Raw genomic sequence first — 57,671 nt, 5'->3', positions numbered from 1 at the left:
GCACGACGTGGCCATCGAGAATGCCGCGCACGGAATCGGCAATGGGGTCGTTGTGATCGTCGCCGTCGACCAGCACCGAGATGATGGCGGTAATGGAGCCTGCACCCTCGGCGCCCGGTCCGGCGCGCTCCAGAAGCCGGGGCAGTTCGGTGAATACGGAGGCGGGATAGCCGCGCGCCACGGGCGGCTCGCCGGTGCCGGTCGCCACCTCGCGCAGGGCATGGGCGAAACGGGTGATCGAATCCAGAATCAGAAGCACCCGGTCGCCGCGATCGCGGAAATATTCGGCCACGCGCATGGCCGTGTCCGGCGCGCGGCGGCGCATCATGGCGCTTTCGTCGCTGGTGGCTACGACCGCCACGGTCTTGGCCATGTTCGTGGCGCCCAGCGTGTCCTCAAGGAATTCACGCACCTCGCGCCCGCGCTCGCCGATGAGGGCGACGACCACCGTGTCGAAGGCATCGGCGCCGGCCAGCATGGCGAGCAGGGTGGATTTGCCGACACCAGAACCGGCGAAGACGCCGAGGCGCTGGCCGAAGCAGAGAGGGGTGAAGATGTCGATGACGCGCACGCCGGTGTGGAAGCCGGTGCCGACGCGCTGGCGCTCCATCGCACCCGGAGTGCGTTCGGGGCCGCCGGCGTCTTCGGACCCGCGCAACAGGGGTGCGCCGGCATCGATGGGGCGGGCGAGAGCGTCGATAGCGCGTCCACGCCACGACGGGTCGGGCACGATGGCGAGCGGCCCGCGCCGGAACACTGCGTCGCCGATACCGGCATCCGCGTTGCGCTCGAAGGGGGCGACGACCACCTCGCCGCGCGCGATGTGGACGACCTCGCCCAGTGAACCACCTTTCCGACCACGATGTTCCACCAGATCGCCGAGCCGGGCCAGTTCGCTCAGGCCGCCAACCTTGTAATGCGTGGACGAGACCTCGCTGATGCGCCCGCCATGGCGGATCAGTTCCGACGGCTCTTCAAAGCGTTTCCAGATGTGTTCGAGCAATGCCAGCTTGTTGACGGGCGAGGGGCCACGTTCGGAAAGCCTGACGAGTGCATGGTCCTGCGTCATGTCCGGTGGCCGCTACTTGGGACCGAGGGCCTTGATCGCCTCGTCGACGGAACTGCCCGCCTCGCGGATCATGGCCGACATGTTCTCAAAGGCGCGCTGCACCTGAATGAGACGCATCATTTCCAGCATCGGGTTGACGTTCGACTGTTCCACGAAGCCCTGCGCCACACCCACATCCTGCCTGTCGACGATGGGCTGCGGTGTCGTGTGGGCGAGGATGCCGGAATTGCCGACACGCTGGAAATTGGCACCCGGCTCGAACTCGAACAGGCCAAGCGCTGCGACGAGGCGTCCATCCTGCGTGAGGGTGCCGTCGGCACCGGCTTCGGGCGGTCCGTCATTGGGATCGAGCTGAATGGGGGCGCCGCCGGCATCGAGCACCGGATGGCCTTCCACCGTGACCAGCGCACCGGAATTGGCGAGGGTGAAGCGTCCGTCGCGGGTCATCACCGTGCCGGCCGGCGTTGCGATGCCGAACCAGGCGTCACCCTGAATGGCGAAGTCCAGCGGATTGCCGGTCTCCACCTTGCTGCCATTGGACGTAGACATGAAGGTGGTGCCGGAGGAGGCAAAGGAGACCGACCGGGGGCCGGTGCCGGAGACGACATCCTCGAACTTCACGCCGGTGGCGCGGAAGCCGACGGTGGAGGCATTGGCGACGTTGTCGGCGATGGTGTTGAGCCGCCGCTCCAGTGCAACCTGCGAGGAAAGGGCGACATAGAGGCTGTCCTGCATGGCGCTCTATCTCGACTTCAGCTGCTGCATCGCCATCAGCAGGTCGGTCGAGACGCCGATGGCCGCCGGCTGGGCGAACAGGATGCTGGCGGCGCTGACCGCGGTGGAAGGGTTGGCGGCGTCGTGCAGGCTGGTGAAGCGGGTGAGGAACTTCTCCAGCCTGGCCGGGTTGGCGAAGTCCTCGATGTTCATTCTGGACTCGAACAGCTTCACCTGCCGGTCGATATCGGCCTTGGCGAAGGATTCCGGCAGGCCGAAAGCCGTGCGCACCACGCTTGCCAGCGCCTTGTCGGCCAGCACCTGATACCAGTCGGTGATGTCGCCGGCCTTGCGCTGGAAATAGAGCGCCAGCCGCACACCCTCATTGCTGTTGCCGGCGTCTTCCTCCAGCGTCTGGCGCAGATATTTGTCGACGACATTCTCCTGCGTCGGCACCCATGTGGTGGCCTTTTCACCCAACCCGGCGAAATCGAACGCGCTGGCAAGGGCAGCGTAGCGCTTGTCTTCCATGGTGTTGGCAAAGCTCGCCGGATCGGACGCGCCGCCTTCCAGCACCTTGCGGATGGTTTCCGGGCTTTCCGTTTCGGGATCGAGCGCATAGGCGCGCAGGGCATAATCGTAGAGCCTTGCATCGGCGAAGAGATCGTCGATCGCCTTCACGTCAGCGATCTTGCTCATGTAGTAGCCGGTCTCGGCCTGGACGATCTCCGGATCGACGCTGTCGATGCTGGCCTGAATGGCATAGTTGCCGGTCGTGGCCTGCTGCGCCTTGTTGTAGATCATCGCCGCATCGCCATGTTTGGCGAAATTGAAGGTCGAGACGAATTCGGCGTAGCGCTTGTCGGTCAGCTTGTTGGCGAAGCTGTCGGGATCGGTGACGCCTTCCTTCAGCGCCTTGACCATGAAGGCGCGGGCGTAGCTCATGTCCTGAAGGCCGAACGCCTTCATGGCATATTTGAACAGCCGGTCGTCCTTCACGAATTCGTCGATGGAGCTGACCTTACCGATGTTTTCGAGATAATATTTCGTTTCGCGGTCGACCGTCGGCTGACGCTCGATGCGGTCGATCGCCTTCGGGATATCCCGCGCAATCAGCTTGTAACTGACGAAAGTGCTCAACACGACATGCCTCCGGCCGAAGCTGCATGACATGAAGAGTAGGCGCACTTCCTTGCGCGAAGCTGAATCGGCTTTTTCGCCGGTCCGACAGCCCGTGCGTCACGGATTCAAGCCTCACACAAGGCACGCGCGCTAATCAGTGTGCCTGATGTGAGAAGCGGAAGGACGAACCGTGGGCATTCTGATCGGATTTGTGGTCACGCTCGGCTGCGTTCTGGGCGGCTTCATGGCCATGGGCGGTCATCTCCATGTGCTCATGCAGCCGTGGGAGCTGGTCATCATCGGCGGTGCGGCGCTCGGCGCATTTCTCGTCGCCAACCCCATGAAGACGGTCAAGGACACCGGCCGCGCCATCATGGAAGCCATCCGGCAGTCGGTGCCGAGCGAGCGCGAATATCTGGAGACGCTGGGCGTGCTGCACAGCCTGATGCGCGAGCTGCGCTCGAAGTCGCGCAGCGAGGTCGAGGCTCATATCGACAATCCGGAAGAATCGGCGATCTTCCAGGCATTTCCGACCGTTCTGAAGAACAAGGACCTCACCAATTTCATCTGCGACTATTGCCGCATCATCATCATCGGCAATGCGCGCTCCTACGAAATCGAAGCGCTGATGGACGAGGAAATCCAGACGATCCGCGCCGACAAGCTCAAGGCCTACCACTCCATGGTGGCTGTGGGCGATGCGCTGCCGGCGCTGGGCATCGTCGCTGCCGTTCTGGGCGTGGTGAAGGCGATGGGCGCGCTCGACCAGTCGCCCGAGATTCTGGGCGGGCTGATCGGCGCGGCGCTGGTGGGAACCTTCCTCGGCATCTTCCTCTCCTACGCCGTGGTCGGCCCGGTGGCCTCCAAGATCAAGGTCGTGCGCGAGAAGCAGAACCGCCTCTACATCATCGTCAAGCAGACGCTTCTGGCCTACATGAACGGCTCGCTGCCGCAGGTGGCGATCGAGTTCGGCCGCAAGACGATTTCTTCCTACGACCGCCCCTCCATCGATGCGGTGGAACAGAGCACCATGAATGCTGTCATTGCTGAGAAGAAGGCAGCCTGATGAGCAGCTTTCCGAGCGAGACGGCATCATGAGCAGTCCGGCAAGCCCGGCCGGCACCCGTTCGCTGATCCTGGAACGGCTGCTCGGCGACAGCGGCGACGCCGGGCAGGTCATCGGCGCGGGCCGCTCGATGGCCGAGCGGGCGCTGCCCTTCGTCATGAAGCGGCTGGCCGAAGAGATCGGTGCGCCGGTGACGGTCGATCTGCAATCCGTTGAAGTGGCGCGGGTGGCGGAAGCTCGGGCCGTCTCCGGGGCCTGCTACGCCATGACGACGGTGGCATCGACGATTTCCTCCGATGCCATGACCATGGTGATGGATGCGGCGGCCGTTTCGGTTCTGGTCTGCACCCTGTTCGGCGGCGATCCCGAGCAGCCGGTGGCGACGATCGACAGGGACTTTTCCCCGGTCGAAATCGACGTGGCGACGCTGGTCTTTCAGGAACTGGCCACGGTTCTCAATGGCACCGGACGGCGTTCGCTGGAACTGAAGCTGCCGGTACCCCGCGCCGTCACCGGGCTGGAAGCGAGCCGGCGGGTGCTGCGCGACGGCCCGGCCGTGCGCATCGTGTTCGCACTGTCGACACCAGCGGAGCGGGGCACGGTCGCCATCACCATTCCGCAGCGGGTGCTGTTGTCCCGCAACCCGGCCGAGGTCGATGCGGAAGACAATTCGCGCTGGCAGGCGCATTTCTCCGAAGAGGTGAAGCGCTCGACCATATCGCTGGAGGCGACGATGCCTCTGGCGCGCCTGACGCTCGGCCAGCTTGCGGGATGGCGCGTCGGCGATGTCATCGAGCTTGGCGACATGGCGCAGACGCAGGCCCGCCTCGCCACCCGCGACCGCACCCTGTTCGTATGCGAGTTCGGCAAGCTCGGGAACAATTACACGGTGCGCATCAAGCGGCCTCACGACGAGGCGCAGGATTTCATGGATGGGCTCGTGCAGGAGTGATCCGCGCGGGCAGCAGGAGACTATGAGTATGACGAAGGCCAATGCAGAAGCCCTGAACCACGGCCAGAATCCCGGTCAGGACGAGCAGCTCGACCGCGCCATCGAGGAACTGCGCGGCGTGCTTCAGCAGGAGGAGCAGGAACCGCAGGCGGCCTCTCCGACAGCCGCTGCTGCCAGCAGCGTCATCATGGATATTCCGGTGGAGGTGCAGATCGTGCTTGGCAGCACCGAAATGTCCGTGTCCGAGCTGATGACGCTGCAGAAGGGTTCCACGGTGGCCCTTGACCGGCGCATCGGCGAGCCGATCGATCTGGTGGTCAATGGTCGCCGCATCGCACGTGGTGAGATCACCGTTCTGGAAAATGATTCCTCGCGTTTCGCCATCCGCCTGACCGAAATCGTCACCACAAAAGGCTCGTGAGGACGGGCATGGGGCATCGCGCCGATAGCAGGCAGGAAGGGACCGCATGACGATGTCGCTGACGCTGACCCGGCCCCAGAAGGCGGCGGCCATACTCGTCGCCATGGGCAAGCCGGCTGCCGGAAAACTGCTAAAATTCTTCAAGCAGGAAGAGCTGAAGTCGCTGATCGATGCCGCGCGCCTTCTGCGCACCATCCCGCAGGCCGACCTCGAAAAGATTGTAGCCGAGTTCGAGGCGGAATTTACCGAAGGTGCCGGCCTGCTCGACTCGGGCGACCAGATGGACACGCTGCTCAACGAGACGCTGTCGCCCGAAGAGGTGAGCGCCATCATGGAAGGCAGGCAGGAGAACAAGCCTGCCGGACCTCTGCCGGTCTGGCCGCAGGTGGAGAAGCTGGACGCTGCGCGCATCGGCGCCTTCCTTGCGGGCGAACATCCACAGACGGGCGCTCTGGTGCTGTCGCGATTGTCGTCGCCGCTCGCCGCACAGGTTCTGCTGACACTGGAAAAGCCGCTGCGCTCGGAGATCATGAAGCGCATGGTCACCATGGCCAGCGCCCCGCAGGCGGCGATGCGGATCGTGGAGAACCAGATACGCGCCCGCCTGCTCGACGGTATGTCCGGCAAGGACACGTCGACCGGGCAGGCACGGCTTGCCAGCGTGCTCAACGAGATGGACAAGGCCCAGCTCGACGAGGTGATCCAGGATCTGGAAGCGGCAGGCACGCCCGATCTCGCGGGTGTGAAGGCGCGGGTGTTCTCATTCGATGACATGCACCTGCTCACCCAGAAGGCGCGGGTTCTGGTTTTCGACGGATTGTCGAGCGATGTGGTGACGCTGGCTTTGCGCGGCGCGCCGGAAGAGCTGACCGAGGCGGTCCTTTCGTCGATCGGCGCGCGCACCCGGCGCATGATCGAATCCGAGCTTTCAATGGGTTCGGAGGGGATCCCGCTGGCCGACATCATGCAGGCGCGCAAGACGATTGCCTCGGCCACGGTGCGTCTGTCGCGCGAAGGGGCCTTCGAGCTTCCGGCAGCGCAGATTCCCGGCGAAGAAACATAACCGGCTGAGCCATGGCCGAGGGTGTCGACAAGGATTCCAAAACCGAGGAAGCGACCGAAAAGAAGATCCGCGACACCATCGAAAAGGGCAAGCTGCCCCATTCGAAGGAAACGGCAATCTTCGCATCCTTCGTCGCCATCCTTGCCTTTACCGTGTTCTATGCGCGCGATGCGGCGATGGAACTGGGCATGTTCCTGTCCATGTTTCTGGAAAAGCCGGATGCCTGGCCGCTGGCCACGGAAACGGATGTCATCGAGCTTTATCGCAGCGTGATGATGGAAATCGGCCGTGCGGTGGCCGCACTTCTGGTGCTGCTTGTCGTGGCGGGAATCGTCGCTTCCGTCGGCCAGAACATGCCGCGCTTCGTGGGCGAGCGTATCCGCCCGCAGGCCTCGCGCATCTCGCTCGTGCAGGGCTGGAAGCGGATGTTCGGCGTGCAGGGCTTCGTGGAGTTCCTCAAGTCGGTCGCCAAGGTGGGTTTCGCCATTCTGGTTCTTGTGATCGTGCTCTCCGACAGCGTCAGCCGGTTCTTGTCCGGTATGCTCACCAATCCGGTCGAGTTCGCGTCGGTGATCCGCGGCTTTGCCGTCGATATTCTGATCGCCATCGTTTTCGTGATGGGGGCGATCGCTGCTGCCGACTTCATCTGGCAACGCTTTCACTGGAAGCAGGATCTGCGGATGACGCGTCAGGAGGTCAAGGACGAACTGAAGCAGTCCGAAGGCGATCCGATCGTGAAGTCGCGCATCCGCTCGGTGGCGCGCGACCGGGCGCGGCGGCGCATGATGGCGGCCGTGCCACGCGCCACGCTGATCATCGCCAACCCGACCCACTACGCCATTGCGCTGAAATATGTGCGCGAGGAGGATTCCGCTCCTCTGGTTCTGGCCAAGGGGCAGGATCTGGTTGCGCTGAAGATTCGCGAGCTGGCCGAAGCCAACGGGATTCCCGTGTTTGAGGACGTTGCGCTCGCCCGCTCCATGTACAAGCAAGTTTCAGTGGATAGCGTGATCCCGCAGCAATTCTATCAGGCCGTCGCCGAACTGGTGCGGATCGTCTATTCCAACAAGGCCAGACCCCGGCAGGTGACATGATCAGGCAGCCGCACGCAGAAACCCGCGAAAGCATCGTCGCCAGAGCGATCCAGCAGGTCGTCGGCGAACTGCGCCTTGTCGATGTCGCCGACTACATCGCCTTTATCCGGCTGGAACAGTTTGGCTGCGTCTCCGATCTCGTGGATTCGGCTGCCGAACTCTACTTCATGCCCGGGACCCTCAGGCTTGGCCACGGCGGCGAGGCCTTTGTCGACTGGAGCGGCAGTCCGCGCATCGTGCTCGATCTGGAGCTCAGGCCGGCCGGGGTGACGGTGTATTTCCAGCTCACGCTCGAAGAAAACCACGCTTCCGTAGTGGTCAACTACGTCGCGTTCGAGACGGCGGCGGAGGATCCGCAGATCAACACGGAAATGCTGCGCAAGGCGGTGGAGCAGGCGCGCATCAGGCCTGCACTCGCGCTCGATGCAGAAGAAGGCCGTTCTATTCGATAAGGCCGAGCCTGAGGGCTTTTGCCACTGCCTGCGTGCGGCTCACGGCATTCAGCTTCTGCGCCGACTGCGTGAGATACTGATTGGTGGTGTGCACCGAAAGCTTGAGAATGCGGGCGATTTCCTCGCTCGTATAGCCGTTGGCGGTGAGCTTGAGGCATTCCAGCTCGCGGCGGGTCATTGCCCGGGTCAGGCTGGCGGAAGCGGGGCGCAGGCGGGTGACTTCCGAAAACAGCGAAAAGCATTTGCTGTGGACTTCGAACAGCAGGTTCTGATCGATATTCGTGCAGGGGCCGGCAAACACCACCAGCCCGCACTGGTTCCGCTCGGCGTGGACTGGGAAGGCAATGCCGGAGGTGCCGGATATGATCGGTTCGATCTGCGTAACCCAGCAAAGCGCGCCGAGACGTTGCGCGGCCGGGCTTTGCGGCCCTTCGCTCCACCACAGAGGTTCCGTCGAGGTGCGGACATGGCGCACCAGATGCTCGATATTGCCGGTCACGCTCTTCGCGAACCCGGCGCCGGGATGATCGGAATCGAGGCAGGGAACCAGCTTGGCCCGCTCCTGCATGAGCGGGGCGAGAAAGACCGCGAATGAGGTGGCGTTGATCTCCTGTTCCATCCATCGGCAGCGCCGCACGGCATCGGAAATCGTCAGTGCATGCTCGCCACCCTGCGGCCAGACGATCGCCCGACGCCCGGGCTGGTCGTTAAGAGGCTGTGCGTCGATGTGTGTAAGGGCTGCGTGGATCAAATGATGCCGCTCCTGATCGCGGTTGCGATCGCCATCGCCCGGTTGCTGGCCGAGAATTTCTGAATTGCGTGGGTGATGTAGCTGTTGACCGTGTTGGACGACACGCCAAGAATGACTGCGACTTCATCCGTCGTCTTGCCTTCCGAAACCCAGAACAGGCATTCCCGCTCACGGTCGGAAAGAGGGTCCTGTGCCGTGTCGCCGGTCACGAGATGGGCTGCGCGCGACAGCGCATAACAGCATTCCATCTGGGTACGCGCAAGCGCGGCCAGATTGATCTGTCCCGGCTGCTCGGAGGAAAACAGGATGAAAAGGCGCTGGCTGCCCACATTGAGGGTCAGCGAATAGATTTCCGCATGGCCGAGAACAGTGAGCAGCTTTGCCTCTTCACCGTTGATCAATGCGCCGGTTCCGGGCGCCGTGGCAGAAATCAGGGCCGAAGGGCGCATTCCGGGCGCAGCCGTCCATGGTCCCTGCGCCAGCGTGGCGATAAGCTGCCGGCCGATCAGCTCGATGACGTCGAATTTCCAGTTCGAGGCGACGATGCGGGCCTGATTTCGCGCTTCGCCATGGGAAATCGCTACAAGCATGTAGCTGTCAGCGCCGGTATTGACGGCGGCATTCATGAGGAAGCCGATTAGTTCCCCGCGCGAGGTGAGGCGGCCTTTCAGCGTGTCGGCTTCCGAAGATGCAGCGGCTTTGTTCATGACAGTCTTCTGGCCAGAATCGGTCGTTCGCCGTGGAGGAACCACGGCGGGCGGATACGCATCACAATCACGTTGGACGCCTGAATTTGGGAACACATGCTGCCGGGAACGCACTGGGCACCGGCAATGCCCGACCGGGCGACTCCGTCGGGGGACGCGAAGGCTATCGCGCCTTGCGGCAGGCATTTCGCCCGCTGCTTCAGACTTCAGATTGCTCGCCCCGCCCCCGCAGGATCGACTGATTCGTGGTTAATCTACCCCCAGTTGAATCTCACATCAAATGGGAATTGACAAAAAGTCGCTTCGGAGTCCTCGTTGCGACTCGCAAGGCCTTCATTTGCGGATTCATACCGTTCAGGAACGTCGGAAAATCGCTTGCCGGGGTGTCTAATGTACAGCCTGACGAGGCCGCTCAACGTTGCCTGCGGAACTTCGTCATTCCAGCCTGTAGGGCACTGGTGAGCGCAGATCGTGATCGACGTGCAGGCGCCGCTTGAAGGGCGGGCTGGCGCGCTGGTCGCAACTGGCGCGCTCGCAGATGCGGCAGGAAATGCCGATCGGATCGAAAGCAGCGCGGTTGTTCAGATCGAGGCCGTCCGCATAGACGAAGTCGCCTGCATAGGCGACTTCGCAGCCGAGTGCGATGGCGTAGCGCCTTCGCGAAGCGTTGAAGCCGCCGCCGGACTTGGCGATTTCAGTCGCCACGCACAGATAACGCACGCCGTCCGGCGTCTCGGCCAGTTGCCTGATGATGCGGCCGGGCAGCTCGAAGGACTGGTGCACGTTCCACAAGGGGCAGGCCGCGCCAAAGCGGGCGAATTGAAGCTTGGCGGCGCTGTGGCGCTTGGTGATGTTGCCGGCCCGGTCGAAGCGGGCGAAGAAGACGGGCACGCCTTTCATGCCGGGGCGTTGCAGCGTGGAAAGACGGTGTGCCACCTGTTCGAGGCTCGCGCCGAAGCGGGCGGCGAGCAGTTCCAGATCGTGACGCAGCTCGCGCGCGGCGGTGACAAAGCTTTGGTAGGGCAGGGTGACGGCCCCGGCGAAATAGTTGCGCAGCCCGATACGGCAGATTTCGACCGATTCCGGCGAACGGAATTCGGCGCGGCGCGCGATGGTGTCGATCTCCGTCTTCAGTTCCAGCGAGGCGATCTGGTAGGCCATCTGGAAATGGCGCGTCGACGCGGGCGAATAGGCGTTCAGGTAGAGAAGCCTGGAGGCGGGATCGTAGCGGCGCAGGACTTCCTCGCCTTCCGCCGCCTTGAGGATGCGCACGCCGTGGCGCATTTCCAGATGGGCGGCAAGCGCGGCCCCCGTTTCCGCTTCCGGAATGCCGATGGAGTGAGCCAGCTTCTCGCCGGCCATGTCGATCTCATGGATGTAGTTGTCCATGAAATGGAAGAAGTCGCGCACTTCCTCGTAAGGGGTGGGGTCGGCCAGTCCGCTGGTACGCGACATCTGGTCGAAACCGGCAAGCTGCTCGCTGTTGCGGCGATAGGCCTGGTGGCAGGCAACCAGCGCGTGGGCGAGGCCCGGCGCGTTCTGCACTACAAGTTTCAGTTCCTGCATGCCGGGCGAATAGTTTTCAAACAGCGGATCGGCCAGGGCTTCTGAGAGCGCGGACAGCAGGCGGTCGCTGCTGCCGGCCGAAAGCTCCGACATCTCGATCTGGAATTTCTCGGCCAGCGCCAGCAGCACCGTGGCCGAAACCGGGCGCTGGTTATTCTCGATCTGGTTCAGATAGCTGGTCGAGATGCCCAGCCGTTCGGCGAAGGCGGCTTGCGTGTGGCCGTGGGCGAGGCGGGATTCGCGTACCTTGCGGCCGATATAGAGCTTGCCTGTTGACATGTTCGCATTTTCACAATTCGCAATTTGCAAAATTCTATACTATGCAAATCCACCCGTTCCAGCATTTTCTTGGGGAGCGCCTGGCTCTATCGGAATGGAAACAAAGCCGGCTCAGCCTGCCGGCGAGGGAGAGACCATGCCGACACCGCTTTTCGTGCCTGTTCTCCGCAGCTTTGGGGAGGGCCGCTGATGCGCAACGTTCTCGAGCAACTGGAGGCGCGCCGCGCCGAAGCCCGTCTCGGCGGCGGCCAGCGGCGCATCGACGCCCAGCACGCCAAGGGCAAGCTGACGGCGCGCGAGCGCGTCGAGGTTCTGCTGGATGAGGGCTCCTTCGAGGAGTTCGACATGTATGTCACCCACCGCGCCACCGATTTCGGCATGGCGAGCCAGAAGGTGGCGGGCGACGGCGTGGTGACCGGTTGGGGAACCATCAACGGCCGGCTGGTCTATGTGTTTTCACAGGACTTCACCGTGCTCGGCGGTTCGCTGTCGGAAACCCATGCGCAGAAGATCTGCAAGATCATGGACATGGCCGTGAAGAACGGCGCGCCGGTGATCGGCCTCAACGATTCCGGCGGTGCGCGCATTCAGGAAGGCGTTGCTTCGCTCGCCGGCTATGCCGACGTGTTCAAGCGCAATGTCGACGCATCGGGCGTGGTGCCGCAGATTTCGGTGATCATGGGCCCCTGCGCGGGCGGCGCGGTCTATTCGCCGGCGATGACCGATTTCATCTTCATGGTGCGCGACTCGTCCTACATGTTCGTCACCGGGCCGGACGTGGTGAAGACAGTCACCAACGAGATCGTGACGGCCGAGGAACTGGGCGGCGCGCGAACGCACACGCAGAAATCCTCTGTCGCCGATGGCGCGTTCGAGAATGACGTCGAGGCGCTGGAGGGCGTGCGCAAGCTGTTCGACTACCTGCCGCTCAACAGCCGCGAGAAGCCGCCGGTCCGTCCCTTCCACGACGATCCGGCCCGCATCGACATGAAGCTCGACACGCTGGTGCCGGATTCGGCCAACAAGCCCTACGACATGAAGGAACTGATCGCGGCGATTGCCGACGAGGGCGACTTCTTCGAGGTTCAGGAAGCGTTCGCGAAGAACATCATCACCTGCCTGATGCGCATCGAGGGGCAGACGGTGGGTGTCGTCGCCAACCAGCCCATGGTGCTGGCCGGCTGCCTCGACATCGATTCCTCGCGCAAGGCCGCGCGCTTCGTGCGCTTCTGCGATGCCTTCAACATCCCGCTGCTGACGCTGGTGGACGTGCCCGGCTTCCTGCCCGGCACGGCGCAGGAATATGGCGGCGTCATCAAGCATGGCGCGAAGCTTCTGTTTGCCTATGCGCAGGCGACCGTACCCATGGTGACGCTGATCACCCGCAAGGCCTATGGCGGGGCCTATGACGTCATGGCCTCCAAGCATATCGGGGCCGACATCAACTATGCCTGGCCGACGGCCGAGATCGCCGTGATGGGAGCCAAGGGCGCGACCGAAATCCTCTACCGCTCGGAACTGGGCGATGCGGAGAAGATCGCCGCGCGCACGGCCGAATATGAAGAGCGTTTCGCCAATCCGTTCGTGGCTGCCGAGCGCGGCTTCGTCGATGAGGTGATCATGCCGCATTCCTCGCGCCGCCGCATCGCACGCGCCTTCGCAGCACTGCGCAACAAGCGCGTGGAAGGTCCGTGGCGCAAGCATGACACGATGCCTCTGTGAGAGCGGGGCCGGAGGAGCGATGAACAAGCCGAAGCTGACGCCGGAGGCGGCCCGCAAGGACCACTGGCAGATGCTGCGCTTCATGGCGCTGAACGCAGCGCTTGGCGCGCTGATCGGGGCGCTGACGGCCATCGCCATCATCTGGCTCGACATCGGCGGCATCGGCGCGCGCATAGACCGGGCGGCAAATCCGGTCATCCCGATATTGCTGCTGGTTGCGCCTTTCGCCTTCGTATTTGGGGGTGTGGTCACCGCTTCCGCACTTCTGACGATGCCTTACGAAAAGAAATTCAAAGACTGATTTGGGGACTGGAGACGGGCTGATGTTCAAGAAGATCCTCATTGCCAATCGCGGCGAAATCGCCTGCCGGGTCATCCGTACCGCGAAGAAGCTGGGTATCAAAACCGTCGCTGTCTATTCGGATGCCGACCGCGATGCGCTGCATGTGCGGCAGGCCGATGAGGCGGTGCATATCGGCCCCGCACCCTCGTCTCAGTCCTACATCGTCATCGACAAAATCCTCGAAGCCATCCGCAAGACAGGCGCTGATGCCGTCCACCCCGGCTATGGCTTCCTGTCGGAAAACGCGGCTTTCGCCGAGGCGCTGGAGCAGGAGGGCGTCGCCTTCATCGGCCCGCCGGTGAAAGCCATCGAGGCCATGGGCGACAAGATCACCTCCAAGAAGCTGGCGGCGGAAGCGGGCGTTTCCACCGTGCCCGGCCATATGGGGCTCATAGAGGATGCCGATGAGGCGGTGCGCATCGCCTCCCAGATCGGCTATCCGGTGATGATTAAGGCCTCCGCCGGCGGTGGCGGCAAGGGCATGCGCATCGCGTGGAACGATGCCGAGGCGCGCGAGGGCTTTCAGTCGTCGAAGAACGAGGCGAAATCCTCCTTCGGCGATGACCGCATCTTCATCGAGAAATTCGTCACCCAGCCGCGTCATATCGAGATTCAGGTGCTGGGCGACAAGCACGGCACCATTCTCTATCTGGGCGAACGCGAATGCTCGATCCAGCGCCGCAACCAGAAAGTCATCGAGGAAGCCCCGTCGCCTTTCCTCGATGAGGCGACGCGGCAAGCCATGGGCGAGCAGGCCGTGGCCCTGTCGCGCGCGGTCGGCTATTTTTCGGCCGGCACGGTCGAGTTCATCGTCGATGGCGACCGCAATTTCTACTTCCTCGAAATGAACACCCGCCTTCAGGTCGAGCATCCGGTGACGGAGCTGATCACCGGCATCGATCTGGTGGAGGAAATGATCCGGGTCGCGGCCGGCGAGAAGCTGCGCATGACGCAGGGCGATGTGAGGCTGAACGGCTGGGCCATCGAAAGCCGCCTCTATGCCGAAGACCCCTATCGCAACTTCCTGCCTTCCATCGGCCGCCTGACGCGCTATCGCCCGCCGGCGGAAGGCAGAAGCGACGATGACACCATCATCCGCAACGACACCGGCGTGTTCGAGGGCGGCGAGATTTCCATGCATTACGATCCGATGATCGCCAAGCTGTGCGCATGGGCGCCGGATCGCCTCGGCGCGATCGAGGCCATGGGCCGCGCGCTGGACGATTTCGAGGTCGAGGGCATAGGCCACAATCTGCCGTTCCTGTCGGCGGTGATGGACCAGCAGCGCTTCCGGGACGGGCGGCTGACCACCGCCTATATCGCCGAGGAATTTCCCGATGGTTTCAGCGGCGTCACGGCAGGCGAGCGTCAGGCGCGCCGGCTGGCGGCGGTCGCCACCTTCATCCATCTGCGGCTTGCGCGCCGCGCGGCGCAGGTTTCCGGCGTGCTCGCCAACCATCCGCGCAGCATCGGCGCAGACTGGGTGGCGACGGTTGCCGATCATGAATTCGCGCTTGCCGTGACTGAAGGTGCGGCCAGCGACACGATAGCCTTCGCCGATGGCGAGAGTGTCGCTGTTTCGAGTGACTGGATGCCCGGCTCTACCCATGCGGCTTTCGTGGTGGATGGCGAGGTGATGGGTGTCAAGGTCACGCTCAACGGATCATCGATGCGCCTGCGCTGGCGCGGCATCGATGCGAAAGCCTATGTGCGCAGCCCCCGCGTCGCGGAGTTGGCCCGTCTGATGCCGGTCAAGCTTCCGCCCGATACGTCGAAGATGCTTCTGTGCCCGATGCCGGGCGTGGTCACCTCCATCGCCGTTCAGGAAGGTGACGAGGTGCAGGAAGGACAGGCGCTGGCCACCGTCGAGGCGATGAAGATGGAAAACGTGCTGCGCGCCGAAAAGGCCGGCAAGGTCAGCCGCGTTGCCGTCGAGCCGGGAGCGAGCCTTGCCGTCGACGAACTGATCCTTGAATTCGAATAGGCAGGGAATTGTGATGAGCGATCCGAAACCCGACCCCAATATCGAGAAATGGCGCGCTCTGGCCGAAAAGGAGGTCAGGCGCGATCCCGACACGCTGGTGTGGAACACGCCGGAAGGCATTCCGGTCAAGCCGCTCTATACCGCTGACGATCTGGAGGGTGTCGGGCATCTCCGCAGCCTGCCGGGCCTGGCGCCCTTCGTGCGCGGTCCGCGCGCCACCATGTATGCCGGGCGTCCATGGACGATCCGCCAGTATGCGGGTTTCTCCACGGCGGAGGAATCCAACGCCTTCTACCGCAAGGCTTTGGCCGCCGGTCAGCAGGGGGTGTCGGTCGCCTTCGACCTTGCCACCCATCGCGGCTATGACAGCGACCATCCGCGTGTTGTCGGCGATGTCGGCAAGGCCGGCGTCGCCATCGATTCCGTCGAGGACATGAAGATCCTGTTCGAGGGCATTCCGCTCGACCAGATTTCCGTGTCGATGACCATGAACGGCGCGGTCATTCCCGTGCTCGCTAACTTCATCGTTGCCGGTGAAGAGCAGGGCGTGCCGCGTGAAAAACTGTCGGGCACCATCCAGAACGATATTCTCAAGGAGTTCATGGTCCGCAACACCTACATCTATCCGCCCGAGCCTTCGATGCGGATCATTGCGGACATCATCGAATATACGGCGAAGGAGATGCCGAAGTTCAACTCCATCTCCATCTCCGGCTATCACATGCAGGAAGCCGGCGCGACGCTGGTGCAGGAACTGGCCTTCACGCTGGCCGACGGGCGCGAATATGTGCGGGCGGCGCTGAAGAAGGGCCTCGATGTCGACGAGTTCGCCGGGCGGCTTTCCTTCTTTTTCGCCATCGGCATGAACTTCTTCATGGAAGCGGCCAAGCTGCGCGCCGCGCGCCTGTTATGGACGCGCATCATGGAGGAGTTCGAGCCGAAGAAGCCGTCCTCGCTGATGCTGCGCACCCATTGCCAGACATCCGGTGTGTCGCTGCAGGAGCAGGATCCGTACAACAATGTGGTGCGCACCGCCTATGAGGCGCTGGCCGCAGCCCTTGGCGGCACGCAGTCGCTGCACACCAATTCCTTCGACGAGGCGATCGCGCTTCCGACCGAATTTTCGGCGCGCATCGCCCGCAACACCCAGCTCATCCTCCAGCACGAGACCGGCGTGACGAAGGTGGTCGATCCGCTGGCCGGCTCCTACTATGTCGAGAGCCTGACCAGGGAGCTTGCCGATGCTGCCTGGAAGCTGATCGAAGAGGTCGAGGCGATGGGCGGCATGACCAAGGCGGTCAATGACGGCCTGCCGAAGCGCCTGATCGAGGAGGCGGCGACCCGCAAGCAGGCGGCCATCGACCGCGGCGACGAGGTGATCGTCGGCGTCAACAAATACCGCCTCGAAACCGAGGACGAGATCGACATTCTCGACATCGACAACAAGGCGGTGCGCGAGGCGCAGATCGCCCGCATCGAGCGCACCAGACGCCAGCGCGACCCGAAGAAGGCCGAGGCAACGCTGGACCGGCTGCGCGAGGTGGCGCGCTCGGGGCAGGGCAACATCCTCGAAGCCGCCGTCGAAGCGGCGCGCGCGCGGGCCACTCTGGGCGAGATTTCCGATGCCATGCGCGATGCCTTCGGCGATCACTCGGCCGTGCCGAAAGTGGTGAGCAAGGTCTACGGCCCCGCCTATGAGGGCGAGCCGGAATATGAGAATCTGGTCGATCGGCTGGATCAGTTCTCGAAGGCGCTGGGCGCTTCACCCCGCATCATGGTCGCCAAGCTCGGGCAGGACGGACATGATCGCGGCGCCAAGGTCATCGCCTCGGCCTTCGGCGATCTCGGTTTCGAGGTCATCGCCGGCCCGCTGTTCCAGACGCCGGAAGAGGCGGCCGATCTCGCGGTGAAGTCGAAGGTGCAGGTTGTCGGCATGTCGTCGCTGGCGGCAGGGCACAAGACGCTGGCCCCGCAACTGGTGGAGGCGCTGAAGGCGCGGGGTGCAAGCGAGGTCATCGTCGTGGTCGGGGGCGTCATCCCGCGTCAGGACTACCAGTACCTGCTCGACCATGGCGTGGCCGCCGTGTTCGGTCCCGGCACCAATGTACTGGATGCCGCGCGCGCCGTGCTCGACCTCATGGAAGGCAAGCGCCGCAACATCTGACTCGGCGGGGAGGCGGCCGGCGTCAGCTCTTTCCGGCGCGCAGGCGCTTCACCTGCCTGAAGCTGCGGCGAAGGGCGGTGAGCGCTGCGCCTGCGGCAATGATCCACAGCGCTGCCACCAGCACCTCGTTGCGGCCTTCCCACAGGAATTCAAACACCGAGAGCAGGGCCGCGCCTGTCACTACTGCCATGCGGTGCTGCTTGGCCATGGGGCCACAGAAGTCGCTGGCCACGCCATTGGCGCGGCCAAGCTCGCGCACATAGGCGGTGAGCACGGCAAAGGCTGCTGCCGCCCAGCCGAGCGCAGGCGCGCCAATGCCGTAGCCGATGCCGGCGAAGATCATGATGTCGGCGGCGCGGTCCGGGAATTCGTTCCAGAACGGCCCGTCCGCTTCGGCCTTGCCGCCTTCCACCGCGACCATGCCGTCGAACAGGTTGCACAACAGGCGCAACTGGCAAAACAGGGCGGCTGCAAGCAGCAGCACGATGCGGGCTGCGCCTTCATGCGCGCCGGAGAAGAAAAAGGCGATGCCGGCCAGCGCGGCCATGACCATGCTGGCCTGCGAGATCGCGTTGGGTGTGATCGACATGTGCACCATGCGCTTTGCCATGGTCTGGGCCCAGCGCGTGTCGCGGCTGGCCAGCGGCCTGCGGTCGCCTTTTTCCATGATCGTCAGTCCTTGCTGGTTGTGATGTTCAGCGCCGCCTTCATGACAGCGACCACCAGTAGCGCGTGAGGTGGAAGAAGACGGGCGCCGAGAAGACGACCGAATCCAGCCTGTCGATCAGCCCGCCATGCCCGGCGATCAGATGGCCCCAGTCCTTGACGCCGCGATCGCGCTTGATCGCCGACATCACCAGCCCTCCGAAGAAGCCCATCATGGCAATGACGAAGGCCATGATGCCGGCCTGCACAGGCGTGAACGGCGTGATCCACCACAGGCCCGCGCCAATCAGAGTTGCCGAGGCGACGCCGCCGACAAACCCCTCGACGGTTTTCGAAGGCGAAAGATTGGGCGCGATCTTGGTGCGGCCGAAGAGCTTGCCCCACACATATTGCAGCACGTCGCTCAATTGCACGACGATGACGAGGAAGGCGATCAACAGCACGTTGCGGCCCTCGAAGCCCGGAATGTTCAGGGTCAGCAGCGCCGGCACATGCGAGGCGCAGAACACGCAGATCATCAACGCCCATTGCAGCTCGGCGATGCGGACGAGGAAGTTGTGGGTGTCGCCACGGATCACCGCGATGATCGGCATCAAAAGGAAGGCATAGACGGGGATGAACACGCTGAAGATGCCGTATTCCTCTTTCCACAACAGGAAATACTGAAGCGGCACGACGACGAAGAAGGCCGTCGCCAGCGCCCAGTGGTCGGCGCGTCGGGTGTTGGTCAGCGTCACGAATTCGCGCAGGGCAGCGAAGGAGCAGAAGGCGAACAGCACCAGCACTCCGACGCGCCCAGCGATGAATGCGATGGCGATGAGGATCGCCATGATCCACCATGCATTGATGCGCGCGTTCAGGTTTTCGATGGTGCTGTTGGAGCCGTCCGGAGAAAGCCGCCATTGCAGGATGCGCCCGACGAGCGAGGCCAGCAGCAGCACGCCGCCGATACCGAGCAGCAGCAGAAACATGTCATGCCAGGTGGTGCTCATTGGGCATTGCCCTCCACTTTTGGGCCCTCCGCTTTGGGTGCCAGCGCAAGCAGGGCGGCCTGTGCGCGTTCGATGAAGGCCTCCTTGTCTTCGCCGGGCTGAAGGCGAAGTGGCGCGCCGAAGGTGGTGGTGCAGATCAGCGGCACGGGCACGAATTCGCCCTTGGGCATGACCCGGTTGAGATTGGCGATCCACACCGGCACGAGATCGACATCGGGGCGGGCGCTCGCCAGATGAAACAGCCCCGTTTTGAAGGGCAGCAGGGGCAGGTCCGTCTGGTTGCGGGTGCCTTCGGGAAAGAAGATCAGCGAGGCGTGTTCGTCCAGCGCTTGCGCCATCATTTCAATGGGGTCGTTGTCGCGTTCCTCGCGCACGCGCTGGATCAGCACGGCGTTGAAGACATCCTGACCGATGAAGCGCCTCAGTGGCGACTTCAGCCAGTAGTCGGCGCCGGCGACAGGGCGTACGCGCCGCCGCAGGCGCGGCGGCAGCACCGCCCATATCAGAATGAAATCGCCGTGGCTGGCGTGATTGGCGAAGTAGACCGACTGCCGGCGTGGCGGGCCGGTCTCATCCCAGATCGCCCTGACGGCCGTGATTGCCCTGGCAAACAGCAGAACAACCCCGGCAAAGAGGTCCGCCATGAATGCTTTCATTCTGTTTCCTGCTCGTCGTCCAGGGAAGCATCTGATGGCGCGGGGGCGACGCCGAAGGAGCCAAACCGGGATCAGCCTCGAATCCGGGTTCGCAACCTATTGCAGAACCCTCCGTCATGCCAAGCGCAAGGGAGGCGTCCTGCACCGGTTTTACGGCTCTTGCGGCTAATGCATCGGGCTTGCAGGCACGGCTTTGTGAAAGGCCATCGGTTTTCACGAGGGCCGGGCTCCGAAACTACGATTGGATTGCAGGATAGCGGATGCGGCACAGTCGGCCACGATCAATGCAAAGCCTGAACACAATGTCCCATACCGCCGCTGCCGAAAACCACAAGCTGAGGCTGCGCCGCGATCCGCGCTGGAAGAGCGCGATCATACTGGCGGCAAGCGTTCTTGCCGCCATCTTGACGGGCCTGCATCTGCCGCCGGAAATGGCTGTTGCGGCGGGCCTGGGCGTATTCTGCATCGGCATGTGGGCGACGGCGGCGGTGCCGGAATATCTGCCCGCGCTTGTCTTCTTCGTGGTCGCGATCATCCTGCAGGTGGCGCCGCCGCAGGTGGTGCTGGGTGCGTTCCAGTCCTCGACGCTGTGGCTTTTGTTCGGCGGCATGGTGATGGGCAGTTCCATCCGCTTCACCGGGCTCGGGCAGCGCATGGCGTCGCTGCTTGCCGGCATGCTCGGGCGCCGATACGGCAGCGTGATTGCGGGCGTCGTCGCCTTCAGCCTCGCTCTGGCGTTCTTCCTGCCATCCTCGATGGGGCGCATCGTGCTGCTGGTCCCCATCATCCTGTCGCTGGCAGACCATATGTGTTACGGCGAAGGATCGGCGGGGCGGACAGGCATGCTGATGGCGGCGGCTTTCGGAACCTGCATTCCTGCCTACGCCATCCTGCCGGCCAATACGCCCAACATGATCCTCGCCGGCACGGCGGAAAGCCTCTACGGGGTCCGCATCGGCTATTTCGACTATCTGGTGCTGCATTTCCCGGTGCTGGGTGCCGGCAAGGCGGCAGCGCTGGTCGGGCTCATCCTGTGGATGTTTCCCGATCGCGCGCCGCTGCGTACTGCCTCCGATGTCGGGGCCGCCCAGCCGCTGAGCCGGCGTGAACGGCACCTTGCCGTTCTCCTCGTCGTTTCGCTGCTCCTGTGGCTGACCGACGCCTTGCATCATGTGTCGCCGGGCTGGATCGCGCTGGCGGCAGCAATCTGGTGCCTGTGGCCCGGCAGCGGCCTGACGTCGCCCAAATGCCTCAACGAAGAGATCAATTATGCGACCCTGTTCTTCGTTGCCGGCATCATGGGGCTGGGGGCGGTCATCGCCTCCACCGGGCTTGGCGAAACCATCGTGGCGGCGCTTGGCGAACATGCCGGCTTCGCTCCGGACCAACCATTCCACAACGTTGCCGCCCTTCTGGCGATCTCGTCGCTGGTGGCTGCCGTCACCAATCTGCCGGGCGTGCCGGCGGTGCTCACGCCGGGTGCCGGGCATCTCGCGGCCGTAACCGGCCTGCCGCTCGCAATCATCCTGATGACGCAGGTGCTGGCTTTCTCCAGCGTACTGCTGCCGTATCAGGCGCCGCCGCTCGTCACCGCCACCCAGATCGCCAATCTGGCCCCGCGCGCGGTGACGCGGCTGTGTCTGGCGCTTTTCGCGGTAACGGTGCTGGTGCTGCTGCCGCTCGATCTGGCATGGTGGCATGTGCTGGAGATGTTCCGGCAGGGCTGAACAGCGGTTACGGAGACGTAGGCAGATATGGAGATCCATCAGCTGAAAACTTTCATAGCCGTGGCGCGCGAGGGCAGCATTACCCGCGCATCGGAACGGCTTTATCTGAGCCAGCCTGCCGTCAGCGCTCACATCAAGGCCATCGAGGACACGCTCGGCCTGACGCTCTTCGCCCGCACGCCGCGCGGAATGACGCTGATGCCCCATGGCGAGCGGCTGCTTGCCAGAGCGGAGCAGACCCTGCAGGCACACCGGGAACTGATCGAGGAAGCGACACGCATAAGGGGGCAGCTGAGCGGCAGGCTGCGCATAGGCGGCGGTACGAATTCGGGCACTGACGCCGTCGGGCGGTTGATGATGCGGCTATCGGAGCGGTATCCCGAAGTCGAGATGGACCTGGAGCATGGCCATTCCCTCGACGTGCTGGAAGGGATTCGAAGCGGCAGGCTGGACGCCGGGTTCTACAACGAGCCGGCAGACCCGCCTGAAGATCTGAAAACGATCCAGGTCGGCGGCTTCGCCATTTATCTGGCTGCGCCGGCGGGGCTGTTGCCGGTTTCGGATGAGCCGGACTGGCAGGCCATGGCGGAACTGCCGTGGATATACCCTACTGTCGGTGCATCCTGCTGCGGCCATGCGGCGGAAAGCCTGTTTCGCCGCTATCAGTTCCGGCCGCGCAAGACGATTGGCATCGACAGGGAAAAGGTGACGCGATCGCTGATCGCCGGAGGTGTCGGCATCGGGCTCCTGCATGCCGATACAGCCATGCAGGCGAGGCAGGACGGCGAGGTCGACGTGATCTGTCAGGTGCGTGACGAGGTCAGGGTGATGTTCGCTTTCCTGCAATCACGCGCGCAGGACCCGTTGCTGATCGCTGCGGCAAACCTTCTTGAAGCAGCATGATGGCTTGCGTCGCAGCACAAGCGCACCGCGAGCGCCCTGGTGCTGATTGTCGAAGAAGGTGATCGCCAGACGTAATCCGGCCCCTGACAAGCGCTGCCTGCCAGATGCGCATGGTGAGAAAAACACTCGCCGGATCGGCGTCTAATTAGATGCCTGTTCCTTAATCGGGCGCGCGCGCCGGCTATTCTGAGCATGTCACGGAGACGGTCTCCCGCCGCTCCGTCCACGGACCGAACCGCTCAGGAGACGACAACATGACATCCATTCTCGCTTCCGGCCTGCGCTGGACGAAGCTGGTGACGGCGACCGCGGCACTGGCCACGGCGCTGGTTTCCACTTCCGCCATCGCCGGTCCGACGCTCGACCGCATCAACCAGCGCGGGGCCATCAAGGTCGGCGTCGGCACGACGCCGGGCTTCTTCGCACCGGATTCTAACGGCCGCTGGCAGGGCTTCTTCATCGACTACGGGCGGGCGCTTTCCATCGCCGTGTTCGGCGATCCGGAAAAGGTCGAGTTCACCTCGTCCTCGCCGCAGCAGCGTCTGCCGGCACTTCAGGCCGGTGAGTTCGACATCCTGCTTTCGGGAGTCACCGTGACCATCACGCGCGCCTTCCAGCTCGGCTTCCATTTCGGCCCGACCATCTTCTATGACGGGCAGGGCTTGCTGGTGCGCAAGGATCTGGGCGTCGAAAAGGCAGCCGATCTCGATGGCGCCACCATCGGCATACAGAGCGGTACGACCGGCGAGCTGAATATAGCCGATTTCTTCCGCAAGACCGGCCATAGCTTCACCCCGGTGACCATCGAAGATACCGGCGAATTCATCGCTGCGCTCGAATCCGGCCGCGTTGACGCGATCACGCAGGACAGTTCCGACCTTGTCGGCAAGCTGACGCAGCTCAAGAAGCCGGACGACTATGTCGTTCTGCCCGAACGCCTGTCGAAGGAGCCGCTGGCCCCGGCAATCGCGGGTGGCGACGACCGCTGGCTGGAAATCGTCAACTGGACGGTCAATGCAACCATTCAGGCTGAAGAATGGGGCATCACCAGCCAGAATGTCGACGAGTTTCTCAAGAGCGAGGATCCGGCGATCCAGCGCTTCCTGGGCGTTGACAAGTCGCTGGGCGAGGCGATCGGCCTCGATCCCAAATGGGCCTACAACATCATCAAGACGGTGGGCAATTACGGCGAGATCTTCGACCGCCACCTGAAGCCGCTCGGCTGGGAGCGTGGCTATAACAGCCTGTGGACCGACGGCGGCCTGCTGTATTCGCCGCCGTTCCGCTGAGAGCGGCCGAACAGGCGCTCATGGCCACGCATTTCGACATCACACCGGGCCGTCGGCCCGGTGCTTTCAGCAGGCTGGCGGGCTGGTGGGGTCCCCGGCCTCTGGCGCAGGTCGCCGTCATCATCGCGGTCATTGCGCTGTTCTACGGGCTCGGATCGACCATCGCCGCTTCCATGGCGCGCATCGGCATCAGCCCCGGCTTCGATTTTCTGTGGCGCTCGGCCAATTTCGAGATCGGCGAGCAGGCCATTTCCTTCAAGGCCGGCGACACCTATGCGCGCGCCATGCTGGTGGGTGTTCTCAACACGCTGAAAGTGGCGCTGCTCGGCTGCGTGCTGGCCACCGTGCTCGGCGTCTTTCTCGGCGTTGCCGGTCTTTCCGGCAATCTGCTGCTTGCCGGCATCGTGCGCTGGTACATCGAGCTCGTGCGCAACACGCCGCTTCTGCTCCAGCTTTTCTTCTGGATTTCCGTCGCCAAGGCGCTGCCCGCGCCGCGACAGGCGCTGACGCTGTTCGACGCTATTTTCCTGAGCGGACGTGGCATTTACGTGCCCGGTCCCGTGGTCGAAGGCGCTTCGGTTTCGACATGGCTCGGCCTAGCCGTCGTGGTGATCGCCTTTGTGGGGTCGCTTGTTGTTTCCGCACGGCGTTCGCAATTCGGTTTGAAACGTGCGCTGCTTGTCATTCCTGGCGCATTTATCGCGGCAGCGCTCGTCTTCCGGCTCAGCGGTGCGTCCGTGCAGTTCGAGGTGCCGAGTCTGGCCGGCTTCAATATTCGCGGTGGCTGGAGCCTGTCGCCCGAATTCGCTGCATTGCTGACGGGGCTTACCGTGAAGTTCTCCGCTTCAATCGCCGAAATCGTACGGGCCGGCATCGAATCGGTGAAGCAGGGACAGTGGGAAGCCGCCCGCGCGCTTGGCCTGCATGACGGGCAGATCATGCGTCTGGTGGTGCTGCCGCAGGCGCTCCGGGTCATCACGCCGCTGACGACCTCGAACTATCTGGACCTCACCAAGGATTCCAGCCTCGCGGTCGCCATCGGCTATCCCGACCTCGTCAGCGTGGTCAACACCACCGCCAACACCACAGGCCAGGCGTTCGAGGCGCTGATCATCATGATCGCGGTCTATCTGGCGCTCAATCTCGTGCTGTCGGCGCTCATGAATATCTACAACAACCGCGTGGCACTGCGCGGGGGAGGGCCGGCATGAGCGTGATCGAGGCCGAAACGCAATTCGGTGCCGGTCCCGGAACGGTCAGGCCGCCTCTGCGCGCAAGGCTGGCGGACGGGCTGTTCGGCACAAAGCTCAATACGGCGATCACCATCGTGACCACCGCCTTTCTGGTGTGGACGGTTCCGTCCCTGCTGCGCTGGGCGCTGATCGACGCGACATGGAGCGGCACTTCGGCGGACTGTGCCGCACGCGCCGGGGCCTGCTGGGCCTTCATCGGTACCAAGCTGCGCTTTATCTTCTTCGCCTTCTACCCGCCGGACCTACACTGGCGGCCGCTGCTCGTCATTCTGCTGCTTCTGGCGCTGGTGACGGCCAGCGTGCTGCCGCGCTTCTGGAACCGGGGTCTGCTGATCGCATGGTTTGGCGCCATCGGCGGCTCGTGGCTGCTGATGAGCGGCTGGCCGGGCGGGCGAATGGTTCCGTCAAACCAGTGGGGCGGCCTGCCGGTCACGCTTCTGGTGTGGACCGTGTGTTTTGCGGCGGCGATGCCGCTCGCCGTGCTGCTGGCACTGGCGAGGCGCTCGAAGATGGGCGGCCTGCGCACGCTGGCAATCGGCTATATCGAGCTGATGCGCGGCACGCCGATGGTGGCGATCCTCTATGTCGCCATGCTGATCGTGCCGATGGCGCTGCCAGAAGGCATCACCCTCGACAAGACTTTCCGCGCCATGATCATGATCGCGCTGTTCTGGACCGCCTATCTGGCGGAAGTGGTGCGCGGCGGCTTGCAGACCATCCCGCCCGGCCAGTACGAGGCGGCCACCGCGCTCGGCCTCGGCTACTGGCGCTCGATGCAGCTCGTCATCCTGCCGCAGGCGCTTCGGGTGGTCATTCCGGGCATCGTCAACCTCGCCATCGGCTTCCTGCTCGCAACCTCGCTGCTGGCGGTGATCGGCATCTTCGATCTGCTCAACGCCGCCAAGGCATCCGCCACCGACCCGAAATGGCTGGGCTTCTACGACGAGGCCTATCTGCTGGTGGCGGCAATCTACTTCACCTTCTGCTTCATCGGGTCCCGTTACAGCCGCAGGCTGGAGCGCCGCCTTTCCGGCCGGCCGCAGCATGGCCGTGGGTGATGCGCAGCTACACCATCGAATTCATGCCAAGGAGACGAGAATGACCGTTCACACCACCATTCCAAACCTTCCGGTCGTCGACATCGGGCGCTTTCATGAGGGGCCGGAAGAGCGGGCGAAGTTCATCGACGAGCTGCGCGATATCCTGCACGACCACGGCTTCTTCTACCTCACCGGACATGGCGTCGATCCGGACCTGATTTCCGAGGTGGTCGCCACGGCCAGGAAATTCTTCGCGCTGCCGCTGGACGAGAAGCTGAAGATCGAGATGGTGAAGTCGCCGCATTTCCGCGGCTACAACCGCGCCGGCAGCGAGCATACGCGCGGCGAGAAGGACTGGCGCGAGCAGCTCGACATCAACACCGAGGGCGAGGCGGTGGCCAATGTGCCCGGGGACCAGCCCTGGCTGCATCTGCGCGGCCCCAACCAGTGGCCGGATCAGGCGCTGCCCGAGCTGAAGCCGCTTCTGCTCGCCTATCAGGCCGAGGTCACGCGCATCGGCATAGACGTCCTCAAGGCCATCGCGGTGACGCTCGGCCAGCCAGAGGACGTGTTCGCGCCGATCTACGAGCCGTCGCCGTCGCAGCTTCTGAAAATCATCCGCTATCCCGGTCGGGATGCGGCCGAGAGCGATCAGGGCGTCGGCGCGCACAAGGACGGCGGCTTCGTCACCGTTCTGCTGCAGGATACGGTTCCGGGCCTGCGGGTGCGCACCGAGGAAGGCGAGTGGATCGAGGCGCCGCCGGTGCCGGGCACCTTCGTGATCAATACGGGCGAATTGCTGGAGCTGGCGACCAACGGCTTCGTGCGCGCCGACGTTCATGACGTGGTGGTGCCGCCGGCCGGCGTCGAACGCTTCTCGGTCGCCTTCTTCCTCGGCGCGCGCTACGACGCCACCATTCCCGTCATTGATCTTCCCGAAGAACTGCAACGCAAGGAGCGCGGCATCAGCGTCGATCCGCTGAACCCGATCTTCCGCGAGGTTGGCATCAACCACCTGAAAAGCCGCCTGCGCTCGCATCCGGATGTGGCTGAGGCGCATCATGCGCCGCTGGTGGAAAAGCTGTTCGGCAAGGCAGGCTGATCGGCACGGCAAGAAAACGGCTTCCACGACAGGGGCTGCGATTAGCAGCTCTTGTCATTGGAGGAGACGATAGGGGGATGGCTGTTCTTTTCCCGGTTCCGGCCGTCCCCGATGATACCAAAATCCGGGGCTCGCGGCGCGACGCCTGTTTCATCGACACCATTGCGGAAGGAGGCATAAATTGGCCCGTCTTTTCCCCATCCTCGATCTTTCCCTCTTCGAATCCGGTCCGGCGGACCGCGCGGCCTTCCTGAGGGACCTGCGCTATGCTGCCCGCGATGTAGGCTTCTTCTATCTCGATGGTCACAACATAACGCTGGATGAAATCGATCGGCTGTTCGAGCTGTCGCGGCGTTTTTTCGATCTGCCGGAACAGGACAAGCTCGGTATCGAGATGGTGAATTCGTCACAGTTTCGCGGCTATACGCGCGTTGCCGGCGAGCGCACCCGCGGGCAGGCCGACTGGCGCGAACAGCTGGATTTCGGCATCGAACGCGAGCCGGTGAAGCAGAATGGCGGCCAGCCGGCCTGGACGCGGCTGCACGGGCCGAACCAGTGGCCGCAGGCGCTGCCCGAACTGCGGCCGGCCATTCTCGAATGGCAGTCGAAGGTGGCCGAGGTGGCGATCCGCCTGCTCAAGGCCTTTGCCGTTTCGCTGGAACAGCCGCAAGACGTTTTCGAGCCGATCTATGGCGAGGGTGCCAACCACCGCATGAAGATCGTGCGCTATCCGGGGCGCGAGCAGACCGGGGACGATCAGGGCGTGGGCGCGCACAAGGATGGTGGCTTCCTCACGCTGCTGCTGCAGGACAATGTCGGAGGGCTGCAGGTCGAGTATGACGGCAAATGGGTCGAGGTCGAGCCCGTTCCGGGAACGCTGGTGGTCAATATAGGCGAGCTTCTGGAACTGGCCTCCAACGGCTATCTGCGCGCGACGCTGCACCGCGTGGTGACGCCGCCGCGCGGCGCGGAGCGCTATTCGGTGCCGTTCTTCTTCGGGGCCCGGCTCGACGCCACCATTCCCCTTCTCGACCTTCCCGAGGATCTCGCCGCCGAGGCGAAGGGGCCTGCCAGCGACCCGGACAATCCCCTGTTTCGGGATGTCGGCGTGAATGTGCTGAAAAGCCGGCTGCGCTCACACCCCGATGTCGCTGCGCGGCATTATCCGGACCTTCTGAAAGCATCCTGAACCACAACGGAAACCACCCCCTTTTCGCACTGGTCATCGGGTGCGGTGTACGTTGAGCCTCCGATGCCCGGCCGGGCCGTTTCAACCTGCGCTGCGACCGGCCCGGAAATGATGGATCATGTTCCGGAATTCTGCCCGGAAATGCCTCGGAATTTCCGATCCATTGCCCCCAAACATACGATTTTTTCTCTTCCGTTGGCGGCCCTAATCTGAAGCAGTCCAGTTACAGGCTGCTGCCCGATGATGTCGCCGGTTGTTTCCACCTTCGCCTCGCGCAAAGCGGGTGCTCTGCCCGAGATCGTCACGGAAAGCCTCGCCGGCGATCATCCGCTTCGGGGGGCCGTTCTCATTCTCGGCAATTTCGATGGCCTGCATGTGGGACATCAGCAGCTCGTTCACATGGCGCACGGCATCGCCGAAAAATATCCGGTTTCGGTCATGTCCTGCGAACCTCATCCGCGCAGCTTCTTTGAGACGCAGGATGAGCCCTTCCGGCTGGCGACACCGTCCGCCAAGCGATTGCTGATGGCGCCATATGGGGTGGATTTCATCTACTCACCCCGCTTCAACCGGTCGTTCGCCGGCATGTCGCCTGGCGAATTCGTGGATGATATTCTCGTGGAGGCTCTTGGCGTGCGGCACGTGATTGCCGGTCCCGATTTCCGGTTCGGCAACAAGCGATCCGGGGACATGCGCATGCTGTCGGAGTTGGGCGCGTTGCGCGGCTTCGGTGTCAGCATCGCGCCGGAGGTCGCACATGCCGGCATTCGGGTCTCTTCCACCCTCATTCGCACTGCGATCCGTTCAGGCGACCTGCGGGGCGCCGCGCGGTTTCTGGGAGGGGGATGGCTGGTCGAAACGAGGCGTCGCGGCGACGGCAGCCTTGAGCTGCATCCCGATCTTTGCAGACCCAGAGCCGGGCGATATGTGGGATTTCCGGAGAGGACCGGGTACCAGCCGGACAGGATTCGCATTGACATAACGCCGGAGGGCGGCTTCATCCCCCTCAGCCCATACCCTCTCCAAAGTGCGCCCGAGATGTGGCGTCTTGAAACACAGGACTGACCAGCCCCGCCATGACAATGCATTCCAGTGCCGAATTGCGGACCGAGAGAGACATGCTCGGCGCCCGCACCCTTCCTGCCGAGTCGCTGTTTGGAATTCATACGCAACGTGCGGTCGAGAATTTCCCGATATCGGGCATCTGCGTCGGTGATTTTCCGGATCTGGTGCGCGCTCTTGCCATGGTGAAGCTCGCTGCTGCGCGGGCCAATCATGATCTCGGCGTTCTGGAAACGGCCAAACTCGATGCGATTGAAGCTGCCTGTCGGCTGCTGATCGGCGGGCAGCATCACGACGCATTCGTCGTAGACATGATCCAGGGTGGGGCGGGAACGTCCACCAACATGAATGCCAATGAGGTGATTGCCAATCTGGGGCTGGACAGGCTGGGTCGCGCCCGTGGCGACTACGCTGCCCTGCATCCGAACGATCATGTGAACAGGTCGCAGTCCACCAATGACGTCTACCCGACAGCGCTGCGCCTTGCCCTTATACTGGCCGCCAATCCGCTGAAGAGCGAGCTTGACCGCCTCATTTCGGCATTGCGTGACAGGGCAACTGCGTTTTCCACCGTGCTCAAGCTTGGCCGCACGCAGCTTCAGGATGCGGTGCCGATGTCGCTGGGTGCGGAATTTTCCGCCTTTGCGACCGGCCTTGAGCAGGAAGCGCGGCAGGTGTCGGCAGCGCTTGAAGAGCTGCATGTCGTCAATCTGGGTGGCACGGCGATCGGTACCGGCATCAACACGCCGGCAGGGTATTCTCCGGCGGCAATCAGCCATCTTGCAGCGATTTCCGGATTGCCGGTCACGGCTGCGGCGGATTTCATCGATGCATCGTCCGACATGGGGGCGCTCGTTTCCCTTTCGGGCGCGCTGCGCCGTCTGGCGGTCAGGCTGTCGAAGATGTGCAACGATCTGCGCCTGCTGTCGAGCGGCCCGCGTGCGGGCATTGGCGAGATCGAGCTGCCGGCGGTGCAGGCGGGTTCCTCGATCATGCCGGGCAAGGTCAATCCGGTGATCCCGGAGGTGGTGAGCCAGATCGCCTACAGGGTCATCGGCCATGACGTCACGGTCAGCTTCGCGGCAGAGGCCGGTCAGTTGCAGCTCAACGCAATGGAACCGGTGATCGGCCACAGCCTGCTGGACGCGCTGAAGCTGCTCGCCGCCGGGATGCGTACACTGACCGATCAGTGCGTGAGCGGGATTAAGGCGCGGCCCGAGCGATGCCGCGCGCTGCTCGACGCCAGCACGGCGATGTGCACGCCCATGGTTCCGGTCATCGGTTATGAACGGGCGGCGGAGCTGGCCGGGGCGACGCTGGCGCAGGGACGTGCGCTGGCGGATCTGGCGGTAGAGGCCGGCTATCTGTCGGTGGAGGAATTCAGCGCGCTCGAAAAGGCAGCCTGTGCCTTGCCGGATGCGGGAAAGGCAAGTCTGTGAGCATCCGCCACCTGCCCGCCAGCGATTACGTGACGCTGCCCTGGAAGAACGGAACCGGATCGACGGATGAAGTGTGCCTGCTTCCCGAAGAGGCGACACGCGATGCGTTCGAGGTGAGGGTCAGCCGGGCGACCATTGCCGAACCCGGACTGTTTTCTGCGTTCGCGGGCGTGGAGCGCACGATCACTCTAATCGAAGGGACTGCGCTGTCGCTCGATTTCGGCACGCACAGGGCGGAGCTGGCGCCCCTGCAGCCCTACACTTTCGATTCCGGCCTCACGCCGCACGGGAATCCGACATCCGGCCCGGTGCGGGTTCTCAACGTCATGGCTGCGCGGAATGCGTGGAATCTGGGGCCGGCGCGCATCCTGACGCGAGGCGAGCATATTGAGACCGCGCAGGAAGAGGTTACCGTTCTGTTCGCGGTCAGGGGTGGATGCGAGATCGAAGGGGCGTCGCAAACAGTCTCTCTGCAAGAAGGCGACAGCGCGCTTCTCGACGAACCTGCTTTCGTCGGTCTTTTACCGGACGCAGCCGTTCTGGCCGTTGCCCTGAAACGCGGACAGTTTCGCGGCTAAGGCCAGAGCATCGGGCCGAAAAGTGGACTCCGGTTTTCGGTTGCTCTCTCACCGATTTGGGTTGCTAATCCAAGGGCCCGGCCGGAAGCGGGACGTCAGGCTCTATTCGGCCCCGGCGCCATCAGGCGACCGGGGCTTTTTTCATGAAAACCTCGCGGCAGCATTCGATGAAGCGCCGGGCAGGTGCCGACAGCGTTTCCTGCCTGCGATGGGCGATGACGATGGAACTCGGCGCATTCTGGCCCACCAGCGGCCTGACCACCAGTTTCAGCCCGTCATAGGTCATGTCGGAGGCGGGTTTGGTCACCAGCAGCGCGTAGCCGAGCCCATGCCCGACCATGCCCCGCACCATTTCAAACGAGGCAGAGCGATGGGCGATCAGCGGATTGACGCCGGCCGCGCGCATAATCCCGGCGAAGTAGTCGGCGCTCGGTGGCGCGTCGAGCAGCACCATCGGCTCCTCGGCCAGTTCCGTGGGCTCGATTTCCGATTGCGCCGCCAGACGGTGTCCGTCGGGAAGAAGTACGTAGGGATGCAGCTCGTCCACCGGGATCTTCACGAGATCGTCGTCCAGATCCATGTCGTAGAGCAGGGCGATCTCGCTCTCGCCGGCCCGCAGGCTTTCGCTGAGGCGGCGCTGGTCGCCCTCGATCAGGCGGATGCCGATTCCCTCCATCTTCTCGATCAGCCGCGGCATTATGAAGGGACCGAATGTGTGAAAGCATCCGACGGAGAGCTTTGCCCCGGCGTTCATGCGGGCGGCCGCAAGGGATCTCGCGCCGTCGATGCGCGTGGAGGCGCCATAGGCGCGGTTGGCGTAGATCAGCGGCGAACCCGAGCGGGCAATATGCAGATCACGCACCTCGCACAGGAAAATGTAGTGGGTTCCGACTTTTTCCGAAGAGATCAGCCGGCAGTCGAAGGCAACGAGAGGATCGGCAATGCGCGGAGCACCGGAGGGCATGTTCACCCACTCGGTGCACTCGAACTTGTCGCTGACTTCGTCCCGGAAACGGCCGGCGAAAGTATCCGAGATATAGGACTGGTCGTCCCTGAGGACGTTGACGCACAGCACGCCGTTCTCGACGATCTTCGCCGCTGCGGGGCTCAGGTGGTGCACGCATACGAGCAAGGTCGGCCAGTCGCTGTCGGCGGATACCGAGGCCATGGCCGAGACGGTAACGCCCGCGCGCCCGACCTCCCCGTCGGTGGTGACGATGTTCACCGTGCAGGCGGCATGGCTCATGCCCTCAAGGAACTTGTTGCGGATGGCCTGTTCAATCTTCGCGTCCAACCCGGCACTCCGTATTTCCAACTGGTTGAATATCCGCCCGGCGGCGGTACTGCTCCAGTATTGTTCCAGTGCGGGGCCAAACACGAAAGAAGGCTTTTCTGGTGTTCTGCCTTTGAAAAAGCGAGGAAGCTCGTTCAGGTGGCAGATTGTGGTGCCGGAATGGGCACCATGCCGGGCAGGGTGCCGCCGTGAATGAGTTCGCGGCAAAACTCCTCGAAGGCTTCCGCAACCCGCGATCTCCTCAGTTCCTTCAGGCTGGCAAGGCCGAGCTTCATCGGCGGGCAGTCATCATCGAGCTCGACATAGGCCAGCGGGCAGCCGTTCTCCGCGCTCATGTTGCGGGGGCGCACCGTCATCATCGAGAAGCCTATTCCCGCCCCGACATAGGAACGCAGGGCAGCCGGCAGGCTGGTTTCGGTGACGATCCTGGGCGCGACGCCGGCGCGTTCGAACAGGGACAGGAAATATTGCCGCGTGAGGGGAAGATCGAGCAGGATGAAAGGCTCGTCCGCCAGTTCCGTCAGCCGCAATCTGGGGCGCGTGGCAAAAGGATGATCCGCCGCCAGCAGCACATAGGTCGGCAGCTCGGCCAATGGCACGAAATCCATGTCGGCGGTCACGCTGAATTCGTAGGTCATTGCCACGTCGATCCGCGCGGTTCTGAGGCCGTCGAGCAACTCGGCCTCGCTGCCTTCGGTGACGTGCATGCGCACGTCCGGATATCTGGCGATGAAGCTCTGCCAGAGTTCCGGCACGATCAGTGGCGTGAAGGTTCGGAAGGAGCCGACATTGATCGGGCCCGTGACCGCGCTCATCGTGGCGTTGACGACTTCGTAGAGCCCGTTTGTCGTGCGCAATGCGTTCTTGGCGGCGACAAGCAGCCTTTGTCCGGCAGGCGTCAGCGAAAGGCCCTGTGCATGATGGCGCACGAAGAGCTGCACGCCGAACTCGACTTCCAGATGCGAGATCGCCGCCGAAATCGACGGCTGGGAGATGTTGACCTGTTCGGCTGCGCGCGTGACGCTGCCGGTTTCCCCGGCGGCGACGAAATAGCTCAACTGACGAAGCGTGAAGCGCATGCTTTTCCCATATGGAGCCGCCGCCCTGGCCAGCACGATTCCGGCGTCAGGTGGAGAGTTGATGATCCAATATTTTGGCTGGCCTCCGATAATCCCCTGCATCCATGCAAAAGTCCACCTCCGCGGAGGTGGCCATCATGTTCCAGTCGTGAACCAGCGTATTTTCTGGCGATGGCGAAGAGGAGAGTCCGTAGAACTGCTCATTGCCAAAAACGGTTTCGGCGGTTTCAAAGTCCGGTTTCCAGCTCGTCAACCAGCCTGCCCAGCATGGCGTCACAGGCGGCGAGCTGATCCAGAGCGATGAATTCGTCGGGCTTGTGGCCCTGATCCATATGGCCGGGCCCGCAGATTGCCGCGGGAATGCCGAGACGATTGTGGAACAGGCCCGCTTCCGTGCCGAACGCGACCTTGCAGGTGTCCTCATCATGCCCGGTGATGCGGCGCAGCAGCGTGACGACCGCCGAGCCATCCGCCGTGTCGAGGCCGGGATAGGCGTTCACCTCGTCGATGGAGATCGCCGCCTGCGGAAAGGAGGGCTTCAGGGGGGCAAGGATCCCTTCCGCGCCGTCGCGGATGCCGTCGAGTATCGCCTGCGGGTCGTCGCTCGCCAGATTGCGGATCTCGAAATCGATCCGGCAGTGGTCGGGAACGATGTTCAGAGCCTGACCGCCGCTCATCACGCCGGCATGTATGGTGCTGTAGGGGATGTCGTAAGCCGCATCGCGTGCGCCGGTTCGTGCGAGGCGGTCCTGTTCCCGGCGCAGCACGTCCAGAAAATCCGCCCCCATGTGCAGCGCGTTCAGCGCGGTCGGGGCCAGCGCGGAATGGGCGGCATGCCCTGTGCAACACGCACGTAAGGCCAGCTTGCCCTTATGGCCGGTGGCAATGCGCAACCCGGTCGGCTCGCCGACAAGGCAAAGGGCAGGGCGCGGGCTTGCTGTTTCCAGATGATCCAGCAGCCCTCGAACGCCGACGCAGCCGATTTCCTCATCGTAGGAAAAAGCAAGATGAAGCGGCGTTTGCAGCGTTCTGCTGGCTGCATCGAGTGCCGTGGCCAGCGCCGAAGCCACAAAACCCTTCATGTCGGTCGTGCCGCGCCCATAGGCCCGCTCGCCGGCAATGGAGAGGCGGAACGGATCGCGCGTCCATGCCTGTCCCTCGACAGGCACCACATCGGTGTGGCCTGAGAGGATGACGCCGCCACGGTCGTTGGGGCCTATGGTGGCGAACAGGTTGGCGCGGGTGCCGTCCGTGCTCGTGACCAGTTGCGAAGCGATACCCGCGCCATCCAGAAGGCTGCGCACATAGTCGATGAGGGCGAGGTTCGACTGGCGACTGACGGTCGGAAAGGCAATCAGCCTGTCGAGAATGTCCAGAGTGCGCATTGCGGCGGGTCCGGTAAAGGCGGTGCCGCATGCTGAAACGCGGCACCTGCTTCAGTCAGGGAGTTGCACAGCCGGCTGTGCGGTGTGTCAGGCCTCAGAGGTCCCCCGGCACGCCATAGCTCGGTGCGACGGAGGGGTTGAGGGCGCGCGAGACATAGGCTTCCATTTCACCCTTCCAGCGCTCCCACAATTCGGAAAGCTCGCCGATCGGGTCATGATCGGCCCAGTCGACGCGCAGGTCCGCGATCGCCCATGCTTCCTTGCGGACGAGGAGCATGCCGACGGAATGCACGGGACCTTCTTCGCCGCCTGCTTCTTCTGCCGCACGCATCGCGGCCAGCAGGCGATCGCCAATTCCCTGTCCGGCACTTTCGGAAAAGGCCGCCACCATGGCATCGGGCACGCCCGGATCGGACAAAAGGTTGCCTGCCGCGATGACGCCCGGTGCTGTCGCCACCCTATGGGTTCCAAGCGTGCGCTCGCCGGAAAACGAGGCGGTGCGGCCCTGCGCGTCCACCAGCGCAAGCTGGCGATATTCCAGATGCGGGGCATCGCGCTTCAGCGCTTCCAGCGCATCCGTTGCCGAAAGACCGGAAGCCATGAGGTCCAGCCCTTTCGGCCCCAGCCGCGGGTCGGTGATGTTCTGCGTCGCCACCGTCCCCACGCCGGCCCGGGCATGGGCGCAGCGCGCGGCCACGCAGGGTGATGAGGAGGACACGGCGATGCCGAACATGCCGGTATCGGGACAGCGGGCGGAAATGGAAAAGGTCATTGCGGCATCCCCTTAAGCGGCGTCGGGAATGACGGCGGTGACTTCGATCTCGACGACCCATTCCGGCCGCGCCAGAGCGGGAACCACAATGCCGGTGGAGCAGGGATGCACGCCCTTCATCCACTTGCCCATCTCCTGATAGACGGCCTCGCGGTAGCGGATGTCGGTGACATAGACGACGATGCGGCAGATATGCGCCATCTCGCTGCCGGCTTCCTCAAGCAGCATCTTGATGTTTTCCATCGTCTTGGCCGTCTGCTTGCCGGCATCGCCGACGTGGAGGCACTCGCGCGTATCCAGATCCTGCGAGACCTGACCGCGCAGAAAAACCATGGTGCCGCGGGCGACGACGCCCTGGCTCAGATCGTTGTCGAGGTTCTGCTCGGGATAGGTCTTCTTGGTGTTGAAGGGGCGAAGCCGCTTGTGGATCATGTCGTGGTTTCCGTATCGCTTGAGGCCCGGATGGTTCGGGCAATGGAGCTGGGGCCAAGGGAGGGTAGACGGCATACCTGCGGATGCCGTCCGGAGAGGATCATTCCGCGGCGGCGCGCTTTGCGTGGGTGCCGATGTCGGTCGAGAACCAGCTTGAAATCGCGCTGTCGCCTGCGGAGAGGGTGCGTCCGCCCATCACCCGGTCGGACAGGCCTGCGGCATCCTTGACGAAAGCCAGCGGACCATCCCAGTCGAAGTTCCGGTAGACCGCGGCAAGATGGGCGAAGGGCGGAGACTGCGCGAACAACTGGAAGGTGAGCCGGTGGCCGGCATAATCGGAGTTCAGAAGGTCGCGGGCGAAGGCAAGCAGCTTGCGCCGGTCGTCTGCCACCCATTCCTCATTGATGCTGTAATATTTCTCCAGCCATGGCTTCGTGTCGGGATGCTCGAAGGAGGCAGCATCCGGCGTGACGCAGATCTGGCCGCCGCAGAGCTCGCGGGCGATGTGCATCATTTCATGCAGTTGCGAGCAGGCCAGCACGCGGCCCGTATAGAGCAGGGACTGGTTGGGCATCATCAGACCGGCGGGCGAACGTTCGCCGAGTGCGATCGCTGCCGTCAGGTGGGCGTTGATCCCTTCACGGTAGACGGCAAGCTGGGCCAGCTTTTCCTGCACGGCCTGCTGCTTGTCGAGGCCGGTCTGACGCGCATTGAAGAGAGCCGCGCCGATCATCATGTCGGCAACCTTGAGGTTGCGCTGGACGAAGGCGAAGGCCGAATAGCGGTGCAGGGTCGCCCGTATGAAGGTCGCCGCCTTGGTGTGGCGATAGAACAGCACGTTCTCCCACGGGATCAGCACGTTGTCGAAAATGACGATCGTGTCGACCTCGTCGAACTTGTTGGCCAGCGGATAGTCCTTTTCCGGAGCACGGCCGGCGAAGCCGGTGCGGCAGATGAACTTCAGGTTCTCGCTGCCGAGATCGCAGATGAAGCCCACAGCGTAGTCGCTGAGGGCGTTGTTGCCCCAGTTGGCAATCGTCGGCTTCGTGAAGGCCTGATTGGCATAGGCGGCCGCCGTCTCGTATTTCGCGCCGCGAACGATGATGCCCGCATCGGTTTCCTTTACCACATGCAGGAGCATGTCGGGATCCTGATCCTGAGGCGCCTTCGAGCGGTCGCCCTTCGGGTCGGTGTTTGCCGAAACGTGGAAGGGGTCTTCCCGCAGAACGCGATGGATGTGGGTCTCGATATTCTTCGAGAATTGCGGGTCGACCTCGTTCAGCACGTCCTGACCGTCGAAGAGGGACCACATCTCGCCCACGGTTTCGTCGCCGACGCGGGTGACGACGCCGCCGATCTCGTTGAGCATATGATCAGTGGCGCGGCGCTTGGCCCACCAGTCGTCCTGCGTGCGGGGCAGGGCGCTGCCGAGCGCGTTGCGCTCTCCATCCTGCTCCACCGTCATGATGTCGCGATGCGCTTCCTCGTGCTGCATGTCGAAGATGCGGGCGCGGATATCCACCAGCGGCTTGAACTGGGGATGGGTGGTGACGTCGTTGACGCGTTCGCCGTTGACCCAGATCCGCCGGCCGTCGCGGATCGAATCCCTGTATTCCTGACCTGTCCTGATCATCAGTTGTCCTTTGCATTGCTGGGAAGTCGTGGCTGGGAAGGCCTAAGGGGCCTTCGTTCCCGGCCGCTTGCGGGGCGGGGTTCCAGACAGTGGTAACAAGCCGGCGCAGACACCGAAAATAAGGGTTTCCGCAGTCCTGCAGCAGTTTTTCCGATGCCGGAGAAGGCGCTCCGGCATCGGAAGGAGCGGGTTATTTCTTGTGGTCCGTCCAGGCGCCGTCGCGCACTTCCTTGATCTCGATGGTGACCTCTATCCGGGTCTGGCCGTTCTCATCGAAGGTGGTCGTGCCGAGCACGCCGTCATAGCTGATCGCCCGAATGGCCTCGGCCAGCGCCACCTTGTCGTCGATGCCTTTTTCCCGGATCACGGTCAGCAGTATGTTGGTCGCGTCGTAGGCGTATTTGGTGTAGGGGCTCGTCGGCTCCGAAAACGCCCTTGCTGCGTAGTCGGCATTCATCTTCTCAAGCTTCGGATTTGACTGCGAGGCCGGATAGCTCACCATCGTGCCTTCCGCGGCCGGTCCGGCCAGGGCAATGAAGTCCGGATCGTAGAAGCCGGAGATGCCGATCATCGGTATGTTAAGCCCCACCTCGGCCATCTGCTTGCGCAGGATGCCTGCCTCGGCGATGACGCCGCCGAAATAGATCGCGTCGGGCGACGCATCGCGCAGCTTGGTCAGCGCCGTGCGGAAATCGACCGTTCCGACGGGGAAGAGTTCCTTGGCGACGATCTCGCCGCCGGCCTCGGTGAAGAAGCCGTCGAATGCCTGCGAGTTGGCGGTGCCATAGTCGCTGGTGTCGGCAAAAATCGCTATTTTCTTGGCGCCGAGCCCGGTCGCCGCCCAGTCCGCCAGCGGATGGTTTTCGGCAACGAGGGTAGGCGTAACGCGCGTGATTTCAGGAAGATTTTGCTGGGTGATCTGCGGGCTGATGGCGCCCCAGACGATCATCGGCATCTGGGAACGGTGAAAGACCGGCATGGTGGCGAGCGCGACGGGGCTGTTCCAGTGACCGATGGCGGCGACGACATCGGGATCGTTGACCAGCTTGAGGGCGGCGCCGACACCTGTTTGCGGGTCCGAGGCATCGTCAAGCGCCACAGGCTCTACCTGATAGGGGTAATCGGCCGCGTTCGCCTGCTCTATCGCGAGCAGGAAGCCGTTGCGGGCGCCCAGACCCTGCTGGGCATTGCCGCCGCTGACGGGGCCGATGAACCCCAGCTTGATATGCGGCTTGTCCTGCGCGCCAGCAGGCATGATGGCCATGGCCGTCGACAGCATCATTAGTCCCGCCAGCACAGTGCGCCGGCGCATAAGTGATGTTCTCATTATTATTCTCCCGTTCGTTCCCTTGTTCCGGCCGTGCCGATCGCTCGGGCATCCGGGCCCGGAACATGCTCATGCGTCAGCCGATGATGCAGGCTGCGGGATCGCCCCTGCGATAGAAAGTCGTAATTTCCGATGGCCTGCTTCGGAAAACCCTAGTCAAAATCTCAGGCTTTTGCTTTGCGCTGGAACAGAAGGCGCTCATAAGCTGGACCATCAGCGCCACATGAAGAGGGAGGATCTTGATGGACGCTCTGCTTATGCAGCATTTGCTCAACTGGCTGGTGCTTGGCAGCATCTACACATTGATCGCGCTTGGCTTCAGCCTGCTTTTCGGCGTCCTGAATGTGATTCACTTTTCGCACGGCGACGTGGCGATGGTCGGTCCCTTCATCGCACTGGCCGTTGTTCAGGCGGTTACGGCCATGGCCATGCCGCTCGGGGCGTCGGCGGCACTGCTGGTGGCGATACTGGCGGCCATGGCCGCCATCGGCTTGCTCGGCGTGTTGCTCGACTGGCTTGTGATCCGGCGCTTCCGCACCTCTCCGGCCATGATGGCGCTCGTCGCAACGGTCGCTCTCGGCACCGTCATCCGGGAAATGATCCGCACCCTCTACCCGCAAGGTTCCAATCCCAAGCCGTTTCCGGCGATCGCCACCGGCGTGATCCAGATCGGCGACGTGGTCATTCCCGTGTTCAGCCTGATCGTGATCGGTGTCAGCGTTGCCATGGTCGCGGCCCTGTTCGCGCTGATCAGCCACACGCCTGTCGGCGTGCGCATCCGTGCGGTCGCCGAAGATCTGAGCATTGCGCGCCTGATGGCTGTCCGGCCGGACCGCATTTTTGCCGTCACCTTCTTCATCGCCTCGGCGGTGGGTGCGATCGGTGCGGTGTTCTTCGTCAGCCATGCGGGCGTCGTTCGCTTCGATTTTGGCATCCAGCTCGGGCTGATCGGGTTTTCGGCGGCGGTGATCGGCGGCCTCGGTTCGATGAACGGAGCCATTCTGGGCAGCCTGCTGATCGCCGGCGTGGACGTTCTGGTTCAGGTGCTGGTTCCCGATGGTGCGTCCTACAGGCTGGTTTTCATCTTCATGCTGACCATCCTCGTCCTGGTGTTCAAACCATCGGGAATGCTCGGCAAACCCGTTTTCGAGAAGGTGTGATCCATGTCGCAAACCGGTATTCACGTGGAGGCTCCGGTGGAGCGCTCCGGCACGAGCCTTGATGCCTCCATCGTCGTGGCGGTGGAGCTTGGCAGCGCGGTTCTGCTGGGCGCCTTCCTGCTCAGCGAACAGACCGCAATCGTGGTCCTGTTGCTGGCCGTCATGGGCGCCATCTTCGGTCTCCTGCAATGGCGCCCGGCGTTCGAGGAGCGGATCGTCGCCGCCTTTCACGAGCAGCAGCAACTGGCGATCGCGCTGGGAGCCGTGATCGTGATGGTCTATCCCTTCTTCATGCAGGGCAGCAGCTATGCATTGCATCTGCTTATCGTCGCGCAGCTCTATGCCGTGCTGGCGCTGGCGCTGAACTTCCAGCTCGGCAGCGCCAACATTCCCAATTTCGCGACGGGTGCCTCCTACGGCATCGGCGCCTATACCTCGGCGCTTCTCGCCATCAATTTCGGGGTGTCGTTCTGGCTGACCCTGCCGGTTGCGGCGGTCGTCGCCACCATATTCGGCTTCCTGCTGGGCTTTCCGTCGATGCGGACCAAGGACAGCTATCTGGCGCTCGTCACCATCGCCTTCGGCATCGTCGTGCATCAGCTTCTCAACAACTTCAGCTGGACAGGCGGCGCGAACGGGCTGGTCGGCATTCCCGCGCCGAGCCTTTTCGGCCACTCGTTCACCCGCCCGATCGAGGTGTTCGGGTTCCGCCTGCCGAGCCAGGCGAACTTCTACTACCTGTCGGCGGCGCTCGTCGGCCTTTCGATTATCGCCGCCCGCCGCCTGCACAACAGCCGGGTCGGGCTTGCCTGGAACGCCCTGCGGGCCGACCCGCTGGCGGCGCGCTGCCAGGGCATCGACATCGTCTGGTACAAGATGCTGGCCTTCGGCGTGGATGCATTTCTGGCGGCGTTCGCGGGCACCATCTACGCCTTCTATGTCAGCTACATCTCGCCGGACAATTTTACCTTCCTCGTCTCCGTGACCATCATGACCATGGTGATCGTGGGAGGCATGGACAACACGCTGGGCGTCATCATCGGGGCCTTCCTGCTGACCATGCTGCCCGAGAAGCTGCGCATCTTCTCCGACTACAGGCTGCTGTTCGTCGGCGTGGTGGTGATCCTGTTCCTCATCCTGCGCCCGCAGGGACTGTTCCCGCAGCGCGCGCGAAACTACGGAGCCCATCGATGAGCCATCCGCTGCTTGAAGTCCGCGGCCTGTCGATCCGCTTCGGAGGTCTGGTCGCGGTCGCCGAGGTCGACCTTACGCTGAACCATTCCGAGGTGGTCTGCATCATCGGCCCGAACGGGGCGGGAAAGTCGACCCTCTTCAATCTGATCTCCGGCATTTACCGGCCGACCCATGGCAGCATGAAGCTGGAGGGTAAGGACATTACGGGCTGGCCTGCGCATCGCATCGCGGCGGCCGGTATCGCCCGCACCTTCCAGTCCAGCCGCCTGTTCAACGACCTGACCCTTCTGGATAACGTGCTGATAGGCATGCACACCCGCACCAGATCCGGTGTCTTCGATGCCTTGCTGCGCCCCGCCACTGCGCGGGCCGAGCTTGAAGCGGCGGCTGCGCGGGCAGGCGAGTTGCTTCATGCGGTCTCCCCGCAACTGCATGCCCGCAGGCACACGCTGGCCGGCGCGTTGCCGCAGGCAGACCGTCGCCGTCTGGAGATCGTGCGGGCGCTGGCCTCGGAGCCTAGGGTGATCATGCTGGACGAGCCGTCTTCGGGAATGGACGACCGCGACACGGACGGGCTGATGGCCGATGTGCGCAGGGTGATGGCCGAGCGACCGGGCCTCTCCTTCCTGATCATCGAACATGACATGCGCCTCGTCGCGGCGCTGCCCGACCGGGTGGCGGTGATCGACTATGGCCGCAAGATCGCCGATGGCGATTTCTCGCAGGTGCGGCTGATGCCGCGCGTACAGGAAGCCTATCTCGGACAGAAGGCAGCGCATCATGCTTGAGATGAATTCCGTCAGCACGAGTTATGGTTCAGTGCCGATGCTGCGGGACGTCTCGCTGCAGGTGGGGCCGGGCGAGATGGTGTGCCTGCTCGGGCCGAACGGCGCCGGCAAGAGCACCACCTTCAATGCGATCTGTGGCCTGCTGCGCAGCGACAGCGGTTCCATCCGGATCGCCGGACGGGACGTGAAGGAATGCGGCACGGAGCGGCTGGCCAGCCTTGGCGCGGGCTTCGTTCCGGAGGGGCGGCGGCTGTTTCCGACGCTGACCGTTCGCGAGAACCTGCGGCTTGCCTTCGATGCGGCGCGCAATCCCGCGCTTGATTTCGAGGCGCAGCTCGAACGCATGGCCGATCTCTTCCCGCGCATCCGTGAGCGGCTGGGCCAGAAGGCCGGCACCATGTCCGGCGGCGAGCAGGCCATGGTGGCGCTGGCGCGCGCGCTGATCGGCGATCCCAGGCTGGTGGTGATGGATGAACCGTCGCTCGGACTGTCGCCCAAGCTCATCGACGAATATTTCCAGATCGTTTCCCGTATCCGCGACGAGGGAAAGGCCGTGCTGCTGATCGAGCAGAATGCGGAAACCGCCCTTTCGATCGCCGAAAGGGGGTATCTGCTGATCCGCGGAAAGATCGCGCTGAGCGGCAAGAGCTCGGACCTGCTGCAGGACGATACCATCCGCCACCTCTATCTCTAGGCCGGAGCCTTCACGGGCGGGATACGGTGGCCGCGCTTCGGGGAGCAGGCATATGCCGGTGTTCCCCGGAGCGGTTTCCGGAAAGCAGTGCCCCTGCGGCAATCGCACCGGCCATCCTTGATGGAACCGGTGCGATCTGTTTTTTTTAAACTTGACTCGTGATGTTATATAATTACAAAACGCGAACTCCAACCATCCGGTTTTCAGGAGAGTTCCGTGGCCATTGTTCCGCTGCGCAGCGAGAAGCTGCTTGTCGCCACCGCTTTGTCGACGGGTGTCGCGCTTCTATGCGCGATGACCCATGCATCGGCGCAGCAAACTGCGGACGACGGGAACTCCACCCTGCTCGACACCATCGTGGTGCCCGCCGGGAAGCGGGCACGGCTGGGTGCCGAGGACGCCAGGGCGCTGCGCGAGGCGGATTTTCGTGCGTCGTCATCCGTACGCACGGTGACACGCGAAGAGATAAAGCAGATCGGACCCGGCCGGCCGGACAACATCCTGCAAACGGTTCCTGGCGTGTTCACGCAAGGGCAGGCGCGGATGCCCGGCGTTTCGGTGAATGTTCGCGGCATGCAGGATTTCGGCCGCACCAACGTTTCGATCGACGGTGCGCGCCAGACTTTCCAGTACACGACGGCGGGGCCGATGGGCATGGCATTCATCGACCCCGCCCTCATTCGCGGCGTGTCCATTGCCAAGGGAACGGTCGCGACCGAGGGCGGCGCTGGCTCGCTTGGCGGCATCGTCAATTTCCGCACGCTCGAACTGGACGACATTCTCACCGGCGGCAAGGACTGGGGTGCTGAAGCCACCACGACCTACGGCACGAACGGCTACAACTGGTCGGGCACGCTGGCTGCAGGTGGGCGCAACGACCGCATCTCCGGCATCGGCGCGCTCAGCTTCCGCGATTCAGGGCGCTACAGGGACGGCAACGGGAATCATGCCGACCAGACGGGACAGGACCTCGTCTCGGGGCTGGCAAAGGTCGGCCTTCAGTTGAGCGACGAACAGACGCTCGCTCTCGGCTTCATCCGCTATCACAACGAATTCGCGCTCAACTCCACCGAGTTTGACGCCAATGTCACCACGCTGACGGCGAAGCATCGTTACGATCCCGACAGCGATCTGGTCGATCTGCGCACCAATGCCTACTACAACAAGACGAGGGTCAACCAGTACTGGTTCACTGGCAACCTGATTGCCGGCGAGGACATCGATTACAACAATGACAGCTTCGGCTTTGATGTCAGCAATGTCTCGCGCTTTTCGGCGGGCGGTGTCGCTCTGGCCCTGAAATACGGGATGGAGGGCACATGGGACCGGGTGCGCACCGACGAAACGGGCCCCGACACACATCAGACCTCGTCCGGCTGGACGCCGTCGGGCAATCGCAGCATCGTTTCGGGATTTGCCGAGATGACGGCGACGAAAGGTATGTTCGACCTGACGGCCGCCGCGCGCATCGATCACTTCTCGCTGTCGGGCTCGGGCAACAACCCGACCACCGGAACGGGAGGCATGCCGGCTGTGCCGGCCGGCCCGTTCTCGGTCGACAAATCCGAGACGGCGGTGAGCCCGAAGGTAACGCTGGCCGCGCGGCCGGTACCGTGGCTTTCCGTCTACGGAAGCTACGGGCTCGGCTTCCGCCCGCCGGCGATCACGGAGACCCTGATGGCCAACCGTCATCCCGGTTTCGTCGGGAATTTCGTGCGCTTCTATCCCAATCCCTTCCTTGAGCCCGAGCGCTCGAAGGGATGGGAAGCCGGTGCCAATCTGGTTTTCGACAATGTGCTGCGGACAGGTGACGGCCTGCGTCTCAAGGGCAGCTACTATTCCAGCGAGATCGACGATTATATCGTCTCCATGCAGGGGAGCTGCGTGGCGGCGACCTGCTTCTATTTCGACAATGTGGCTGGCACCAGCAAGGTGAAGGGGTTTGAGCTGGATGCCGCCTATGATGCCGGTTTCGCCTTTGCCGGCCTCGGCTATCACCACATCAAGGCGGACCTGCCGGTGCCGTCGGCTGGTCTTGGCGTCTTCGCCGGGCCGCCGAAACAGGTCTGGACGCTGACGGCCGGGGTTCGGCTGTTCGAGGATCGGCTGACCCTTGGCGGGCGCGTGCGCAGCGTTTCGGAGAGCGTCTATGGCGGGCAGGCCTCGACGGGAACGCCGCCTTCCGGCGTCGAACCCTACCGGCTTTACGATGCGTTCGCCTCATACAAGGTCAGCGACAATCTCGATCTCAATTTCACCGCAGAAAACCTGACTGATAAGGTATACAAGCCGGGAATGACCGCGGATTCGATGAACGGTCCGGGCCGCACGCTGAAATTCAGCATTGCGGCGCGGTTCTGACCGCAAAGACAGGAGATCGATGATGGACCAGCCCGCAACATCCAGAACGATCGACACGCAATGCGTGGTCGCTGGCTCCGGTCCCGGCGGGCTCATGCTCGGCCTGCTCCTGGCGCGGGCAGGGGTCGATGTCACGGTGGTGGAGAAGCACGCCGATTTCCTGCGCGACTTCAGGGGCGACACGGTGCATCCCTCGACGCTCGACATCATCGACCAGCTCGGGTTGCTGGACGAACTACTCAAGGTGCCGCACACGCAGGCGCCGCGGCTGCATGCCGAGATCGGCGGCAGGGACGTCACCATCGCCGATTTCTCCCGGCTGCCGACGAAATGCCGCTTCATCGCCTTCATGCCGCAGTGGGATTTCCTCGATTTTCTCGCGCGCGAGGCGAGGAAACTGCCGAATTTCCACATCGTCATGTCGGCTGAGGTCACCGACCTGATCGAGGACGGCGGACGCATTGCCGGGCTTGTCGCCCGCACGCCGGACGGTTCCGTCGAAGTCCGGGCGCCGCTGGTGGTCGGTGCGGATGGCCGCAATTCCATCGTGCGGGCAAAGGCCGGGCTGGAAGTCGAAAGCTTCGGCGCGCCGAGCGACGTCCTGTGGATGAAGCTCTCCCACCAGCCGGACGATCCGCCCTACACGATGGGGCATGGCGGACCGCGTCAGGGCTTCGTGATGGTGGATCGCGGCGATTACTGGCAGTGCGGCTATGTGGTGCGCAAGGGCAGCTTCGCCGAGGTGAAGGAAAAGGGCATCGAGGCGTTCCGCGAAGCGGTGGCGGCCGTCTCGCCGCTGCCGGCCGACCGTGTCGCGGAAATCAGGTCATGGGATGACGTTCACCTGCTTTCGATCCGCATCGACCGGCTGAAAAGCTGGTGGCGGCCGGGGCTGCTGTGCATTGGAGACGCCGCGCACGCCATGTCGCCCATCGGTGGCTTCGGGGTGAACCTCGCCATTCAGGATGCCGTGGCGGCGGCCAACATATTGTCCGTGCCGCTGCGCGAGGTCAGGCTGGCCGACCGGCATCTCGCGGCGGTGGAAAAGCGCCGTGCCTTCCCGACCAAAGCCACGCAGAAACTTCAGCTCATGATGCAGTCGAGCAGCAAGAAGCGTCAGGAAAGTGCGGTGAAACGCAGCGGCCCGCCTTCCTTCGTGAAAGGCATTGCCCGCTGGCCATTTCTCGCCCATCTGACCGGACGCCTTGTCGGACTGGGGATCCGTTCGGAGAAGGTGAACATGGCGGCGCTGAAAGCGCGCTGACCTACCTTCGCCGGTGGCTTACAGTTCCGCGCTTCCGGGCAGGACTGCCGCCAGAGCATCGATGGCAAGGCGCACCCGCAACGGAAGATGCGGGGTTTCGGGCCACAGCGCGTGAGTGCTGAACACCAGACGCGGCACGTCCTGCAGGAGCGGAAGCAGGCGTCCGCTGTGGACCCTTTCGCGGATGAGCCAGCAGGGCAGCCATGCCAGCCCATGGCCGGCCTCTGCGGCATCGGCGATGGCTTCCAGATCGTCGAACCGCATCCGGCTGGCGGGCGTGACCTCCAGCATGCCATTTTCGGAGGTCGGGAACTGCCATGTCCGGATGCGGCCGGCGCGGCCATAGGTGATGGCGTGATGCGCCATCAGATCGTCGAGCGTTTCGGGCCTGCCATGTCTGGCGACGTAATCGGGCGAGCCGCACACGGTCATGCGCTGAAGGCTGATCGTGCGCGTCATCAGGCCGGCGCCATCGCCCGTATCGCCATTGCGGATGGCAAGGTCGAAGCCGTCCTCGATGAGATCCACCGGGCGGTCGCTGAAGGAGAGATCGATTTCCAGCCTTGGATGGCTGGCCGCCAGACCGGCGAGAACCGGCGCCACGCAGCGCCGCCCGAACAGTACGGGCATCGATACGCGCAGTCTGCCTGAGGCCTCGCGGCGGCCGGTTTCCAGCGCGGCCTCGCCCATGCGTAGTTCTTCAAGCGCCCTTGAGCAGCGTTCGTAATAGACCTGTCCGTCCTCGGTGAGGCTCTGGCTGCGCGTGGTGCGATGGAAAAGGCGCACCTCCAGCCGTGCCTCGATGCGGGCGATGGTCTTGGCCACACCGCCGAGCGCGTGAGGTGAAGCCGCTCGGCCGCAGCGGCGAAGCTGCCACATTCCACCGCCGCCACAAAAATATCCACGCCATTGAGATGATCGCTCATCGATTGTCATCCTGAAATATCCGATCAATGGAATAAATATCACCACTGGATATCATATGGAAACGATATGGTCGCCGTTCCAAACATCGGAACAAGGACCGTGTGATGAAAGAGACGATGAAGCGCTGGGAAATGGATGCCATCGGCCGCGACAGGCTGGAGCTGCGAGAGGTTCCGGTGCCCCGCCCGCAGGCTGGTGAAGTTCTCGTGAAGGTGAACGCGGCCTCTCTCAACTACCGCGACAGGCTGGTGATCGATGGTGGGATGGGCCTGCCGCTCGCCTTTCCTTTCACGCCCAGTTCCGACCTCGCGGGAGAGGTGGCTGCCGTTGGAGAAGGCACCAGCCGCTTCGGCATTGGCGACAGGGTGATATCGAACTTTGCGCCGGACTGGATCGACGGGGCGCCGAAAGGTGACGCGCGCACGCCTCCCTACCGCACGCTTGGCGGGGTCTATCAGGGCGTGTTGGCGGAATATGTGGCATTTCCGGAGGAATGGCTCGTGCGGGCGCCCGCAACGCTGTCCGATGCGGAGGCGAGCACCTTGCCTTGCGCGGGCTTGACCGCATGGTTCTCGCTTGTCGAAAAGGGCAGGGTCCGGGCTGGCGAGATTGTGCTCGTGGAGGGGACCGGGGGCGTTGCCCTGTTCGGACTTCAGATCGCGAAGGCGCATGGGGCCCGTGTGATCGTGATTTCAGGCAGCGCGGAAAAGCTGGAACGGGCACGACTGCTCGGGGCCGATCACGGCATCGACCGCACGGCGCAAGACTGGACAGAGGCCGTGCTGCGCATCACACAGGATCAAGGTGCCGATCATGTTCTGGAACTGGTGCGCGGACCGCATCTCGGCAAGGCGGTGCGGGCCGCGGCCATAGACGGGCGCGTCTATCAGATCGGGGTCATGGAGGGTTTCGACATTGCCGCTCCCGCCGGGCCGCTGATGCTGAAGAACGTGGTCGTTCACGGCATCGGTGTCGGACATCGCAGGGCGCTGGAAGATCTTGTCGCCGCAGTAGACCAGACGGGCATCAAACCCGTCATCGACACGCGCTATCCCGTCGCCGATCTGCCTGCCGCCCTCGACAGGCTGGATCGCGGCGCGTTCGGAAAGCTCGTCATCGACGTGGGGTGACGTCGGGGCGCTTATGCGCTTTCATGTGTTGATCTTAGGGAACCAAAGGCATGACTGCTTGTCTCTGTCTGCAGCAGGGCAGAGACAAGCAGATATTCCTTCTCCGCGGCATTTGCTGTTTTCGTTAGACGGCACATGCGGCATGCCTTTGAGGCCGCAATCCAGCTGCCTGTCGTTTTCCGCACTCTGGTAAGCGGAACCGTCACCGGACACTGCTCCTCACTTTCTCGCACGTGGCGGTGCCAAAACCGCTTTTTCAGTCTTGCTATTTGGTGTGTGATGCATCATGTTTTTTGATGTGCCGATATCTGTTTCGGTCAAAGTGTTGATGACAGGATGGAAGCGGCATGCAGCCAGACTTCAGCCTCGCGGCGCTGGAAAAGGAAAACCTTGGCGAGACGGTTTACAACCGGCTGGCGGAGGCCCTGATGAAAGGCCGCTTCGCGCCGGATGCACGCCTCACCATTCGTGATCTGGCGCAGTCGCTCGGCACCAGCGTCACGCCGGTGCGTGATGCCATTCTGCGGCTTATTCAGGATGATGCCCTTGTGCAGAAATCGGCGCGTGAGGTGCGCGTGCCGGTGATCACGCCGGACCGCTACCGCGAAATCCGCATGATCCGGCTGAAGCTTGAAGGACTGGCGGCACGGGAGACGGCGTTGCGTGCCCGACCGGAAGATGTTGTGCGGCTGCGCAATCTTGTCGAGCGCAATGAGCAGGCGCTGGCTGCTTGCGACTGGGCGGCGGCGCTTGAATTGAACCAGACCTTCCATTTCGCGCTCGCGGACATTGCCGGACTGCCACTCCTGCGCGGCATTCTTCATCGCCTGTGGCTTCAGATGGGGCCGTTGATAGCGGAGGCCTATCAGCCGGGCGGGCGGGTGATGATCGATCATCACCATGAGCTTGTGAAAGCCGTGGAGGCAGGCGATCCGGATGCCGCGGAGCGCGCAATCGAAAGCGATATAGGCGACGCGGGAAGCATCATTCTGGACAGGTTGACGGCGCGTTCCAAATCCAATGCGGGCGAACTTTGATGGATGAAGTCGATTGCATCGTTGCCGGTGCTGGTGTCGTTGGTCTTGCCGTGGCACGGGAACTGGCTTTGAGCGGACGGGACGTCCTCATCCTCGAAGCTGCCGATGCGATTGGCACGGCCACGAGTTCACGAAATTCCGAGGTCATCCATGCCGGGCTATACTATGCGCCCGGATCGCTGAAGGCCGGGCTTTGTGTGTCCGGTCGCGACAGCCTTTATGGATATTGCGCAGAGCGTGGCATTCCGCATCAGCGCTGCGGCAAGCTGATCGTGGCCACCGGTGCGGGGCAGGAAGCGGCGCTGGATGCCATCGCCGACAATGCCGGAAAAAGCGGGGCCGGCGCCTTGCAGAAACTGACTGCGGCCGAGGCGAAGGAACTGGAGCCGGCGCTCGCCTGCACCGCCGCCTTGCTCTCGCCCGACACCGGCATCGTCGACAGCCATGCGCTGATGCTGTCTTTGCTGGGCGATGCCGAAGCGGCCGGAGCCATGCTCGGCCTCAACACCGAAATCTCCGGCGGCCGAATGGAAGGCGGACGTGTCGTGCTAACGACGCGCGACACCCAGAGCGGCGGCACGTTCGAGATCGCCACACGCCATTTCGTCAATGCGGCCGGTCTTGGGGCCGTGGCTCTGGCTGGTGCGCTCGAAGGGCTTGATCCGCGTTTCGTTCCGCAGCAGCGCCTTGCCAAGGGCAATTATTTTTCCGTGACCGGCCGCGCTCCCTTCTCGCGCCTCATCTATCCGGTGCCGGAGCCGGGCGGGCTCGGTATCCACCTGACGCTGGACCTGAACGGCATCGCACGCTTCGGCCCCGATGTGGAATGGGTGGAAGGGCTCGATTATCGGGTCGATCCGGCCCGCGCGCAGCGCTTTTACGGCGCGATCCGCACCTATTGGCCCGAGCTGGCGGATGACAGCCTGCAACCGGCCTACAGTGGCATTCGTCCCAAGCTTTCGGGCCCCGGCGAAGCCAATGCCGATTTCGTCATTCAGGGGCCTGACGCCCACGGCATTGCAGGTCTCGTGAACCTGTTCGGCATCGAAAGTCCGGGCCTCACCTCGTGTCTCGCCATCGCCCGGCATGTCGCGCAGACGCTCACCCGCTCTGATGGCTGATACCCGGAAACAGAATATGCGCGACAGGAATCGTGCCTTCGACCTCGCCATGAAGGAGTGTCTCGGCGAACGAGGGTGGCTGACACGTCCTGAAGACCAGGTCGCTTGTGCACGCGACTGGCTGGACCGGTATGGCGAAGTCCCGCTTGGCATTGCCCGGCCCGCAAGCACTGCGGAGGTGTCGGCCATCGTCCGGATTTGCGCTGAGTATGGGATCTCCATTGTTCCACAGGGTGGAAACACCAGCCTCAACGGGGGCAGCGTCGCGACCAGCCCGGTCAGCGTGATCCTCTCGATGGCACGGATGAACCGCATCCACACGATCGATGCTGTCGACTTTACCGCGACCGTGGAAGCAGGGGTCGTTCTGGCGCATCTTCATGAGAAGCTGGCCGCGCACCACCTTGCCTGTCCGCTGCATCTGGGGGCTGAAGGCAGCGCCCAGATCGGGGGATTGATTGGCACCAATGCCGGTGGCAGCCATGCCATGCGCTACGGAATGATGCAGGATCTGGTGCTCGGCCTTGAGGTTGTTCTTGCTGACGGCACCGTCTGGGATGGCTCGCGTGCCCTGATCAAGGACAATGCCGGTTATCAGTTGCGCCGGCTGTTTTGCGGATCGGAGGGAACGCTCGGCATTGTCACCAAAGCTGTGTTGCGGCTGTTTCCGGCGCCGGTCGCGCGCGCGACAGCCCTGCTTGCCCTGCCGGACCTCGATGCTGCCCTGCGTATCGGAGCGTTGCTTCGTGCATTGACGGGCGAATTTCTGACGGCCGTGGAATTCTTCAATGAGCCTGGCCTTTCGCTGCTCCTGAAGCATGTCACCCACATCTCCCGACCGCTTGAGACGCCGGGTCCGGTCTATCTGCTGGTCGAGATCGCGACCTCCATTCCTGAAATCGTGCTGCCCGACATTCTGGATCGTGCCTTGAGTGCGGCTTTCGAAACAGGGGACGTGCTTGATGGGACGATTGCAACCAGCGAAGCCCAGCGTGCCGCTCTCTGGAGAATTCGGGAAGAATTGCCTGAAGGGCAGCGTCTGGAAGGCAGGCAGATCAAGCACGATGTCTCGGTGCCCGTAGCGCGGCTTGCGGCATTCGTGGCTGAAGCATCAGCCGCGGCAGAATGGGTTCTGGCGGACGTGCGCGTCAATCCGTTCGGTCATCTAGGTGACGGCAATGTGCACTTTAATCTTTCGCCACCCGAAGGCCGTGCTGACTTCGAGGGGCGCGAAACGCAGCTTTCACAGGCCGTTTACGAGACTGCCGTTGGCCATGGCGGATCGATTGCCGCCGAGCATGGTCTGGGGCAGGCGAAGGTGGAACTTGCGGATCGCTTTCGCAGCACAACGGAGCGCTCACTGATGCGGCAGCTGAAATCCACACTGGACCCGCATGGCATCATGAACCCGGGCAAGGTGGTGTGAGGCCTACCGGACGGCTTAAGCGGACCGCGCTGCGGACAGCTCCCGTTCCCGTTCGCCAGCAAGCGCCCCGCGCAGCAAAAGCACTTCGCCGCCGCTGAGGATGTCGTCCTGAATCGCCTTTCGTGCTGCCGGCCCATCGGCAAGCCGTATGGATTCCAGCACGCTGTAGTGATGGTCTATCATCACCCGTCCGCCGGCATCGTATCCGGAGGCGATCAGCGGACCCATCTGCAGCCAGAGATTTTCAAGCACGCCGCGCAGCGTCGGCATCTCTCCGATCTCGGGCAATGCGAGATGAAATTTCTGGTTCATTCGCAGCGAGCGCAGATGATCGTCCGTCGCCATCGCCTCTTCATTCTCGGCCAGAATGTCTTCGAGGTAAGCGATGTCGCTGGATTTGGCGAACTGGGCGGCGCGCTCGGCGGCGAGACCTTCCAGTTCGACCCTGATCATGCGGATCTCCAGATAGCGGGAGCGTTCGAGAAATGGCACGCGGATATCGCGCGGACTTTGAAAAAGAAGGCCGCCATTGTTTACAAGCCGCAGCACTGCGTCGCGAACGGGGGTTACGCTCACGCCAATCTTGTCCGCGAGGTCACGGATCTTAAGCCGGGTTCCCGCAGGCAGGGCACCCGACATCAGATCATAGGCAAGCTGGTCGTAGACCTCAGCGGCAAGGCTGCTCTTGTCACCAGTGGTATCGTTCAATCTTGCGCCTCCTTTTAGGTCTGGTCAGGCACCTGACTGCAATTCGCGAAGGAAGCCCTCAAGGCATGCGCCTATGACCGAAACCTGATACCCGCCTTCCTGCACGACCAGCACGGGGATGTTCAGTTCTCCCAGCTTCCTGCCTGCGGCAGAAAAGGCTTCTGTCGTAACCTTTACCATGCTCAGCGGATCTTCCACATGGGTGTCGTAACCAAGGGCAAGAACGAGAGCTTCTGCGCCATATGCCTTTACGGCGTCGATACCCCGCTGAACTCCATCCAGGAAGGTGTCGTTACCGCTGTGGGGGGCAAGCGGGATGTTGAGGTTGTATCCTTCGCCATCCCCGTGGCCGGTCTCGTGCACACGGCCGGTGAAGAACGGGTTGTAGTGATCGGGATCGACATGGACAGAGACGGTCAGAACATCGCGACGCCGGTAGAATATTTCCTGCGTGCCATCCCCATGATGCGCATCGATGTCCAGAACAGCGACCTTCCCGAACTTCTCACGCAGACGCTGGGCGGCGATGGCGGAATTGTTCATATAGCAGAAGCCGGAAGCACGATCGACGCGGCAGTGATGGCCGGACGGGCGGCACAGGGCATAGGCAAGCGTTTCTCCGTCGAGCAGCGCGTCGGCGCCAGCCGTGGCTGTATGGCTTGAGCGCAGAACCGATTGCCAGGTGTGTTCGCCGATCGGAACCGCAAGATCACCAAGATAGTACCCCGTTTGCGCCAGCAGCTGATCGGTGGGGCAGGGCGCACGCATATCTCTGGAAGGATCGCCGTTCCAGTAGGGGAAGGTGTTGGGGAGCACTTCCGGGCCATGCTCCGGCAGGTCGAGCCAGCGCCCATAGGCTGTTTCCAGATAATCGAGGTAATGGACGGCATGAATTTTTTCGGCCGGGCCACGGCCGTAATCCTGTGGTTGCTCGGGCTCGATCCCGAGCCGTGCAAGCGCCTTCAGCAGTTCCTCGGTGCGCGCCGGCACGTCGTTCGCTTCGCAGATGCGGCCATAGCGCATGAATTGCAGCGGATTATGTATCGCCTGATCCGGATGATAGAAAGCACGCATATGAAGGTTCCTTTCAGAGGCTAGTGCTGCGCGGATCGGGCCAGCGCGTTTTCCGTGATCTGGCTGAGGCGGGTGTCGGGCGTGATGTATTCCACGTCATAGCGCAACTCCAGCAGGGCGGGGCGGTTGTGCTCACGGGCAAAGGCACGGGCGCGTGCAAGACTTTCTGCGAAATCGGCCGTCTTTTCCACCACCTCGCCAAGCGCGCCATAGGAGCGGGCAAGGGCCGCGAAATCCGGGTTTTCGAGGTTGAGCGCGAAAGCGCGGGCAGGGTATTCGCGTTCCTGATGCGCCTTGATCGTTCCCCAGGCGCGGTTGTTGCAAAGCAGGATAACGATGCCCAGTCGGTGCTGTACGGCGGTGCCGATCTCCTGCATCGTCATCTGGAAGCAGCCGTCGCCGGCAAAGGCGAATGCCTCGCGTTCCGGGAAAGCGAGTTTGGCGGCGATTGCGGCAGGCAGGCCATATCCCATGGAGCCGCAGATCGGCGAAGCCTGGGTCCCCAGATGCGAGAATTGCATGAACCGGTGCGGGAAGAGAGCGAAATTTCCGGCCCCGACCGACACGAACGCATCCTGCGGCAGAACTTCGGCCATGTGCAGACACGCCTGCGAGAGATCGAAGGCGGAATCCGTGGGATGGGGCAGGCGGGATTTCTGGTAGTCCTCGTTTGCCGATCTTGCGAGCCCCGCCCAGTTGAGAGGAGCGTCGGGCTTCAGATCTGCAAGAGCCGCGGCCGCTCCGACGGGGCCGGCTGCGATCGCCAGTGTCGGGCGATAGACATGCCCAAGTTCGTCGCTGTCAGGATGAATGTGAACGAGCTTCTGAACGGGAACGGGGCTTTCAACCAGTTTGTAGCCTTCGGTTGTCGGCTCATCCAGCCGCGAGCAGACCGAGATCAACAGGTCCGCTTCCATGATGCGCTGCGCAAGAGCACGGTCGGTCCCGTAGCCTACGTGACCTGCGAAATTGGGATGGCGGTTGTCGAACACCTCCTGCCGGCGCCAGGAAACGCCGACCGGAAGGTCAAAGCGCTCGGCGAATGCGGCCAGATTTGCGCGCGCCTCATCGGTCCATCCTGTGCCTCCCGCTATGACGAAGGGGCGTCTGGCTTCTTTCAGCAGCTGTGCGAGTGCTGTCATATCCGCGGCATCGGGGGTGGAGTGGGGGCGCCTGAACGGCAGGACATCGGCAACGGCGGCCTCGCCCCACAGCGTGTCCTCCGGAAGAGCCAGCACGACAGGGCCGGGCCGACCGCTCTGGCTGATTGCGAAGGCGCGCGCGACGAATTCGGGGATGCGGTCCGTCCGGTCGATCTGCGCGACCCATTTCGCAACCGGTGCGAACATCTGCCTGTAGTCGATTTCCTGAAAGCAGGCGCGCTCGGTGGTGTCGGAGCCGATCTGGCCGACGAACAGGATCATGGGAGTGCCGTCCTGATGCGCGACATGAAGACCGATGGAGGCATTTGTGGCGCCCGGACCGCGCGTGACGAAGCAGACCCCCGGCTTTCCCGTCAGCTTGCCATAGGCCTCCGCCGCATAGGCCGCGCCGCCTTCCTGCCGGCAGGGCACGGTGCGGATGCTGTCACGACGGTCGCCGAGCGCGTCGATGCATGGAAGAAAACTTTCACCCGGCACCATGAAGACAGTGCTCACGCCATGCAGTTCAAGCTGCCTGACGAGAATCTCCCCACCATGAGCAGAGGCAGGAGAAGCATTGGTTGCGGACATTAGCGGCTTTCCTCATGGAGATTCTTGATAACGTGTTCGGGATGCCATTCCTTGCCCGGAATGGCTGCAATGAGCCGCTGCGTATATTCGTGCTGCGGGGCATCGAAGATCTGTGACGGCGGTCCCATTTCCACCACTTCGCCCTGCCTCATGACGGCGATCTGATCACAGATCTGGGCGGCGATACGGAGATCGTGGGTGATGAATATCATGCCGAGCTTCAGCTGTTCCTGAATCTCGCGCAACAGGCGCAGAACCTGCTCCTGAACCGAAACGTCCAGCGCCGAGACGCTTTCGTCGGCAATCAGAATGTCGGGATCCAGCATCAGGGCACGCGCGATGCCGATACGCTGACGCTGGCCGCCGGAGAATTCGTGCGGATAGCGGACATAGGCGGACTTATCCAGCCCGACCCTTGCCAGAAGCTGCTCGGCACGGGCGCGGGCGGTGGCTTTGTCGACGCCATTGGCCAAGGGCCCATCGGTCAGGATGCGGCCGATCGTCTGGCGCGGATTCAACGAGGCGAAGGGATCCTGAAAGATCATCTGGATCTTCTTGCGCATGGGACGAAAGGCCGACTGGGACAGAGGAGCGATGTCCTTGCCCTGATAGAGGATCTCGCCCCCATCATTGTCGAGGAGCTTCATGATGAGCCGGCCCAGCGTGGACTTGCCGGAACCGGATTCACCTACAACCCCAAGCGTCTGGCCCCGAAGCAAGGTCAGGCTGATGTTCTGAACCGCCGGCACGATGCGAGGCTTGGAGAACAGCCCTTCCTTGCTGCGGTAGGTTTTGTTGAGGTTCCGCAGTTCCAGCAGCGGTGCCGGATCGCCTGTCTGCGTGGACGAGCCTTCTTTGCGTTCCGTTCCGCGATGAGGAACGGCTGCGATGAGACGCTGCGTGTAGGGATGGCGCGGGTGGTTCAGCACCTGATCGGCGCTGCCCTGTTCCACAACAAGGCCCTTTTCCATCACGATTACGCGGTCGGCAATGTCTGCGACCACGCCGAAATCGTGAGTGACGAAGATGACCCCCATGCCCTTTGCGCGCTGGATGCGCTTTATCAGCTCAAGAATCTGGGCCTGCGTCGTGACATCCAGCGCAGTTGTGGGTTCGTCCGCGATCAATATCGAAGGTTCGAGAGCCAGTGCCATGGCGATGACCACACGCTGGCGCTGTCCGCCCGAGAGCCTGAACGGATAGGAATGGCGCATGGTCGAGGGGTCGGGGAGGCCCACATATTCCATCAGTTCGAGAACACGGGCCGAACGGGCGCTCGCATCCTCGATGCCGTGCACCAGCATAACCTCGTCTATCTGCTCGCCGACCGTCATCAGTGGATTGAGAGCCGACAGCGGCTCCTGAAAGATCATGGCGATGTCGCGACCGCGCAGGTTGCGCTTTTCCTCCTCCGGCAGGGTGAGCAGATCTTTTCCGCGATAACGGATACCGTTGCCGGTCGGCTTCAGATAGCCGGGAAGCAGGCCCATGATCGCATTGGCCGTCATGGACTTGCCCGAGCCGGATTCGCCGACGACGCAAAGGATTTCACCCGCGCTGAGATCGTAGCTGATGTCTTCGATCGCGTTCTTGCGGTCGAAGCCCTCAGGAAGACGGATAGTCAGCTTGTCAACGCTCAGGAGTGGGGCTTGGGCGGTGCTCAATTCTTCCTCCCGCGCAGATGAGGGTTCATCACGTCGTTGATGCCTTCACCGATCAGATTGATGGCCAGAACAGCGAGCAGGATGGCCAGACCCGGGAAGAAAC

Annotated in this window: 51 protein-coding genes and 1 pseudogene (2 of these 52 cut by a window edge); 30 read left to right on the top strand and 22 right to left on the bottom strand. The window is 63.2% G+C overall.

Going from position 1 to position 57,671, the window contains the following annotated elements:
- The 3 genes in view from fliI to MIC97_RS06850 are tightly spaced (at most 12 nt apart) and all read right to left on the bottom strand, a layout consistent with a single transcriptional unit that may run on beyond the window.
- On the bottom strand, positions 1-1,069 hold the 5' portion of the coding sequence (gene fliI / locus MIC97_RS06860; protein ID WP_239799405.1) for a flagellar protein export ATPase FliI. It extends 320 nt beyond the left edge of the window; the window shows 1,069 of its 1,389 coding nt (coding positions 1-1,069); it begins with the start codon at positions 1,067-1,069; the stop codon falls past the left edge of the window.
- Between the two features lie 12 nt (positions 1,070-1,081).
- Complete coding sequence (gene flgF / locus MIC97_RS06855; RefSeq protein ID WP_239799404.1) at positions 1,082-1,804, bottom strand: flagellar basal-body rod protein FlgF; 723 nt, start codon at positions 1,802-1,804, stop codon at positions 1,082-1,084.
- Positions 1,805-1,810: 6 nt separating this feature from the next.
- Positions 1,811-2,926: a DUF1217 domain-containing protein gene (locus MIC97_RS06850; RefSeq protein WP_239799403.1), complete on the bottom strand. Its 1,116-nt coding sequence runs from the start codon at positions 2,924-2,926 to the stop codon at positions 1,811-1,813.
- Positions 2,927-3,095: 169 nt separating this feature from the next.
- Here MIC97_RS06850 and motA point away from each other — a divergent pair, with 169 nt between their 5' ends.
- Genes motA through MIC97_RS06820 form a run of 6 tightly spaced genes read left to right on the top strand, consistent with a single transcriptional unit; the run spans position 3,096 to position 7,953 of the window.
- Positions 3,096-3,971, top strand: coding sequence for a flagellar motor stator protein MotA (gene motA, locus MIC97_RS06845; protein WP_183831776.1), 876 nt, complete (start codon positions 3,096-3,098; stop codon positions 3,969-3,971).
- A 28-nt stretch (positions 3,972-3,999) separates the two neighbouring features.
- Entirely contained in the window at positions 4,000-4,923 is a 924-nt protein-coding gene (locus MIC97_RS06840) for a FliM/FliN family flagellar motor switch protein (protein ID WP_239799402.1), read from the top strand.
- Positions 4,924-4,945: 22 nt separating this feature from the next.
- A complete protein-coding gene (gene fliN, locus MIC97_RS06835; protein ID WP_239799401.1) occupies positions 4,946-5,344 on the top strand; it encodes a flagellar motor switch protein FliN in 399 nt (132 codons plus the stop codon).
- A 46-nt stretch (positions 5,345-5,390) separates the two neighbouring features.
- Positions 5,391-6,407, top strand: coding sequence for a flagellar motor switch protein FliG (locus MIC97_RS06830; RefSeq protein WP_183831773.1), 1,017 nt, complete (start codon positions 5,391-5,393; stop codon positions 6,405-6,407).
- An 11-nt stretch (positions 6,408-6,418) separates the two neighbouring features.
- Positions 6,419-7,501, top strand: a complete 1,083-nt coding sequence (gene flhB / locus MIC97_RS06825) for a flagellar biosynthesis protein FlhB (protein ID WP_239799400.1) — start codon at positions 6,419-6,421, stop codon at positions 7,499-7,501.
- The gene (locus MIC97_RS06820) at positions 7,498-7,953 is read left to right on the top strand and encodes a hypothetical protein (protein WP_239799399.1); all 456 of its coding nucleotides are present in this window, start codon (positions 7,498-7,500) and stop codon (positions 7,951-7,953) included. The genes flhB and MIC97_RS06820 overlap by 4 nt, the downstream gene beginning before the upstream one ends.
- Here the strand turns inward: MIC97_RS06820 and MIC97_RS06815 are convergent.
- The 3 genes from MIC97_RS06815 to MIC97_RS06805 form a co-directional block, all read right to left on the bottom strand.
- Positions 7,943-8,704: a helix-turn-helix transcriptional regulator gene (locus MIC97_RS06815; RefSeq protein WP_239799398.1), complete on the bottom strand. Its 762-nt coding sequence runs from the start codon at positions 8,702-8,704 to the stop codon at positions 7,943-7,945. The genes MIC97_RS06820 and MIC97_RS06815 overlap by 11 nt on opposite strands.
- Positions 8,701-9,411, bottom strand: a complete 711-nt coding sequence (locus MIC97_RS06810; RefSeq protein ID WP_239799397.1) for a helix-turn-helix transcriptional regulator — start codon at positions 9,409-9,411, stop codon at positions 8,701-8,703. Before MIC97_RS06810 ends, MIC97_RS06815 begins: the two co-directional genes overlap by 4 nt.
- Before the next feature lie 435 nt (positions 9,412-9,846).
- Positions 9,847-11,256, bottom strand: coding sequence for an XRE family transcriptional regulator (locus MIC97_RS06805; protein WP_183831769.1), 1,410 nt, complete (start codon positions 11,254-11,256; stop codon positions 9,847-9,849).
- 189 nt (positions 11,257-11,445) lie between these two features.
- On the opposite strand from MIC97_RS06805, the gene MIC97_RS06800 reads away from it, so the two are divergent.
- From MIC97_RS06800 to scpA, 4 genes are read left to right on the top strand one after another with little or no spacing between them, the layout of a single operon-like run.
- On the top strand, positions 11,446-12,978 hold the full coding sequence (locus MIC97_RS06800) for an acyl-CoA carboxylase subunit beta (protein ID WP_239799396.1): 1,533 nt from the start codon (positions 11,446-11,448) through the stop codon (positions 12,976-12,978).
- A 19-nt stretch (positions 12,979-12,997) separates the two neighbouring features.
- Positions 12,998-13,279 carry a hypothetical protein gene (locus tag MIC97_RS06795; RefSeq protein ID WP_239799395.1) on the top strand — a complete coding sequence of 94 codons (282 nt, stop codon included), beginning with the start codon at positions 12,998-13,000 and terminating at the stop codon, positions 13,277-13,279.
- A 22-nt stretch (positions 13,280-13,301) separates the two neighbouring features.
- Positions 13,302-15,305: an acetyl/propionyl/methylcrotonyl-CoA carboxylase subunit alpha gene (locus tag MIC97_RS06790; RefSeq protein WP_239799394.1), complete on the top strand. Its 2,004-nt coding sequence runs from the start codon at positions 13,302-13,304 to the stop codon at positions 15,303-15,305.
- A gap of 13 nt (positions 15,306-15,318) precedes the next feature.
- Positions 15,319-17,469 (top strand): methylmalonyl-CoA mutase, encoded by a 2,151-nt coding sequence (scpA, locus tag MIC97_RS06785; RefSeq protein WP_239799393.1) that lies wholly within the window; start codon positions 15,319-15,321, stop codon positions 17,467-17,469.
- A 22-nt stretch (positions 17,470-17,491) separates the two neighbouring features.
- On the opposite strand, the gene MIC97_RS06780 is transcribed toward scpA, so the two are convergent.
- From MIC97_RS06780 to MIC97_RS06770, 3 genes are read right to left on the bottom strand one after another with little or no spacing between them, the layout of a single operon-like run.
- Positions 17,492-18,139 (bottom strand): CDP-alcohol phosphatidyltransferase family protein, encoded by a 648-nt coding sequence (locus MIC97_RS06780; RefSeq protein ID WP_239801056.1) that lies wholly within the window; start codon positions 18,137-18,139, stop codon positions 17,492-17,494.
- Between the two features lie 37 nt (positions 18,140-18,176).
- Positions 18,177-19,127 (bottom strand): phosphatidate cytidylyltransferase, encoded by a 951-nt coding sequence (locus tag MIC97_RS06775; protein WP_239799392.1) that lies wholly within the window; start codon positions 19,125-19,127, stop codon positions 18,177-18,179.
- Positions 19,124-19,783, bottom strand: a complete 660-nt coding sequence (locus MIC97_RS06770; RefSeq protein ID WP_239799391.1) for a lysophospholipid acyltransferase family protein — start codon at positions 19,781-19,783, stop codon at positions 19,124-19,126. The genes MIC97_RS06775 and MIC97_RS06770 overlap by 4 nt, the downstream gene beginning before the upstream one ends.
- Before the next feature lie 302 nt (positions 19,784-20,085).
- On the opposite strand from MIC97_RS06770, the gene MIC97_RS06765 reads away from it, so the two are divergent.
- From MIC97_RS06765 to MIC97_RS06720, 10 genes are all read left to right on the top strand, one after another.
- The gene (locus tag MIC97_RS06765; RefSeq protein WP_239799390.1) at positions 20,086-21,510 is read left to right on the top strand and encodes an SLC13 family permease; all 1,425 of its coding nucleotides are present in this window, start codon (positions 20,086-20,088) and stop codon (positions 21,508-21,510) included.
- A 27-nt stretch (positions 21,511-21,537) separates the two neighbouring features.
- Positions 21,538-22,413: a LysR family transcriptional regulator gene (locus MIC97_RS06760; RefSeq protein ID WP_239799389.1), complete on the top strand. Its 876-nt coding sequence runs from the start codon at positions 21,538-21,540 to the stop codon at positions 22,411-22,413.
- A gap of 254 nt (positions 22,414-22,667) precedes the next feature.
- Positions 22,668-23,702, top strand: coding sequence for an amino acid ABC transporter substrate-binding protein (locus MIC97_RS06755; RefSeq protein WP_183831761.1), 1,035 nt, complete (start codon positions 22,668-22,670; stop codon positions 23,700-23,702).
- A gap of 20 nt (positions 23,703-23,722) precedes the next feature.
- Complete coding sequence (locus MIC97_RS06750; protein ID WP_239799388.1) at positions 23,723-24,913, top strand: ABC transporter permease subunit; 1,191 nt, start codon at positions 23,723-23,725, stop codon at positions 24,911-24,913.
- Complete coding sequence (locus MIC97_RS06745) at positions 24,910-26,013, top strand: amino acid ABC transporter permease (RefSeq protein ID WP_239799387.1); 1,104 nt, start codon at positions 24,910-24,912, stop codon at positions 26,011-26,013. The genes MIC97_RS06750 and MIC97_RS06745 overlap by 4 nt, the downstream gene beginning before the upstream one ends.
- Before the next feature lie 40 nt (positions 26,014-26,053).
- Positions 26,054-27,097, top strand: coding sequence for a 2-oxoglutarate and iron-dependent oxygenase domain-containing protein (locus MIC97_RS06740; protein ID WP_239799386.1), 1,044 nt, complete (start codon positions 26,054-26,056; stop codon positions 27,095-27,097).
- A gap of 181 nt (positions 27,098-27,278) precedes the next feature.
- Positions 27,279-28,286, top strand: coding sequence for an isopenicillin N synthase family oxygenase (locus MIC97_RS06735; protein WP_239799385.1), 1,008 nt, complete (start codon positions 27,279-27,281; stop codon positions 28,284-28,286).
- A 240-nt stretch (positions 28,287-28,526) separates the two neighbouring features.
- A complete protein-coding gene (locus MIC97_RS06730) occupies positions 28,527-29,351 on the top strand; it encodes a hypothetical protein (protein ID WP_239799384.1) in 825 nt (274 codons plus the stop codon).
- Between the two features lie 11 nt (positions 29,352-29,362).
- Complete coding sequence (locus MIC97_RS06725; RefSeq protein ID WP_239799383.1) at positions 29,363-30,787, top strand: aspartate ammonia-lyase; 1,425 nt, start codon at positions 29,363-29,365, stop codon at positions 30,785-30,787.
- Positions 30,784-31,365: a HutD family protein gene (locus MIC97_RS06720; RefSeq protein ID WP_239799382.1), complete on the top strand. Its 582-nt coding sequence runs from the start codon at positions 30,784-30,786 to the stop codon at positions 31,363-31,365. The genes MIC97_RS06725 and MIC97_RS06720 overlap by 4 nt, the downstream gene beginning before the upstream one ends.
- A 121-nt stretch (positions 31,366-31,486) precedes the next feature.
- Here MIC97_RS06720 and MIC97_RS06715 read toward each other — a convergent pair whose 3' ends face one another.
- The 7 genes from MIC97_RS06715 to MIC97_RS06685 all read right to left on the bottom strand — a co-directional run bounded on the left by MIC97_RS06715 (position 31,487) and on the right by MIC97_RS06685 (position 39,287).
- Positions 31,487-32,659: a LysR substrate-binding domain-containing protein gene (locus MIC97_RS06715; protein ID WP_239799381.1), complete on the bottom strand. Its 1,173-nt coding sequence runs from the start codon at positions 32,657-32,659 to the stop codon at positions 31,487-31,489.
- A gap of 134 nt (positions 32,660-32,793) precedes the next feature.
- A complete protein-coding gene (locus tag MIC97_RS06710) occupies positions 32,794-33,738 on the bottom strand; it encodes a LysR family transcriptional regulator (protein ID WP_239799380.1) in 945 nt (314 codons plus the stop codon).
- A gap of 227 nt (positions 33,739-33,965) precedes the next feature.
- Positions 33,966-35,123 carry an acetylornithine deacetylase gene (argE, locus tag MIC97_RS06705; RefSeq protein ID WP_239799379.1) on the bottom strand — a complete coding sequence of 386 codons (1,158 nt, stop codon included), beginning with the start codon at positions 35,121-35,123 and terminating at the stop codon, positions 33,966-33,968.
- A gap of 94 nt (positions 35,124-35,217) precedes the next feature.
- Positions 35,218-35,895 carry a DUF1028 domain-containing protein gene (locus MIC97_RS06700; protein ID WP_239799378.1) on the bottom strand — a complete coding sequence of 226 codons (678 nt, stop codon included), beginning with the start codon at positions 35,893-35,895 and terminating at the stop codon, positions 35,218-35,220.
- Positions 35,896-35,907: 12 nt separating this feature from the next.
- Positions 35,908-36,327, bottom strand: coding sequence for a RidA family protein (locus MIC97_RS06695; RefSeq protein WP_183831749.1), 420 nt, complete (start codon positions 36,325-36,327; stop codon positions 35,908-35,910).
- Positions 36,328-36,427: 100 nt separating this feature from the next.
- Positions 36,428-37,960: a 4-hydroxyphenylacetate 3-hydroxylase family protein gene (locus MIC97_RS06690; protein ID WP_239799377.1), complete on the bottom strand. Its 1,533-nt coding sequence runs from the start codon at positions 37,958-37,960 to the stop codon at positions 36,428-36,430.
- Between the two features lie 190 nt (positions 37,961-38,150).
- Positions 38,151-39,287, bottom strand: a complete 1,137-nt coding sequence (locus MIC97_RS06685) for a branched-chain amino acid ABC transporter substrate-binding protein (RefSeq protein ID WP_239799376.1) — start codon at positions 39,285-39,287, stop codon at positions 38,151-38,153.
- 242 nt (positions 39,288-39,529) lie between these two features.
- Here MIC97_RS06685 and MIC97_RS06680 point away from each other — a divergent pair, with 242 nt between their 5' ends.
- The 6 genes from MIC97_RS06680 (at position 39,530) to MIC97_RS06655 (ending at position 46,748) form a co-directional block, all read left to right on the top strand.
- Positions 39,530-40,447, top strand: coding sequence for a branched-chain amino acid ABC transporter permease (locus tag MIC97_RS06680; protein WP_239799375.1), 918 nt, complete (start codon positions 39,530-39,532; stop codon positions 40,445-40,447).
- A gap of 3 nt (positions 40,448-40,450) precedes the next feature.
- Positions 40,451-41,641, top strand: coding sequence for a branched-chain amino acid ABC transporter permease (locus MIC97_RS06675; protein ID WP_239799374.1), 1,191 nt, complete (start codon positions 40,451-40,453; stop codon positions 41,639-41,641).
- Complete coding sequence (locus MIC97_RS06670) at positions 41,638-42,429, top strand: ABC transporter ATP-binding protein (protein WP_239799373.1); 792 nt, start codon at positions 41,638-41,640, stop codon at positions 42,427-42,429. Before MIC97_RS06675 ends, MIC97_RS06670 begins: the two co-directional genes overlap by 4 nt.
- Positions 42,422-43,123 (top strand): ABC transporter ATP-binding protein, encoded by a 702-nt coding sequence (locus MIC97_RS06665; RefSeq protein ID WP_239799372.1) that lies wholly within the window; start codon positions 42,422-42,424, stop codon positions 43,121-43,123. Before MIC97_RS06670 ends, MIC97_RS06665 begins: the two co-directional genes overlap by 8 nt.
- Before the next feature lie 216 nt (positions 43,124-43,339).
- Entirely contained in the window at positions 43,340-45,484 is a 2,145-nt protein-coding gene (locus tag MIC97_RS06660; RefSeq protein WP_239799371.1) for a TonB-dependent receptor, read from the top strand.
- 22 nt (positions 45,485-45,506) lie between these two features.
- Positions 45,507-46,748 carry an FAD-dependent oxidoreductase gene (locus MIC97_RS06655; RefSeq protein ID WP_239801055.1) on the top strand — a complete coding sequence of 414 codons (1,242 nt, stop codon included), beginning with the start codon at positions 45,507-45,509 and terminating at the stop codon, positions 46,746-46,748.
- 18 nt (positions 46,749-46,766) lie between these two features.
- Here MIC97_RS06655 and MIC97_RS06650 read toward each other — a convergent pair.
- Positions 46,767-47,674, bottom strand: a pseudogene (locus MIC97_RS06650) (LysR family transcriptional regulator).
- Positions 47,675-47,779: 105 nt separating this feature from the next.
- Between MIC97_RS06650 and MIC97_RS06645 the strand changes: the two are divergent.
- The 4 genes from MIC97_RS06645 (at position 47,780) to MIC97_RS06630 (ending at position 52,389) form a co-directional block, all read left to right on the top strand.
- Positions 47,780-48,805 (top strand): NAD(P)-dependent alcohol dehydrogenase, encoded by a 1,026-nt coding sequence (locus tag MIC97_RS06645; protein ID WP_239799370.1) that lies wholly within the window; start codon positions 47,780-47,782, stop codon positions 48,803-48,805.
- A 347-nt stretch (positions 48,806-49,152) separates the two neighbouring features.
- Positions 49,153-49,842, top strand: a complete 690-nt coding sequence (locus MIC97_RS06640) for a GntR family transcriptional regulator (RefSeq protein WP_239799369.1) — start codon at positions 49,153-49,155, stop codon at positions 49,840-49,842.
- Positions 49,842-50,963, top strand: coding sequence for an NAD(P)/FAD-dependent oxidoreductase (locus MIC97_RS06635; protein ID WP_239799368.1), 1,122 nt, complete (start codon positions 49,842-49,844; stop codon positions 50,961-50,963). Before MIC97_RS06640 ends, MIC97_RS06635 begins: the two co-directional genes overlap by 1 nt.
- A gap of 16 nt (positions 50,964-50,979) precedes the next feature.
- On the top strand, positions 50,980-52,389 hold the full coding sequence (locus MIC97_RS06630; protein ID WP_239799367.1) for an FAD-binding oxidoreductase: 1,410 nt from the start codon (positions 50,980-50,982) through the stop codon (positions 52,387-52,389).
- Positions 52,390-52,404: 15 nt separating this feature from the next.
- On the opposite strand, the gene MIC97_RS06625 is transcribed toward MIC97_RS06630, so the two are convergent.
- The 5 genes in view from MIC97_RS06625 to MIC97_RS06605 are tightly spaced (at most 24 nt apart) and all read right to left on the bottom strand, a layout consistent with a single transcriptional unit that may run on beyond the window.
- Positions 52,405-53,097, bottom strand: coding sequence for a GntR family transcriptional regulator (locus tag MIC97_RS06625; RefSeq protein ID WP_239799366.1), 693 nt, complete (start codon positions 53,095-53,097; stop codon positions 52,405-52,407).
- A 24-nt stretch (positions 53,098-53,121) separates the two neighbouring features.
- Positions 53,122-54,171: a histone deacetylase family protein gene (locus MIC97_RS06620; RefSeq protein WP_239799365.1), complete on the bottom strand. Its 1,050-nt coding sequence runs from the start codon at positions 54,169-54,171 to the stop codon at positions 53,122-53,124.
- Between the two features lie 20 nt (positions 54,172-54,191).
- Positions 54,192-55,904 (bottom strand): thiamine pyrophosphate-binding protein, encoded by a 1,713-nt coding sequence (locus tag MIC97_RS06615; protein ID WP_239799364.1) that lies wholly within the window; start codon positions 55,902-55,904, stop codon positions 54,192-54,194.
- The gene (locus MIC97_RS06610; protein ID WP_239799363.1) at positions 55,904-57,568 is read right to left on the bottom strand and encodes an ABC transporter ATP-binding protein; all 1,665 of its coding nucleotides are present in this window, start codon (positions 57,566-57,568) and stop codon (positions 55,904-55,906) included. The genes MIC97_RS06615 and MIC97_RS06610 overlap by 1 nt, the downstream gene beginning before the upstream one ends.
- Positions 57,565-57,671: the 3' end of an ABC transporter permease gene (locus MIC97_RS06605; protein WP_239799362.1), read on the bottom strand. It continues 730 nt past the right edge of the window; only the last 107 of its 837 coding nucleotides appear in the window; the start codon falls outside the window, past its right edge; the stop codon is at positions 57,565-57,567. The genes MIC97_RS06610 and MIC97_RS06605 overlap by 4 nt, the downstream gene beginning before the upstream one ends.

The organism is Aquamicrobium sp. NLF2-7, assembly GCF_022359935.1.
In the GTDB taxonomy this organism is placed as follows: Bacteria; Pseudomonadota; Alphaproteobacteria; order Rhizobiales; family Rhizobiaceae; genus Mesorhizobium; species Mesorhizobium lusatiense.
This window is presented reverse-complemented; position numbering and strand designations above follow the sequence as displayed.

Coding starts and splice junctions, on each gene's coding strand:
- scpA (WP_239799393.1), top strand. CDS start 15,319: ATGAGCGATCCGAAACCCGACCCCAATATCGAGAAATGGCGCGCTCTG.
- argE (WP_239799379.1), bottom strand. CDS start 35,123: ATGCGCACTCTGGACATTCTCGACAGGCTGATTGCCTTTCCGACCGTC.
- MIC97_RS06700 (WP_239799378.1), bottom strand. CDS start 35,895: ATGACCTTTTCCATTTCCGCCCGCTGTCCCGATACCGGCATGTTCGGC.
- MIC97_RS06775 (WP_239799392.1), bottom strand. CDS start 19,127: ATGAGCACCACCTGGCATGACATGTTTCTGCTGCTGCTCGGTATCGGC.
- MIC97_RS06810 (WP_239799397.1), bottom strand. CDS start 9,411: ATGAACAAAGCCGCTGCATCTTCGGAAGCCGACACGCTGAAAGGCCGC.
- MIC97_RS06770 (WP_239799391.1), bottom strand. CDS start 19,783: ATGAAAGCATTCATGGCGGACCTCTTTGCCGGGGTTGTTCTGCTGTTT.
- flhB (WP_239799400.1), top strand. CDS start 6,419: ATGGCCGAGGGTGTCGACAAGGATTCCAAAACCGAGGAAGCGACCGAA.
- MIC97_RS06690 (WP_239799377.1), bottom strand. CDS start 37,960: ATGATCAGGACAGGTCAGGAATACAGGGATTCGATCCGCGACGGCCGG.
- MIC97_RS06840 (WP_239799402.1), top strand. CDS start 4,000: ATGAGCAGTCCGGCAAGCCCGGCCGGCACCCGTTCGCTGATCCTGGAA.
- flgF (WP_239799404.1), bottom strand. CDS start 1,804: ATGCAGGACAGCCTCTATGTCGCCCTTTCCTCGCAGGTTGCACTGGAG.
- MIC97_RS06755 (WP_183831761.1), top strand. CDS start 22,668: ATGACATCCATTCTCGCTTCCGGCCTGCGCTGGACGAAGCTGGTGACG.
- MIC97_RS06820 (WP_239799399.1), top strand. CDS start 7,498: ATGATCAGGCAGCCGCACGCAGAAACCCGCGAAAGCATCGTCGCCAGA.
- MIC97_RS06765 (WP_239799390.1), top strand. CDS start 20,086: ATGTCCCATACCGCCGCTGCCGAAAACCACAAGCTGAGGCTGCGCCGC.
- MIC97_RS06630 (WP_239799367.1), top strand. CDS start 50,980: ATGCGCGACAGGAATCGTGCCTTCGACCTCGCCATGAAGGAGTGTCTC.
- fliN (WP_239799401.1), top strand. CDS start 4,946: ATGAGTATGACGAAGGCCAATGCAGAAGCCCTGAACCACGGCCAGAAT.
- MIC97_RS06620 (WP_239799365.1), bottom strand. CDS start 54,171: ATGCGTGCTTTCTATCATCCGGATCAGGCGATACATAATCCGCTGCAA.
- MIC97_RS06800 (WP_239799396.1), top strand. CDS start 11,446: ATGCGCAACGTTCTCGAGCAACTGGAGGCGCGCCGCGCCGAAGCCCGT.
- MIC97_RS06725 (WP_239799383.1), top strand. CDS start 29,363: ATGACAATGCATTCCAGTGCCGAATTGCGGACCGAGAGAGACATGCTC.
- MIC97_RS06655 (WP_239801055.1), top strand. CDS start 45,507: ATGGACCAGCCCGCAACATCCAGAACGATCGACACGCAATGCGTGGTC.
- MIC97_RS06795 (WP_239799395.1), top strand. CDS start 12,998: ATGAACAAGCCGAAGCTGACGCCGGAGGCGGCCCGCAAGGACCACTGG.
- MIC97_RS06670 (WP_239799373.1), top strand. CDS start 41,638: ATGAGCCATCCGCTGCTTGAAGTCCGCGGCCTGTCGATCCGCTTCGGA.
- MIC97_RS06640 (WP_239799369.1), top strand. CDS start 49,153: ATGCAGCCAGACTTCAGCCTCGCGGCGCTGGAAAAGGAAAACCTTGGC.
- MIC97_RS06745 (WP_239799387.1), top strand. CDS start 24,910: ATGAGCGTGATCGAGGCCGAAACGCAATTCGGTGCCGGTCCCGGAACG.
- MIC97_RS06760 (WP_239799389.1), top strand. CDS start 21,538: ATGGAGATCCATCAGCTGAAAACTTTCATAGCCGTGGCGCGCGAGGGC.
- MIC97_RS06680 (WP_239799375.1), top strand. CDS start 39,530: ATGGACGCTCTGCTTATGCAGCATTTGCTCAACTGGCTGGTGCTTGGC.
- MIC97_RS06645 (WP_239799370.1), top strand. CDS start 47,780: ATGAAAGAGACGATGAAGCGCTGGGAAATGGATGCCATCGGCCGCGAC.
- MIC97_RS06675 (WP_239799374.1), top strand. CDS start 40,451: ATGTCGCAAACCGGTATTCACGTGGAGGCTCCGGTGGAGCGCTCCGGC.
- MIC97_RS06790 (WP_239799394.1), top strand. CDS start 13,302: ATGTTCAAGAAGATCCTCATTGCCAATCGCGGCGAAATCGCCTGCCGG.
- MIC97_RS06615 (WP_239799364.1), bottom strand. CDS start 55,904: ATGTCCGCAACCAATGCTTCTCCTGCCTCTGCTCATGGTGGGGAGATT.
- MIC97_RS06750 (WP_239799388.1), top strand. CDS start 23,723: ATGGCCACGCATTTCGACATCACACCGGGCCGTCGGCCCGGTGCTTTC.
- MIC97_RS06830 (WP_183831773.1), top strand. CDS start 5,391: ATGACGATGTCGCTGACGCTGACCCGGCCCCAGAAGGCGGCGGCCATA.
- MIC97_RS06685 (WP_239799376.1), bottom strand. CDS start 39,287: ATGAGAACATCACTTATGCGCCGGCGCACTGTGCTGGCGGGACTAATG.
- MIC97_RS06730 (WP_239799384.1), top strand. CDS start 28,527: ATGATGTCGCCGGTTGTTTCCACCTTCGCCTCGCGCAAAGCGGGTGCT.
- MIC97_RS06805 (WP_183831769.1), bottom strand. CDS start 11,256: ATGTCAACAGGCAAGCTCTATATCGGCCGCAAGGTACGCGAATCCCGC.
- MIC97_RS06665 (WP_239799372.1), top strand. CDS start 42,422: ATGCTTGAGATGAATTCCGTCAGCACGAGTTATGGTTCAGTGCCGATG.
- MIC97_RS06635 (WP_239799368.1), top strand. CDS start 49,842: ATGGATGAAGTCGATTGCATCGTTGCCGGTGCTGGTGTCGTTGGTCTT.
- MIC97_RS06695 (WP_183831749.1), bottom strand. CDS start 36,327: ATGATCCACAAGCGGCTTCGCCCCTTCAACACCAAGAAGACCTATCCC.
- MIC97_RS06740 (WP_239799386.1), top strand. CDS start 26,054: ATGACCGTTCACACCACCATTCCAAACCTTCCGGTCGTCGACATCGGG.
- MIC97_RS06710 (WP_239799380.1), bottom strand. CDS start 33,738: ATGCGCTTCACGCTTCGTCAGTTGAGCTATTTCGTCGCCGCCGGGGAA.